The organism is Microbulbifer yueqingensis (genome assembly GCF_900100355.1).
Taxonomy (GTDB): Bacteria; Pseudomonadota; Gammaproteobacteria; order Pseudomonadales; family Cellvibrionaceae; genus Microbulbifer; species Microbulbifer yueqingensis.
Map to the genome: position 1 here is coordinate 458,601 of NZ_FNFH01000002.1, position 57,671 is coordinate 516,271.

Annotated in this window: 50 protein-coding genes (2 of these 50 cut by a window edge); 25 read left to right on the forward strand and 25 right to left on the reverse strand. The window is 61.4% G+C overall.

Features of this window, described 5'->3' with window-relative positions; all coding sequences use genetic code 11:
- Positions 1–270, reverse strand: partial view of a hypothetical protein gene (locus tag BLT26_RS05820; protein WP_091510060.1) — the 5' portion only. Its footprint begins 519 nt before the window's first position; only the first 270 of its 789 coding nucleotides appear in the window; the start codon lies at positions 268–270; the stop codon falls past the left edge of the window.
- A 193-nt stretch (positions 271–463) separates the two neighbouring features.
- Here BLT26_RS05820 and BLT26_RS16465 point away from each other — a divergent pair, with 193 nt between their 5' ends.
- Positions 464–1,279, forward strand: a complete 816-nt coding sequence (locus tag BLT26_RS16465; protein WP_245720607.1) for a hypothetical protein — start codon at positions 464–466, stop codon at positions 1,277–1,279.
- 112 nt (positions 1,280–1,391) lie between these two features.
- Here the strand turns inward: BLT26_RS16465 and BLT26_RS05830 are convergent, their stop codons facing one another.
- The 4 genes from BLT26_RS05830 to BLT26_RS05845 form a co-directional block, all read right to left on the reverse strand.
- Entirely contained in the window at positions 1,392–2,333 is a 942-nt protein-coding gene (locus BLT26_RS05830) for a hypothetical protein (RefSeq protein WP_175453036.1), read from the reverse strand.
- A 75-nt stretch (positions 2,334–2,408) separates the two neighbouring features.
- Complete coding sequence (locus tag BLT26_RS05835) at positions 2,409–5,576, reverse strand: efflux RND transporter permease subunit (protein ID WP_091510064.1); 3,168 nt, start codon at positions 5,574–5,576, stop codon at positions 2,409–2,411.
- On the reverse strand, positions 5,573–6,742 hold the full coding sequence (locus BLT26_RS05840) for an efflux RND transporter periplasmic adaptor subunit (RefSeq protein WP_091510068.1): 1,170 nt from the start codon (positions 6,740–6,742) through the stop codon (positions 5,573–5,575). The genes BLT26_RS05835 and BLT26_RS05840 overlap by 4 nt, the downstream gene beginning before the upstream one ends.
- A 292-nt stretch (positions 6,743–7,034) precedes the next feature.
- A complete protein-coding gene (locus BLT26_RS05845) occupies positions 7,035–7,742 on the reverse strand; it encodes a cyclic nucleotide-binding domain-containing protein (protein WP_091510071.1) in 708 nt (235 codons plus the stop codon).
- A gap of 394 nt (positions 7,743–8,136) precedes the next feature.
- Here BLT26_RS05845 and BLT26_RS05850 point away from each other — a divergent pair, with 394 nt between their 5' ends.
- The 11 genes from BLT26_RS05850 to BLT26_RS05900 all read left to right on the forward strand — a co-directional run bounded on the left by BLT26_RS05850 (position 8,137) and on the right by BLT26_RS05900 (position 23,318).
- Positions 8,137–9,297, forward strand: coding sequence for a TonB family protein (locus tag BLT26_RS05850; protein WP_091510075.1), 1,161 nt, complete (start codon positions 8,137–8,139; stop codon positions 9,295–9,297).
- A gap of 163 nt (positions 9,298–9,460) precedes the next feature.
- Entirely contained in the window at positions 9,461–11,545 is a 2,085-nt protein-coding gene (locus BLT26_RS05855) for a M13 family metallopeptidase (RefSeq protein ID WP_091510078.1), read from the forward strand.
- A gap of 273 nt (positions 11,546–11,818) precedes the next feature.
- Positions 11,819–12,604, forward strand: coding sequence for an OmpW/AlkL family protein (locus BLT26_RS05860; protein ID WP_091510081.1), 786 nt, complete (start codon positions 11,819–11,821; stop codon positions 12,602–12,604).
- A gap of 110 nt (positions 12,605–12,714) precedes the next feature.
- Positions 12,715–15,075: an autotransporter family protein gene (locus tag BLT26_RS05865; RefSeq protein ID WP_091510085.1), complete on the forward strand. Its 2,361-nt coding sequence runs from the start codon at positions 12,715–12,717 to the stop codon at positions 15,073–15,075.
- A gap of 10 nt (positions 15,076–15,085) precedes the next feature.
- Positions 15,086–16,360, forward strand: coding sequence for an MFS transporter (locus BLT26_RS05870; protein WP_217631375.1), 1,275 nt, complete (start codon positions 15,086–15,088; stop codon positions 16,358–16,360).
- 68 nt (positions 16,361–16,428) lie between these two features.
- The gene (gene rlmD, locus BLT26_RS05875) at positions 16,429–17,757 is read left to right on the forward strand and encodes a 23S rRNA (uracil(1939)-C(5))-methyltransferase RlmD (protein ID WP_091510089.1); all 1,329 of its coding nucleotides are present in this window, start codon (positions 16,429–16,431) and stop codon (positions 17,755–17,757) included.
- Positions 17,758–17,815: 58 nt separating this feature from the next.
- Complete coding sequence (locus tag BLT26_RS05880) at positions 17,816–18,724, forward strand: DUF1853 family protein (protein WP_091510093.1); 909 nt, start codon at positions 17,816–17,818, stop codon at positions 18,722–18,724.
- Between the two features lie 92 nt (positions 18,725–18,816).
- Complete coding sequence (locus BLT26_RS05885) at positions 18,817–19,377, forward strand: GbsR/MarR family transcriptional regulator (protein WP_091510096.1); 561 nt, start codon at positions 18,817–18,819, stop codon at positions 19,375–19,377.
- A gap of 90 nt (positions 19,378–19,467) precedes the next feature.
- Positions 19,468–20,847 (forward strand): cytochrome ubiquinol oxidase subunit I, encoded by a 1,380-nt coding sequence (locus BLT26_RS05890; RefSeq protein WP_091510099.1) that lies wholly within the window; start codon positions 19,468–19,470, stop codon positions 20,845–20,847.
- Positions 20,844–21,875: a cytochrome d ubiquinol oxidase subunit II gene (locus BLT26_RS05895; RefSeq protein WP_091510103.1), complete on the forward strand. Its 1,032-nt coding sequence runs from the start codon at positions 20,844–20,846 to the stop codon at positions 21,873–21,875. Before BLT26_RS05890 ends, BLT26_RS05895 begins: the two co-directional genes overlap by 4 nt.
- Before the next feature lie 777 nt (positions 21,876–22,652).
- Positions 22,653–23,318, forward strand: coding sequence for a TetR/AcrR family transcriptional regulator (locus BLT26_RS05900; protein WP_175453037.1), 666 nt, complete (start codon positions 22,653–22,655; stop codon positions 23,316–23,318).
- 29 nt (positions 23,319–23,347) lie between these two features.
- Here the strand turns inward: BLT26_RS05900 and BLT26_RS05905 are convergent, their stop codons facing one another.
- Positions 23,348–24,025: a cupin domain-containing protein gene (locus tag BLT26_RS05905; RefSeq protein WP_091510111.1), complete on the reverse strand. Its 678-nt coding sequence runs from the start codon at positions 24,023–24,025 to the stop codon at positions 23,348–23,350.
- Positions 24,026–24,289: 264 nt separating this feature from the next.
- On the opposite strand from BLT26_RS05905, the gene BLT26_RS05910 reads away from it, so the two are divergent.
- From BLT26_RS05910 to BLT26_RS05920, 3 genes are all read left to right on the forward strand, one after another.
- On the forward strand, positions 24,290–24,553 hold the full coding sequence (locus BLT26_RS05910) for an HP1242/YdcH family protein (RefSeq protein WP_091510115.1): 264 nt from the start codon (positions 24,290–24,292) through the stop codon (positions 24,551–24,553).
- 280 nt (positions 24,554–24,833) lie between these two features.
- On the forward strand, positions 24,834–25,088 hold the full coding sequence (locus BLT26_RS05915; protein ID WP_091510118.1) for an HP1242/YdcH family protein: 255 nt from the start codon (positions 24,834–24,836) through the stop codon (positions 25,086–25,088).
- Between the two features lie 128 nt (positions 25,089–25,216).
- Entirely contained in the window at positions 25,217–25,819 is a 603-nt protein-coding gene (locus BLT26_RS05920; protein ID WP_175453038.1) for a glutathione S-transferase family protein, read from the forward strand.
- An 18-nt stretch (positions 25,820–25,837) separates the two neighbouring features.
- Here BLT26_RS05920 and BLT26_RS05925 read toward each other — a convergent pair whose 3' ends face one another.
- The 9 genes from BLT26_RS05925 to BLT26_RS05965 all read right to left on the reverse strand — a co-directional run bounded on the left by BLT26_RS05925 (position 25,838) and on the right by BLT26_RS05965 (position 39,242).
- Positions 25,838–26,485 carry a hypothetical protein gene (locus BLT26_RS05925; protein ID WP_091511050.1) on the reverse strand — a complete coding sequence of 216 codons (648 nt, stop codon included), beginning with the start codon at positions 26,483–26,485 and terminating at the stop codon, positions 25,838–25,840.
- Positions 26,486–26,501: 16 nt separating this feature from the next.
- On the reverse strand, positions 26,502–27,899 hold the full coding sequence (locus BLT26_RS05930; protein ID WP_091510125.1) for a selenium-binding family protein: 1,398 nt from the start codon (positions 27,897–27,899) through the stop codon (positions 26,502–26,504).
- A gap of 503 nt (positions 27,900–28,402) precedes the next feature.
- On the reverse strand, positions 28,403–30,844 hold the full coding sequence (locus tag BLT26_RS05935) for a matrixin family metalloprotease (RefSeq protein ID WP_091510128.1): 2,442 nt from the start codon (positions 30,842–30,844) through the stop codon (positions 28,403–28,405).
- The gene (locus tag BLT26_RS05940) at positions 30,844–31,485 is read right to left on the reverse strand and encodes a hypothetical protein (protein WP_217631376.1); all 642 of its coding nucleotides are present in this window, start codon (positions 31,483–31,485) and stop codon (positions 30,844–30,846) included. The genes BLT26_RS05935 and BLT26_RS05940 overlap by 1 nt, the downstream gene beginning before the upstream one ends.
- 219 nt (positions 31,486–31,704) lie before the next feature.
- Positions 31,705–32,382, reverse strand: coding sequence for a response regulator (locus tag BLT26_RS05945; RefSeq protein WP_091510131.1), 678 nt, complete (start codon positions 32,380–32,382; stop codon positions 31,705–31,707).
- Positions 32,357–35,497, reverse strand: coding sequence for a sensor histidine kinase (locus tag BLT26_RS05950; RefSeq protein WP_175453039.1), 3,141 nt, complete (start codon positions 35,495–35,497; stop codon positions 32,357–32,359). Before BLT26_RS05950 ends, BLT26_RS05945 begins: the two co-directional genes overlap by 26 nt.
- Positions 35,498–35,863: 366 nt before the next feature.
- The gene (locus BLT26_RS05955; protein WP_091511058.1) at positions 35,864–36,253 is read right to left on the reverse strand and encodes a c-type cytochrome; all 390 of its coding nucleotides are present in this window, start codon (positions 36,251–36,253) and stop codon (positions 35,864–35,866) included.
- Between the two features lie 13 nt (positions 36,254–36,266).
- Entirely contained in the window at positions 36,267–37,331 is a 1,065-nt protein-coding gene (locus BLT26_RS05960; RefSeq protein WP_217631377.1) for a metallophosphoesterase family protein, read from the reverse strand.
- Positions 37,332–37,667: 336 nt separating this feature from the next.
- Positions 37,668–39,242 carry a mechanosensitive ion channel family protein gene (locus BLT26_RS05965; RefSeq protein WP_175453040.1) on the reverse strand — a complete coding sequence of 525 codons (1,575 nt, stop codon included), beginning with the start codon at positions 39,240–39,242 and terminating at the stop codon, positions 37,668–37,670.
- Positions 39,243–39,760: 518 nt separating this feature from the next.
- On the opposite strand from BLT26_RS05965, the gene BLT26_RS05970 reads away from it, so the two are divergent.
- The gene (locus BLT26_RS05970) at positions 39,761–39,958 is read left to right on the forward strand and encodes a hypothetical protein (RefSeq protein WP_091510146.1); all 198 of its coding nucleotides are present in this window, start codon (positions 39,761–39,763) and stop codon (positions 39,956–39,958) included.
- A 171-nt stretch (positions 39,959–40,129) separates the two neighbouring features.
- Here the strand turns inward: BLT26_RS05970 and BLT26_RS05975 are convergent, their stop codons facing one another.
- Positions 40,130–40,825: a type 1 glutamine amidotransferase domain-containing protein gene (locus BLT26_RS05975; protein WP_091510149.1), complete on the reverse strand. Its 696-nt coding sequence runs from the start codon at positions 40,823–40,825 to the stop codon at positions 40,130–40,132.
- A 523-nt stretch (positions 40,826–41,348) separates the two neighbouring features.
- On the opposite strand from BLT26_RS05975, the gene BLT26_RS05980 reads away from it, so the two are divergent.
- Entirely contained in the window at positions 41,349–42,008 is a 660-nt protein-coding gene (locus BLT26_RS05980) for a DsbA family oxidoreductase (protein ID WP_091511062.1), read from the forward strand.
- 45 nt (positions 42,009–42,053) lie between these two features.
- Positions 42,054–42,659: a hypothetical protein gene (locus BLT26_RS05985; protein WP_091510153.1), complete on the forward strand. Its 606-nt coding sequence runs from the start codon at positions 42,054–42,056 to the stop codon at positions 42,657–42,659.
- A 250-nt stretch (positions 42,660–42,909) separates the two neighbouring features.
- Here the strand turns inward: BLT26_RS05985 and fghA are convergent, their stop codons facing one another.
- The 3 genes from fghA to BLT26_RS06000 form a co-directional block, all read right to left on the reverse strand.
- The gene (fghA, locus tag BLT26_RS05990; RefSeq protein WP_091510156.1) at positions 42,910–43,761 is read right to left on the reverse strand and encodes an S-formylglutathione hydrolase; all 852 of its coding nucleotides are present in this window, start codon (positions 43,759–43,761) and stop codon (positions 42,910–42,912) included.
- 22 nt (positions 43,762–43,783) lie between these two features.
- A complete protein-coding gene (locus BLT26_RS05995) occupies positions 43,784–44,911 on the reverse strand; it encodes an S-(hydroxymethyl)glutathione dehydrogenase/class III alcohol dehydrogenase (protein ID WP_091510159.1) in 1,128 nt (375 codons plus the stop codon).
- Between the two features lie 142 nt (positions 44,912–45,053).
- Entirely contained in the window at positions 45,054–46,067 is a 1,014-nt protein-coding gene (locus BLT26_RS06000) for an AraC family transcriptional regulator (protein ID WP_091510163.1), read from the reverse strand.
- Positions 46,068–46,279: 212 nt separating this feature from the next.
- On the opposite strand from BLT26_RS06000, the gene BLT26_RS06005 reads away from it, so the two are divergent.
- Entirely contained in the window at positions 46,280–46,678 is a 399-nt protein-coding gene (locus BLT26_RS06005; protein ID WP_091510166.1) for a hypothetical protein, read from the forward strand.
- A gap of 36 nt (positions 46,679–46,714) precedes the next feature.
- On the opposite strand, the gene BLT26_RS06010 is transcribed toward BLT26_RS06005, so the two are convergent.
- A complete protein-coding gene (locus BLT26_RS06010; RefSeq protein ID WP_091510170.1) occupies positions 46,715–47,284 on the reverse strand; it encodes a PhnA domain-containing protein in 570 nt (189 codons plus the stop codon).
- Between the two features lie 174 nt (positions 47,285–47,458).
- Between BLT26_RS06010 and BLT26_RS06015 the strand changes: the two genes are divergently transcribed.
- The gene (locus BLT26_RS06015; RefSeq protein ID WP_091510173.1) at positions 47,459–49,000 is read left to right on the forward strand and encodes a phospholipase D-like domain-containing protein; all 1,542 of its coding nucleotides are present in this window, start codon (positions 47,459–47,461) and stop codon (positions 48,998–49,000) included.
- 67 nt (positions 49,001–49,067) lie between these two features.
- Here the strand turns inward: BLT26_RS06015 and BLT26_RS06020 are convergent, their stop codons facing one another.
- Together BLT26_RS06020 and BLT26_RS06025 are read right to left on the reverse strand one after the other, a co-directional pair.
- On the reverse strand, positions 49,068–49,484 hold the full coding sequence (locus BLT26_RS06020) for a CBS domain-containing protein (protein WP_091510176.1): 417 nt from the start codon (positions 49,482–49,484) through the stop codon (positions 49,068–49,070).
- 99 nt (positions 49,485–49,583) lie between these two features.
- Positions 49,584–50,012, reverse strand: a complete 429-nt coding sequence (locus tag BLT26_RS06025; RefSeq protein ID WP_091510180.1) for an Hsp20/alpha crystallin family protein — start codon at positions 50,010–50,012, stop codon at positions 49,584–49,586.
- 305 nt (positions 50,013–50,317) lie between these two features.
- Here BLT26_RS06025 and BLT26_RS06030 point away from each other — a divergent pair, with 305 nt between their 5' ends.
- The 5 genes from BLT26_RS06030 to BLT26_RS06050 all read left to right on the forward strand — a co-directional run bounded on the left by BLT26_RS06030 (position 50,318) and on the right by BLT26_RS06050 (position 54,026).
- Complete coding sequence (locus BLT26_RS06030; RefSeq protein ID WP_091510183.1) at positions 50,318–50,755, forward strand: host attachment protein; 438 nt, start codon at positions 50,318–50,320, stop codon at positions 50,753–50,755.
- Between the two features lie 98 nt (positions 50,756–50,853).
- Entirely contained in the window at positions 50,854–51,807 is a 954-nt protein-coding gene (corA, locus tag BLT26_RS06035; protein WP_091510187.1) for a magnesium/cobalt transporter CorA, read from the forward strand.
- A gap of 134 nt (positions 51,808–51,941) precedes the next feature.
- Positions 51,942–52,607 carry a hypothetical protein gene (locus BLT26_RS06040; RefSeq protein WP_091510191.1) on the forward strand — a complete coding sequence of 222 codons (666 nt, stop codon included), beginning with the start codon at positions 51,942–51,944 and terminating at the stop codon, positions 52,605–52,607.
- A gap of 176 nt (positions 52,608–52,783) precedes the next feature.
- On the forward strand, positions 52,784–53,404 hold the full coding sequence (locus BLT26_RS06045) for a cytochrome b (protein WP_091511065.1): 621 nt from the start codon (positions 52,784–52,786) through the stop codon (positions 53,402–53,404).
- Between the two features lie 55 nt (positions 53,405–53,459).
- A complete protein-coding gene (locus BLT26_RS06050; protein WP_091510194.1) occupies positions 53,460–54,026 on the forward strand; it encodes a YceI family protein in 567 nt (188 codons plus the stop codon).
- A gap of 101 nt (positions 54,027–54,127) precedes the next feature.
- Here the strand turns inward: BLT26_RS06050 and BLT26_RS06055 are convergent, their stop codons facing one another.
- From BLT26_RS06055 to BLT26_RS06065, 3 genes are all read right to left on the reverse strand, one after another.
- Positions 54,128–55,549: a sodium/proline symporter gene (locus tag BLT26_RS06055; RefSeq protein ID WP_091510198.1), complete on the reverse strand. Its 1,422-nt coding sequence runs from the start codon at positions 55,547–55,549 to the stop codon at positions 54,128–54,130.
- 110 nt (positions 55,550–55,659) lie between these two features.
- A complete protein-coding gene (locus BLT26_RS06060; protein ID WP_091510201.1) occupies positions 55,660–56,601 on the reverse strand; it encodes a tetratricopeptide repeat protein in 942 nt (313 codons plus the stop codon).
- Positions 56,589–57,671, reverse strand: partial view of an aspartate kinase gene (locus BLT26_RS06065; protein ID WP_091510205.1) — the 3' portion only. The gene runs 366 nt beyond the window's last position; 1,083 of the gene's 1,449 nt are visible here — the last part of the coding sequence; the start codon falls outside the window, past its right edge; its stop codon occupies positions 56,589–56,591. Before BLT26_RS06065 ends, BLT26_RS06060 begins: the two co-directional genes overlap by 13 nt.

Consider the following 57,671-nt stretch of genomic DNA (forward strand, 5'->3'; position numbering starts at 1 on the left):
GATATCGGGCATCGGTCCATGGTGCACAGACGATGCGTGGAAAAGGTAAACCAGCACCAGGCCCAGGTTGAGAAGCGAGAGATAAAGTGGAGCACCTCGCTCGGTGTCGGCCAACAGGGCAACTGCCAGTCCTGCCAGAACTACCGCGAGCGCCGGCGACTCCCGATCATCACCGGCAAAAACTGTGGGACGCAGATAGCGTAACAGCATCCATGCCGGCAGGCCCCAGCTGGTCAGCACCAGTGCCAGCCATGCCAGTCGATCCTGCAAAGCCCACTGGAAAAATGCGAAAAATCCACAACCCCAGAGCCAGCTGAAAGCCGTGAAAGTAAAAATTCCCTTAAAATTAGCCATAAAAGGTCATATTGGCCCGAAAAAACTTGCAATTTATTATATAAATACGATGCAATTAGCGCGATGAATTTTTTTCGTCCACGACAACATTAAATTACAGGGATATTTTATGGCTGCACGTAAGAAAAAGGCCGCTCCGGCACGCAAAAAATCCACTGGCTCGGTCAGCGATGTAAACAAGCTGGAAACCGAACTGAACTCGCTCAAGGCCAAGCTGGACCAGGCTCGCGAGAAACAGGAAAAAGACGCGGCAAAAGCTGCCGAGAAGGCAGCCAAGGAAGCCGAGAAGGCGGCCAAGAAGGCCAAGGCGGCACAAGAAAAACTGAAAACCGTTCGCGCCAAGAAGAAAACCGCAGCGCAACAGCGTCAGCTGGCTACCGCCAGAAGTGCTGCTGCAGCTGCCAAGAAGGCCGCTGACAATGCCAAGGCGACCGCGCAGGATGCCAAGGCACAATTGGCCAGCATCAAGGAAGACAACAAGATGGCAGCCAAGGTTGCCAAGGCTGTAGCCAAGGAAGAGGCAGCGGTAACCAAGAAGCTTGCCGCCGAGGCCAAGAAGAAAGCCGCTGCCGAGGCCAAGAAGGCCGCCGCTGCTGCCAAGAAGCAGGCCGCTGCTGAGAAGAAGAAGGCTGCCGCGGCCGCCAAGAAAAAAGCTGCTGCCGAGAAGAAGAAAGCAGCTGCAGCGAAGAAGAAAGCCGCTGCCAAAGCCAAGAAGGCTGCAGCTAAAGCCAAAAAGGCTGCGAAGAAAGGCCCCGGACGCCCCAAGAAGGCAGCAACCAAGAAGGCAGCAACCAAGAAAGCTGCGAGCAAGAAAGCGGCCACCAAGAAGTCTACCGCCAAGCGCGGTCCCGGCCGGCCGAAGAAAGCAGCGGCCAAAAAGAGCACTGCCAAGCGTGGACCGGGTCGCCCGCCCAAGAGCAAGTAACCCGACCAGGCCTGTCACCAGGTATCCGTAACCGGTTACCTGTCACGGAAACCCCGGCAAGTTGCCGGGGTTTTTCGTTTGCGACAGCAGACATATATCTTCCGTCATTCGCTCACGAATCTCCTCCGGGGGCCGGGTTCAGCTGCAGGGCGCAGATGCGGTGATGGCGGTCCAGCTTCAGTACGCAGTCAGCCCGGTCGGGCATCTCTGCCAGCAGGTGCCGGGTGACCCGTTCATAATGCTGGACGAACCTGGCTATTTCCGCGTCGGTCATGCCACGGCCAGTGCGCTCGCGGAGTTTATGCTCCTGCAGGCGCCGCCACTCCAGTACGCTCTCCATACCGGGCACCTGCAACATCACCAGCAGGTCCAGGCGGGCAAACAGGGACCGGTAGGGGCCATCCAGCTGCTCGCGGATATAGTTGCGCCAGCTGCCGTCGGCATCCTCACTGCGCTCCAGATCATTTACCGGGTCGTCGTCGGCCTGCCAGGGACGGGCACCGACACACCAGCCCTCGAACAGCAGGATATCCACCGGTACGCGGGAGACCGGCCAGGAGTCTACCGGCGCCCGGTCATCGATCGACTTGTCAAAAACGGGTATGGCTACATTGCGTGCGCCACTCTTGCCCGCAAGGGCATCGAGGGTTTCGATTCCGAGCCCTACATCATGGGTACCGGGTACTCCCCGGGTGGCCAGGAGCGGGTGCACTCGCCGGGCGAGTTGCCGCCTGTCGTTGCGGGTAAGGTAAATATCGTCGAGGGAAAAACCCGCGCTCTCGAGACCCAGTGCGCGCCAGACCATCCGCAGGAAGTCAGTGAGGGTCGACTTGCCGGAGCCCTGCCCCCCGCAGATGCCGACAACCAGGGTCCTGCCCTCCTCGCGCTGGCCCGCAAGCCAGACTGCGAGCGGCAGGTAGTAACCGACGATCACCTGCCTGAAGGAGTCCGGCAGCTGGTGCGCGGCAATAAACCGGTCAATTTCCCTTCCCAGCTCACCCTGCAGCTCATCGGCCCGGGCCCTTACCGGCCCGGGCCAGGCTGATTCAGCCATAGAAAACTCCCTTACTTTATTTTTTATCGGCGATATGGATTGGCGGACCTCACCGCTCCGGTCATCGCCCTTCTCTCAGCCCTCTCCCCACTGGTGGCCGCGGATGCGCGGTGGCATAAGGTGGGACAGGCTTTCCTTCAGTTGCCCCGGCAGCACCAGCATGATGGGGGTAACGACCAGAGTCAGCAGGGTGGAAAATGTCAGTCCGTAGACAATCGCACTCGCCAGCTGCACCCAGAATGAGGCAATCACCCCTCCCACCACGATATTGCGGCCGAGCATATCCACACTCACCCCCAGGGCCAGGGGGAGAAGACCGAGAATCGTGGTGGCGGTGGTGAGGAATACCGGCCTCAGGCGTTGCGCCGATGCCTTCACCGCCGCCGCGGCAGGGGACAGCGCCGGCTCGCTGTTACGGACAAAATTGTAGGTATCGATCAGGACGATATTATTATTCACCACGATGCCCGCGAGGGCGACAATGCCCACGCCGGTCATGATGACGCTGAACGTGGTCTGCGTGACCAGCAACCCCAGCAAGACGCCGATCGTGGACATCACGACGGACGACAGGATCAGCAGTGACTGGTAAAAGCTGTTGAACTGCGTCACCAGCAGGATAAACATCAGGAAGAGGGACAGCAGGAACGCCACGCCCAGGAACGCCATGGATTCATTCTGCTCCTCGTCCGCACCGCGGAATAACAGCTCGACATCGGCCGCCACCGGGTTATCCTCCAGCCAGGCCCGGATCTCCCGCACCTTGTCGTCGGCGAGCACACCCTCTTCCACATCCGCCTTGACCTGCATGCGGGTAACGCCGTTGATGCGCTCGATCTTGTCCACTTTCGGCCTGGGCCGGGTATCGACGAAGCTGCCTACCGGTACCGCGCCACCCGGCGTATTGACCTTGAGGCGATCGAGCGCGGCAATGCCGCGTGCACTTTCCGGGTAGCGGATGCGGATATCCACCTCCTCGTCACTGTCGTCGGGGCGGTATTCCGCCATGCGCACCCCATTGGTAACCAGCTGCACGGCGCGCCCCACTTCTGTCAGGTCCGCGCCGTACAGGGCCGCCTTGGTGCGATCCACCTGTACTTCCCACTGGATACCGGGCAGCGGTGCCGTGTTGACGATATCGCGCAGCCCCTTGAATTCGCCTTCCAGTGCCCGGTGCAAGCGCCAGGTCTCCGCCAGTAACTGGTCGTAATCCCGGCCGCGCAGCTCCAGCACAATCGCCTTGCCCACCGGCGGGCCGCCCTCGAAAACATTTGCGGTCACCTTGATGCCGGAAAAAACCGAAGTCCGCTGGCGCAGGTCGGCGAAGATCTCGCGACTACGGCGCTCACGTTGCTGTGCGGGATAGAGCTCGACCAGGATGTTAGCGATCTGGTCCGGGGCCCGGTCGCGGTTGCCGGAGAGCCCGCCGGAGCCGACGGCGGTATAGGCGATCCGGACCTCGGGCACCTCGAGCACCGCTTTCTCGACATCGGCGACCAGCGCGCGCTGCTCCGGAACCGACAGGTTTCCCTGGGCCCGCACCGCGACATTGCCGTACTGCTCTTCCGTATCCGTAAAAAATTCGACTCCGGCCCCGAAAGAACCATACGCAACAATGATGCCGGCCAGCATCAGCACCACGCCACCGAAAGCCAGCAGCGGCCGACGCACCAGCCGGTCCAGCAGCCGGGCAAACACGCCGGTGAGACCGGTGAGCGCCGTCGGCTGGCCACTCTCCAGCTGCTTCAGGTATTGGCGCGTCTCCGCGTCCAGGCTGCCCTTGCCGAACAGGCTGCCCAGTACCGGGGCAAAAAACAGCGCATACAGCAGTGAGCCCGCCAGCACCGCGAACACGGTTACCGGCAGGTAGCGCATGAAGTCGCCCACCACGCCGGGCCAGAACATGATTGGCAGGAAGGCCGCCAGGGTGGTGCCGGTTGAGGCCACCACCGGCCAGAACATGCGGCGCACCGAAAGGGTGTAGGCGACCCGCGCCGACATGCCCTCGGCCATCTTGCGGTCCGCATACTCGGTGATGACGATGGAACCATCGATCAGCATGCCCAAGGCCAGCAGCATGCCGAACATCACCATGAAATTGAATGAGAAGCCCAGGTACCAGGTGATGATCGAGCCGAACAGCAGCGAGAAGGGAATCCCCAGCCCCACCAGCATACCCGAGCGGAAACCCAGGGCGGCGACGACGATGATCATCACCAGCAACATGGCCGTGAGGATATTGCCCTCCATCTCACTGACCATGTCACGCGCAAATTGCGACTGGTCGAAGACGAAATTCACCTCGACACCACGGGGCAGCTGGTCCAGCTCCCCATTGACCACCTCGCGCACCCGGTCTGCCAGCGCCACTGAGCTGGCGTCATTGCGCTTTTCCACATTAATGGCCAGCCCGGGGCGGCCGTTGACGCTGGTATAACTGATGGGATCCTTGAAGGTGCGGCGAATGTCGGTGACGTCACCCAGGGTCACCACCCCATCAGTCGACGATTTAACCGGGATGCCGTAGACATCGCGCGCGGTCTCGATCAGGCCCGGCACCTTTACCGAGAACCGGCCGCGCTCGGTAAGCAGTTCGCCGGCGGGAATCAGCAGGTTATTGCCGAGCACGGCATTGATCAGCTGGCCGCTGGTGATCCCGTAGTGCTCAAGGCGCACCGGATCGATGATCGCCTCAACCACTTCCTCGCGGTTGCCGCCCAGGTCGGCGCTCAGTACCTCGCTGATATTTTCTATGCGCCGCTGCAGGTGCTGAGCCGACTGGAGAAGGGTCCGCTCTCCCACGCCCTCGCCGGCAAGCGTCACCACGATAGCCGGGAAGGGCTGGGCAGCGGCCTCTTCCACGATGGGTTCGTCAGCGTCCCGCGGCAGCTCCGCGCGGGCCCGGTCCACGGCATTGCGGACCTCGTCCAGGGCATCGTCCACCGGCGTCGCCGTGTCGAATTCCACCACGAGATATACCAGGGACTCCCGCGCCGTGGCGATCATCTCCTCCACCCCCTCGAGGGCGCGAATCTCCTGCTCCAGGGGACGCACCAGCAGGCGCACGCCATCCTCCGGGGAAATACCCTCGTGGCGCACCTGCACAATTACAAACGGGGGATTGACCTCGGGATTGGTCTCGATGGTCATCATCTGTCGGGCGACCACCCCCACCAGCACCACCAGCAGCATCAGGCTGATAGTACTGCGGGCCCGGGACACGGCAGTGTCGAGAACACTCATGGCCGGTCCTCGCCGTCACCGGCCACCGGCCGGATGGCCGCCTGTCCGTCGGGCTCCGGCGCCGGCAAGCCGGACTGCCCGTCCTCGAACTCGACACTGACCACCTGGCCCGGCGTCACGTACTCCTGGCCCACGGTGATCAGCGTGGTCCGCTCCGGCAGCCCGGTAACCCAGACGCCCTCACGGCCATCACCGACCAGCGTCACGGTGGAGAACAGGACCCGGTTCTCCCGGTCCAGGTGCCGCACGCCCAGCTCGCCGCGGTCGTCAAGGGTCAGCAGGGAGGAATTGATCAGGTGGGCCCGCACCTCGCCGGTAGGCAGGGCCAGGCGACCACTGAGGCCGGCACGCAACTGCCCTTTCGGATTATCGACCTCCACTTCCACCCGGTAGGCCCGGGTGGTCTCGTGCGCATCCCGGCTGACGTAACGCAGGCGCCCTTCAACCCTGGTGCGGTCGTGCAGTTCAGCGCCAGCTGGCCGGCCGGGGACCAGGTCGCCTACCACGCCTTCGGAAACCTCGCCCACCACGAGGACGGGATCCAGGTCGAGCAGGGTCGCGCACTCCTCGCCGCGGCGGATGAAGTCGCCGAGCTCCACCGCCCGCCGGTTCACCACACCGGCAAAGGGGGCCCGGATCTGCAGGTTTTCCATCTCCACCCGGGCCCGCTCGTACTCGGCGCGGGCACTGGCCACTGAGGCCTCCTGCCCGGCCAGTTCAGTCTCGGATAGCAGCCCCTTCTTGTGCAGTTTGCGGGCGCCGGCGATATCCAGTTCCGCCTTGCGCAATGCGGAGCGCGCCCGCTCCAGGCGCTGGGGGCGGTCCTCTGCTTCCAGGCGGCAGATCACCTCGCCCTGACGCACCGCCCGCCCCTCCGCCACCGGCACAGCAGTGATCACCCCGTCCAGCTCGGCGCGGAGCCGCACACTGCGGTTGGCCTCAGTATGGGCATTGATATTGACCAGGGTCGTATAGGGTCGGGCCTCTATCCGTCGCGCCCGCACGGTGACGGGTAGGACTTCCGGCCCGTCGCCCCCGCGGACGGCGGACGCGTTATCGCCAGCGGGGCGGAGCAGGCCGCTCAGCAGCCAGAGGACCGCCGCCGCGGCGACAATCAGCGCGGTCAGGTAGTTTTTCTGGCGCCAGATCACAGCAATGGAATTCATTCGGCAAAACCCGTTCTTGAAGCAATACCAGTATGGTTACCGCATGGCGGCGACGGAGGATTATAGCTACCGCCCGGGATCGGCCGTCTGCCGTATTGTGAAATACGCAAGCACTTCAGGCACCGGCAGGCGCGCTTCGCCCAGGCTGGCCTCGCCCCAGGCCGACAAGGGGCCGCGCCCACGCCAGTTGTGGTGCCGGGATGGTGCCAGCGGAAGCCGGCGCCGTAATACGGCAGGAAACGGGGAAATGTGGGCGGCACCCCGATAGATACCGCCACGGGGGGCAATCAGATCAGGAGAGCATGGATTCCAGGAAATCCGACATGTCGGCACCCTCATCCACCAGCTCGCCACTGCCGAATTCGGCATTCCAGTCCAGCAGGATCTGTGCCAGTGCACGCGCCTGCTCGGCGAGGGCCATCAGTTCCTCGCGGCTGTTCTTGGGGCCAGTGTACAGTTTGAGCCTGCGGTGGCTGTTTGCCAGTTCATGGTCGGGATACTTGGAGCGGTAGACCTCGAGCTTCCAACGCAGGGAGTGCACCATATTCCGGTAGAATATGAGCTTGGTCGAGACGTGCAGCAGCGAGAAATCGGCGAGGTCGCCGAACAGCGTGCAGTCGACCCCCAGCACTTCCGTATCGCGACTGGTGGGTGCGGCGGAAACATTGGCGCTCCGCGGCTCCGCCAGCAGCATCGACAGGTCCCCGAACACTTCCCCGGGGCGGATGACAGCGAGCGGGCGCGCGTCCTGCCCGGCCGCACCATCACCGCTGTCGATGTGGACATTCAGCTCGCCGCGCAACAGGAAATAAACCCACTGGTCCACGTCGCCTGCCGCCAACAGTCGCTCTCCCGGGGCAAGGCTTACCAGGCGGGAACGCTTCAGCACCACGTCGTACTGCCAGGCACTGGCCGCGCGAATGTCACGAAAAAGATGAATGACATTTAACAGGCGGTCTACGGCTTCACGGGGATAGTCACTGAGCGGCTTTATTTCCATGGGGTACTTCGCAAAAGGTGTCCAGATCGGGAGAGACGGCACAAAACGTCGGCATATCGAGCAAAAAAGAGACAGCCGGCCCTGGCTCGCCACTTTTCCATCGGGCCTGTAATGAGATTTTCCTGATTGTACTGTGCTTACGCGGGGTGTCTTCCCGCAGCAAGCTCGACTTGAAAAAAACGAGACATTCTACCCGTTTTAGACTTGAACTCCATTGCAGTTGAAGTAGAGTTAGTCACAGCCCGAACAAAATGAAAAGATCGTACTACTCAGGCGCTCCAGGGTCGCCAGGGATAGGACACTGGTTTACCGGGCAACGCCCTTCGGGGGAGAAGAGCGTAAGTAACCCACTCCACGGATTTATCCCATCCGGAAAGACAGACACCAAAATAAAATGAAATCACTAAAATTCATCACCGCAATAATGGTGTTTGCCGCGGCAGTCTCAGCCAACGCTGCACCGTTACTGAACGGGCTCGCACTGGAGCAACAGTTTAACAAGGACCGATATATCGCCGCTGTCTATTCCGACACACTTGCTGACAGCGCCAGTACACTGCTCGACGAGAACACGACGCGCCGACTGGAAATCCGGGTAATAGCCGACAGCCTGTCCGCACGCCGTTTGCGCAACCAGTGGATGGAAGCCATTGCCATCAACAACTCGGGCAGCACCCTCTCCGCCCAGGCAGACAACATGGTGACCTTCGCCAACCTGCTGAAAGGTCGGCTCAAGAGGGGTGACCAGCTGCGCGTGGACTTCGATGGTGCCAGCGGTGCCAGCACTGTTTCCCTCAACGGCATCCAGCTGGGCCGGGTCCAGGATCGTAAATTCTTTACCACCCTGCTGCGCTCCTGGGTAGGTCCCGTGCCGCCCTCCACGGAGTTTCGCGAAGGGCTCCTGGCCGCCGGGAATGTGGATTCAGGCCTGCTCGGGCGCTACGAACTGCTGGAACCCTCCGACGCGCGCATACTGCAGCTGACGGAAGCCCAGCAGGAGGAGGAAGAGGAGTCCAAAGCAGAGCAGGACTCCGAGGCCGTGGCCCAGAAGCCCAAGCCCTCCAAGCCGAAGGTGGCAGCCGCTATCCCGCCGCCCACCCTGGCAGCGGCCGGCAGCACGCCGCAGGCTCCGGCCACCTCCAAGCCGGCGCCGGCCCGCAGCAAACCCAAGTCCCAGGCCGCCGCGAGCAAGCCACGCCCGGCAGCGAAGGAAGAAGCCGAGCCGGAGGAGGATGACCAACCGCTGACCGCCGACATGCTGCTGGCTCGCCAGATTTATCACTCCATGCTGCTGCGGCACACTTACGAACATATCAGCTACCCGTCACGGGCTCTCCAGCGCAACCAGGAGGGCAGCGTCCAGGTCCGTGTGACCATTGATCCCGCTGGCGAGGTTCGGGATGTCCAGACTGTGCGGGAATCTCGCTTCAGCGACCTGAACAAGGCGGCGGTCTCCGCCATCAAGGCGGCCTCCCCCTACCCCAAGGTTCCGCCAGCCCTGGCCAAAAGCAAGTACGAGTTTTCCGTACCGATTACCTTCCGCCTGCCGGATTAAGACCACGGCCCCGCAGAACCAAGCCCCGCCTCGTGCGGGGCTTTTTCATTTGCGCCCGTCACCCAACGCCCACCGAACACCACTGGCCGCAGCCAGGTTGCCCGCATCTGGCACCAAAGTTTACTATCGGGCCGGTATCCCGTAGCCCGAGAAAGGCCAAAACATGAAAAAACTGATTCTTTCCCTCGCCGTTGCCGGCGCCGTCGCTGGCTGCTCCAAGCCGGAGAACAGCTCGACCACCCAGGCAGAGGCCGCATCTACCCAACAAGTAACTGCCGAACAGGTCTCCCGCCAGCAGGCGGCACTGGGGTCAGGCATCGACCTGGATGCCATGAACACCGACGTCCGCCCGCAAGATGACTTCTTTGCCTATGTAAACGGGCGCTGGCTGGAAGAGACCGAGATTCCTGCGGACAAGTCCCGCTGGGGCACATTTGACCAGCTGGCCGAGCTGAGCACCCAGCGCGTCAAGAGCCTGATCGAAGAGGCTAGCAAGCATGCCGACAGCCCTGACGCCAAGAAGATCGGTGCGCTCTTCAACAGTTTCATGAATGAGGAGCTGATCGAGGAGCTTGGCATGGAGGCCATTGCGGATGAAATGGCCAAAATCGATGCTATCGAGGACCGCGAGCAGCTGACCCGCTATTTCGCCTATGCCGACACCATGGGCTATGACGCCCCATTCGGGGTTTTCATCAACCAGGACGTCAAGGATGTTGAATCCTACACGGCCTACTTCTGGCAGTCGGGCCTCGGCATGCCCGATCGCGACTACTATTTCGACGACAGTGACAAGGGCAAGAAGCTGCAGCAGGCCTACCAGGAGTACCTGGTCGAAGTACAGCAGCTGGCAGGGCTTGAAAATGCCGGGGCCAAGGCTAAAGCCATTTACGAACTCGAGAAGAACCTGGCCGAACACCAGTGGACCCGTGTCGACAACCGCGACCCCGACAAGACCTACAACAAGAAGACCCTGGCCGAGCTGGCCGAGCTGATGCCCGCGATCGACTGGGACATCTATCTCCCCGAAGCGAAACTGCAGGGGCTGGAGAGTGTGGTCGTAGGCCAGCCGGACTACTTCGAGCAGGCCAACCGGATTGTCGCCGACACCGATCTCGACACCTGGAAGCGCTACCTGAAGGTCAAGCTGCTGACCTCCATGGCGCCCTACATGCACGAGGAGCTGGCCCAGGCCCGCTTCGATTTCTACGGCACCGCCATCCGCGGCGTGACCGAAATGGAACCCCGCTGGAAGCGCGGCGTCCAGGTAGTCAACGGCGGCCTCGGCGAGCTGGTGGGCAAGCGCTATGTAGAGAAGCACTTCCCGCCGGAAGCCAAGGCGCGCATGCTTGAGCTGGTGGACAACCTGAAGGCAGCTTATCGCGACTCCATCGAGTCACTGACCTGGATGAGCGAGGAAACCAAGCAGCAGGCCCTCGACAAACTGGCCAACTTCTCCACCAAGATTGGCTACCCGGATGAATGGCGCGACTACACTGCCCTGACAGTGAGCACCGAGGACCTGGTAGGCAATGTGCTGGCGTCACGCCGGTTTGAGACAGCTTTCCAGCGCAGCAAGCTGGGACAGCCGATCGACCGCGGCGAATGGCATATGCATCCGCAGCGGGTAAACGCCTATTACAACCCGCCGATGAACGAGATCGTGTTCCCCGCGGCCATCCTGCAACCGCCGTTCTTCAATATGGAGGCGGAAGATGCCGTGAACTACGGCGGTATCGGCGCCGTCATCGGCCACGAGATTGGCCACGGTTTTGATGACAAGGGCAGCAAGTACGACGGCAAGGGCTACCTCAACAACTGGTGGACCGACAGTGACCGGGCCAACTTCGAGAAACTGACCGGCCAGCTGGTGAACCAGTTCAATGAGTTCGAGCCGCTCGACGGTGAACACATCAATGGTGAGCTCACCCTCGGTGAGAACATCGGTGACCTGTCTGGCCTGGGTATCGCCCACAAGGCCTATCGGATGTCCCTCGACGGCGAGGAAGCCCCGGTCATCGACGGCTTTACCGGCGACCAGCGCCTCTTCATGGGCTGGGCACAGGTCTGGCGCGGCAAGACCCGTGACGAGGCCCTGCGCACACGCCTGAAGACGGACCCGCACTCGCCGAAGAAGTACCGCGTGCAGGGTATCCTGCCCAACCTCCCGGCCTTCTACACCGCGTTTGACGTGAACGAGGGAGACGAGATGTACCTTCCCGAAGAGGAACGGGTCACCATCTGGTAAGCCGCAGACGCTACCTCCAAAGCCCCGCCCAGCGGGGCTTTTTTTTGCCCGGTGAATACTCATGACCGCGCTCCATTCCAACGCAAATCCTGCGCAGGGTTCCTCGCCGGAGCTCCAACCGGAAGTATGCGTGCTAATGTAAAAGGTCAGTGGCGCGGCCCGTTTCCACCAGGGCGAAGCTAATGACAAGTGCGCCAGTTATTTCACCAGAGCGGTCGCCATTGCCTGCGGCCGGTCAGCGGTAAATATCCCACTCCCCGCACGGAGCATGTAATGAAGCCGACGCATTTTCTTTCTGCCATGGCACTCACTGTGTCCCTCCCGGCGATGGCGGGCCCGATGGGGGAGGCGATGGAAGAGACGATCGGCGAGGTAAGGGATGAGTGGCACCGGATTGACTGGGGCGAGTTCCTGGTGCGTGTCGGGGGCTCACATATCCGCCCGGATGACCGCTCCAGCCAGCTGAAATTTGTCCTGCTCCAGTCATTTGATCTCTATCGCACCCGCTGGGAGTTCGACAGCGAGACCACCTGGAACATCTCCGCCGTCTGGCGCCCGATGGAGCACTGGGGCGTCGAGCTCATGTATATCGACGGCGCAGAGTACGATGTCGACCTGAGCGCTTTTTATGTCTATCCAGGTCGCAACTCCATCGACCTGGGAAAGTTTGAGGCGACTTCCTCGAACGTCTTTATCAACTGGTACCCGCTGGAAGCCACCTGCCTGTGGCGGCCCTATCTCGGCCTGGGCGTCAATTACACCGACTACCACGATGACCATCTGGATGGCGAGTTCTCGTCCTATCTGGTGGATGCAGATCTGGCGACGGGCCCGGGTGTCCTGCGGCTCGGGCATTCCTGGGGGCCGGCCGCCCAGATCGGTGCGGATGTCACGCCAATTCGCTCCACTCCCCTGCTGCTGAATTTTGCCCTGCTTTATTTCAAGTCGGATACTGACGCCACCGTCCGCTTCCCGACCCGATTTGGCACCGACCGCCTTCGCTCCAAGTTCGATTACGACCCCTGGGTAATCAATTTCGGTATTGGCTATAAATTTTGAGCCGTTCGGGAGATACAGGAATGCGGCCCGCACAGTGACAGCAGAGTCGGTCCAGGACACTGGACCGGAGACGGACAGGCAGCATAAGCACTGATAACGATGGAATTCCGGTGAGCGAAGAAAGCATCCAAGAGACCGCCATAACTCGCAGCCACAGGCTGATAGGCACTTCGTTGGTGGCCCTGGGGCTGCTCAGTGCCGGCAGCACCGGCTGGGCCGCCTGCAGTCCCGGCAATATCGGCACGCCCGGTAATGACGTCATTACCTGTGACGCGGACAACGACGCAGAGGGGGCAGACGTGGAGTCCCTTGGCGGCAATGACACATTGGATCTGCTTGGCGGGACCATCAACAATGTCGATGCGGGTGAGGGTGACGACCAGGTAAATATCCTGGGCGCGATCGTCGAGGGCAATCTCGCCACCGGCAATGGTGCAGACACCATCATACTCAATAGTCGCGATTCGGATGTCGGAAGCTTTTTCGGCGATGCAGGCATTGACGCCGGCGCCGGCAACGACACGATTGAAATCCTGGACGGGCTGGCGTTCCGCGTCCGCGGCGGGGAGGGAAACGACGAGATTCTCCTCGACGGCGGTTTCGTTTATGAGTATATCGACGGGGGCCCGGGGGATGACATCATTCACTGGGATGAGGGCCTGGCGGCAGAGGTTCGCGGCGGCACTGGCTCCGACTTCCTGCGCATCGACTCTTTCGCCTATGAGGGAGATGCCATTCTCGACGGTGGCGACGACTTCAGTGCGGATGATGGCGATATCGATACCCTGATCTTTATCCTCGACTACACCGTGGATGGCGGTCTGTTGCGCAACTGGGAGCGCATTGGCGTATGGGGCAGCTCCAAGATGATTTTTACCGGAGCACTTGAGGTCGGTGGCGGGTTCGACGCGGACGGCAATCACCTGGGCCTGGATATTTTCTGGGGCGGCCTGGTCGAGTTCGACCCAGCCGAATTCACCCTGACCGGCAATATCGCCAATGCCGGCACCGTCAACCTGCAGAACGACCGCTTCGATGTGCTTTCGGTAGTGCGCAACAGCAGCGGCGAATACGGCAATTACATTGGCCGTAACGGGCGCTTGTGGCTTGAGGCAAAACTCAATACCGACACCTCCCAGACCGACCTGGTGCGAATCTCCGGCGCGACGTCGGGGCACACCACGTTGAGAGTGAGGAACCTGGGCGGCCTTGGGGCCCTGACCACCGGCGACGGTATCAGGATAGTCGAGGTCGGCGGCAACTCGCCGGAAGACGCGCTGGTGCTCGACGGGGATTATATTAGTCGTGACGGCTACCAGGCCGTCATCGCCGGCGCCTATGGCTACACCCTCCACCACAACGCACTCACCGATCCCGACGACGGCAACTGGTATCTCCGTTCCTCGCTCCCGGTACCACCGGGCAGTCCCCCCGATGCCCGGCCCCGCTGGCAGCCCGGGGCCACGATATACGAGTCCTACGCACAGGTACTGCGTTCACTGAACCACACCGACAGCCTGCGCCAGCGTCTGGGCAACCGTTTCTGGATGGGTTCCAGCTACAAGGATCTAGCCATCTGTGACTATGTCCAATCCCAGGAGCGGACCATCGACGGCGGTGGACCCTGGATCCGCGCCGAGGCCCGCCATACCGATGAAGTCCCGGGTTTTTCAACCACTGCTTCCCAATGGGAACAGGATCGCTGGCGCGTCCAGCTCGGCATCGATGCCCCGCTCGGTTACACCATCTACGGCCGTTCACCGATCGCCGGTGTTGCGCTTCACTATGGCGAGGCAGATACCGATGTTCAGTCGTTTTTTGGCCGCGGCGAGATCGAGACCGAATATTTCGGTGCGACCGGCACCCTGACCTGGTACGGCACAGACGGCACCTACAGCGATGCCCAGGTCTACCTGAACTGGTTCGATTCCGATTTTCGCGCCCGTGGCCTGCGAACCCTGCCGGAAGGCCGCGAAGCATTCGGCTACGGCGTCTCGTTTGAGGCGGGGCGCAGCATCAAGCTGTGCGACTCCTATTCGGTCACTCCCCAGTTGCAGCTGAATTACAGCAACGAGGACGCCGAGGACTTCCGTGATGTCTACGATGTGAAAGTTGCAGGCGCGGATAACGGCGGGCTGCGGGTGCGCCTGGGCGCAGCCTTTGAAGAGCGGGTGACCCGGCGCAAGTCGGGCGAGGACATGTTCGGCACGCGCGAGCTCGAGCGCTACAGCCTCTACATCACCCCCAGCATTGTTTATAACATCGGTGATGAAACCAGCGTCACCGTTTCCGAAACTGTGCTCGAGCAGGAGCCGGACGACTGGTTCGGCACCCTGTCCATGGGCGCGACTTATGACGAGTGCGGTGATTATTGCTCGATCTATGGCGAGCTCAACCTCTCCACCAGTCTCGAGCACTTCGGTGACAGTGTCGGTGCCGCAGTGATGGTCGGGCTGCGCCTGAAGTGGTGAGCCGGGGCATATGGCCCGCGCGCGGATGGATACCGGCACACACGAGCGACGCACCGTGTGGAGTTGGGCACTGTATGACTGGGCCAACTCTGCCTTCGCCACTGTCGTCCTCGCCGGTTTCTTTCCCCTCCTGTACCAGGACTTCTGGAGTGCCGGCACCTCGGTAGAGACCGCCAACCTGCGGCTGGGCTGGACCAACGCCGCCGCTTCGCTGCTGGTGGCCGCGGGCGCACCGCTGCTGGGCGCGCTGGCCGACCGTGCCGGCGCGCACAAGCGCCTGCTGTTCCTGTTCGCCGTACCCGGCATGCTGGCCACCGCTTTGCTCGCAGGCGTGCCCGGCGGCGACTGGGCGATGGCATCGTTGCTGTTCGTCCTCGCCACTGTGGGCTTCATGGCCGCCAACCTGCTCTACGACGCGCTGCTGGTCAGTGTCGCACCCGCAGCCCGCTGGCACGCGGTATCCGGGCTCGGGTTTGGCCTCGGTTACCTGGGCGGCGGCCTGCTCTACCTGGGCTGCGTGATAGCCGCGCTGCAACCGCAGTGGTTCGCGCTGGCAGATTCCACCGCGGCGGCCCTGGCCGCTTTTGTCGTCACCGCAATCTGGTGGGGACTGTTTTCCCTGCCGCTGCTGGCCTGGGTCGGCGAACCCCGGCCCCGGCCGGGCACACCCGGCCAGTCGCTCTGGCGGCAGGCCACCGGACAGCTGCGCAGCACCCTGCGCATGCTGCCCCGCTACCGACCGGTGGCTATCTTCCTGCTCGCCTACTGGCTGTATATCGACGCAGTGGGCACCGTGATCCGGATGGCGGTGGCCTATGGCCGGGCCCTCGGCTTCGAGCGCTCGGACCTGATCCTCGCCCTGCTGCTGGTCCAGTTTGTCGGCTTTCCCGCAGCGGTAGCCTTCGGCTACCTGGGTGCGCGAATTGGCGCCAGGCGTGGCATCTATATCGGCCTGGCCGTATATACCGTCGTCTGTATCTGGGGCGCATTCATCCGCTCGCCGTGGGAGTTCTTTGCCATTGCGGTGCTTATCGGCCTGGTGCAGGGCGGCGTCCAGGCGCTCAGCCGCTCCCTCTACGCACAACTGATCCCGCCGGCGATGAGCGGGCAGTTCTTCGGGTTCTACAACCTGATGGGGAAATTCGCTGCGCTGATAGGACCGCCGCTGTTCGGTCTTTTCGGGGCCTGGTTCGGGGATGTGCGCTATTCCATGCTGGCCCTGGTCCTGCTGTTTGCTGCCGGTGGGCTGCTGCTGGCACGCGTGCCCGGGGGCAACCGGCAGTGACAGCGGGGCCACGCCTCCCTATCATTGCGCCCGAATTCGTCCAATTGCACATAAGCGCGGTACCCAGCATGAAAAAACGGCGCCAGCGCCTGCCCGCCGGCACGCCCACCGTCGAGATTGAACGCCTTAGCCACGAGGTACGCGGTATCGGGCAGGTGAAGGGCAAAACCGTCTTCGTCGACAATGCGCTGCCGGGCGAGACTGTGCGGATTGCCTATACCGCCAGCCGGTCAAAGTTTGCCGAGGGTGTGGCCCGGGAAATCCTGCATGCCTCACCCGATCGCTGCCTGCCGCGCTGCCGCCATTTCGATACCTGTGGCGGCTGCGCCCTGCAATACATGGAGCCGGCCGCACAGATCGCAGCCAAGCAGGACATCCTGTGCGACCAGTTGCGGCGCTTCGCCGGTATCGAGGTCCCGGAAATCCTCCCGCCCCTGGCTGCTGCACCCTATGGATATCGCCGCAAGGCACGCCTCGGCATCCGCGCGTCCCGCAGCCGCGGGGTGGTACTGGGTTTCCGCGAGAAGCGTTCCAATAATCTCACGCCTATCAGCGAGTGCCCGATTATGCCGGAGAGCTTCGCCGCAAAGATCCCGGCACTGGCAAACCTGATACGCGAATGCGAGGGGCGCGCGGGCTTTGCCCACCTTGAGGTTGCGATCGGTGAGGATGCGACCGGACTGGTCCTGCGCCACCTGCAGCCGCTGTCAGAAAAAGACCTCGCACTGTGGCTGGCATTCGCGCAGGCCAACAGTTTCCACCTGTACCTGCAGCCGGGCGGGGCGGACAGCGCCCACCGGGTATGGCCGGACGGACAGCGTGAGCGGTTGCACTACCAGCTCCCGGAGTTCAGCCTGGAGCTGGGCTTCCACCCACTCGACTTCATCCAGGTGAACTTCGCCATCAATCGGCAGATGGTGAGCCGGGCCGTCGAGCTACTGGATATCCGGCCGGGAGAGCGGGTACTGGACCTGTTCTGCGGGCTGGGGAATTTTACCCTGCCGCTGGCACGCCGTGCCGCTCAGGTAGTCGGTGTGGAGGGTGCCCCCGAGCTCCTGGCGCGGGCAAGGGAAAACGCCGTCCGCAACGGCGTGGACAACGTGCAGTTCCACGCCGCCGACCTGACCGCAGATATCACCTCCAGGCCGTGGGCGAAAGCGGGTTTTGACAAGATACTGATCGACCCCCCGCGCACCGGCGCCATCGAGGTGATACGGGAGCTGGCGCGCTTTGGCGCGGAGAAAGTGGTCTATGTCTCCTGCAATCCCGCCACCCTGGCGCGCGACACTGCCGAACTGGAAAAGCTGGGATACCGGCTGGCTCGCGCAGGAGTCATGGACATGTTCCCGCAGACGACGCACGTGGAATCCATCGCGCTTTTCGAGCGCGCGACCTGAACGCATCCGCGGCTGCCCAAGTGCTGCCACGGAAATTCAGCATCACCGGGGAGAGCCGATGCAGCAGAGGGACGCAGCAGCCAACCACTGGGCCAACCTCGAATGGGCATGCTCCACGCCCCATATCGCCACTGATGCGCGGCTGCCGTGGCTACCGGCGGGGAGACTCGCAGCGCTGGGGGACTTTTTCCGCTCAGGGGCAACGCGCCGCCGGCTGCAACCCGAACTGGAGGCCACGCTGGCGGCGAGTACCAGTCCCCGGCTGGGGGTCTATTTCGAGGACCTCTGGTCCTTTATTTTCCGGCATCATCCCGACTACCAGCTTGTGGCGCGTAACCTGCCCCTGCGCTGTGCAGGCCGAACACTCGGGGAGCTGGATTTTGTCGTGCGCTACCTGCCAGACGGGGTATTCGAGCACTGGGAAATTGCCGTCAAATTCTATCTCCAGGTGAGGGGAAGCTACTGGGTGGGGCCGGGATTGCGGGACCGGCTGGATACGAAGCTCGCCCGCATGGCCGAACACCAGCTGCCGGTGGCAGGTTACCCTGAATCGCGCTCGATCCTGGCGCGGGAGGGCATCCATATCGACCGCCAGTGGACCCTGATGCCCGGTCGGCTGTTCCGCCCGCTGGAGCAGCAGAATGCTCCTCTCCACCAGTCCCCTACCCCGGTGAATCCGGCCAGCTGCCACTACTGGTGGGCAACTGCCGAGCAGTTCATCCGCCAGTTCGAAGCCCGTGCCCTGGCCTGGTGCCGGCTGCCCAAGCGCACCTGGCTGGCGGATTACGGCTATCGGCCCGGTGTCAGTTACGATTGTGACGCCCTCGCCCGGACGCTTGCGAACGGAGAAGGAAAACCTGGCATGCAGCGGCCGGTTTGCGTTGCCGGTCGCGACGACAGCGGGGAAGCGAGCCGCGGATTCCTGGTGCCGGGGAACTGGCAGGCAAGGGTCCTCGACAGCCTCTGAATCCTCCCCGATCAATAATCCCAACCCAATCGCATTGACATATATCAAGTTCCGCCTATAATTTTCAGAAATTTCTGAAAGTTCAAAAAATCATGAAGCTTACTGACGACTCCCAGGCTTTCGTGCTGCACTTTGGCGAAATGGGCAGCCGCTGGGGCTTCAATCGCACCGTCGGCCAGATGCTGGCGTTGCTGACCATCCACTCGGAACCGCTCAATGCCGACCAGCTGGCCGAGGCGCTGAAAATCAGCCGGGGCAATGTCAGCATGGGGCTCAAGGAACTGCAGGCCTGGCGACTGGTGGAGCTGCACCACCGGCCCGGCGATCGCAAGGATTACTTTACCGCCGCCGGATCCATCTGGGACATGGCGCGCACCGTATTCGAGGAGCGCCGCAAGCGCGAGCTGGATCCCACCCTGTCACTGTTGCGGCAACTGCTGCTGAACGAGCCACAGGACGGCGCGGAAACCCTCGCCCAGGAGCGCATGCGCGAGGTATACAGCCTGCTGGAATTACTCGACCAGTTTGCCACCACCCTTAGCCGGCTGAGCGAAGCCGACCTGCAGCGTCTGATGAAGCTGGGCTCCGGCCTCGGCCGGCTGCTTGACCTGAAAGACAAGGTCAGGGGAGGGGCTTCCGGCAGCGGCGAGTGAAGTATCCCCACGCGTACATACAATCCTACCAGGGCGCGCCGGAGCATCTATCCTTTAGCGTCGGAACGCCCAACACCAGCCGAGGTAACAATGCTAGATACTCTGGCCCTGTCGCGGGTGCAGTTCGCAGCCAACATGAGCTTTCACATCCTCTTTCCCACAATCACCATCGCATTGTGCTGGCTGCTGTTCGTTTTCAAGCTCAGGTACGACCAGACCGACAATCCGGTGTGGATGCGCGCCTACCGTTTCTGGGTCAAGGTGTTCGCCCTGAACTTTGCCCTCGGGGTTGTCAGCGGCATTACCATGTCGTTCCAGTTCGGCACCAACTGGCCGGGATTCATGGAGACCGTGGGCAATATCGCCGGCCCCCTGCTGGGGTACGAGGTGCTCACGGCCTTTTTCCTCGAGGCCACCTTTCTCGGCATCATGCTGTTCGGTATCAACCGGGTTCCCAGCTGGCTGCACACTCTCTCCATCCTGGTGGTGGCCATCGGCACCATGTTGTCCACCTTCTGGATCCTGGCGCTCAATTCCTGGATGCACACACCTGATGGATTTGAGATGCGCGAGGGTGTCGCCCACGTCACCAGCTGGCTGGATGTCATATTCAACTCGTCTTTCCCCTATCGCTTTACCCATATGCTGATCGCCTCGGGCCTTACCGCCTCGTTCTTTGTGGCTGGCCTGTCCGCCTATCGAATCCTGAAAGGCGATGAAAAACTGGCCCCCCGCCTGGCCCTGAAGACCGGGTTGGTAATGGCGGCCATCCTGGCCCCGATCCAGGCCTACGTCGGGGACCTGCACGGGCTCAACAGCCTGGAGAACCAGCCGCAGAAAATTGCGGCCATGGAAGGCGTCTGGGAGACCGAGCGCGGAGCGCCCCTGTTGCTGTTCGCCATTCCCGACGAGGAGCAGCGCACCAACCATTTTGCGATCGGCATACCACGGCTGGCCAGCCTGATCCTGACCCATGAGCTGGATGGGGAAGTGCGCGGACTCAATGAGTTTGAGGGTAACCACCCGCCGGTCAAACCGGTTTTCTTCGGCTTCCGGATAATGGTCGGTATGGGCATGCTGATGCTGGTCACCGCCTGGACTGGTTGCTACCTGCTGCGAAGAAGGGGGGAGTTGCCGCGCTGGATGCTCAGGGTAATGGTCGGGATGACTTTCTCCGGCTGGGTGGCAACACTGGCCGGGTGGTACGTCACCGAGATCGGCCGGCAGCCCTGGCTGGTAACCGGGGTCCTCAGGACTGCAGATGCTGTCACCCCGCTGGCGCCCGGGAACGTCCAGCTATCCCTTTCGCTCTATCTGGCGGTGTACGTAATCCTGATGTACGCCTATATACACACGCTCAGGGTAATGGCGCTCAAGGCCGTCAAGATGGAGGAGTTCGAGACCGAGACCCCCTCCTCCGAGGCCGCCATCACCAACCTTCCCGGCAAGGCTGAGGAGGGCAGCGCATGAATACCGAGTTCCTGGCCGGCGGCCTTACCTATGCAGAGTGGTTACCGGTAATCTTCATCGGGCTGATGGGAATGGCGGTACTCATCTACGCCATCCTGGATGGCTACGATCTCGGGGTCGGCATCCTGCTGCCAATGGACTCCGAGCACGAACCCCAGCGCGACATCATGATCGCCTCAATAGGCCCCTTCTGGGATGCCAACGAAACCTGGCTGGTACTCGCCATCGGCATTCTGCTGATCGCCTTCCCTTCCGCGCACAGCATGATCCTGATGCATCTGTATATACCTGCGGCGATCATGCTGATCGGCCTGATCATGCGCGGCGTGGCTTTTGATTTTCGCGCCAAGGCGGCGGTGGACCTCAAGCTCACCTGGGACCGCACCTTCAAGGCCGGCTCCCTGCTGACCACGCTCACCCAGGGCTACATGCTCGGCCAGTACATCATGGGCTTCAATACCGAGTGGAATGCAGTCGCATTCTCCTGCCTGAGCGCGCTCGGCGTCACCGCGGCCTACTCCTATGTGGGCGGGGCCTGGCTGGTAATGAAAACCGAGGAGGAACTGCAGCGCCGTGCAGTCAGCTGGACCAAGAATGCCGGTCGCGCGACATTCATCGGCGTGGTGGCGGTCTCGATCGTCAACCCGCTGGTGAATCCCGGTGTTTTCGATCGCTGGTTTACTTACCCGCTGGTGATGTTCGTCCTGCTGATTCCGGCTGCCACTTTTGCCATTTTCGTTTTCAACGATCGATTGCTCGCACGGCTTCCCAAGGAAAATGATCGCTACTGCCGTGTACCTTTCTTCCTGAGCGTAACGATTTTCCTGCTGTGCTTTACCGGTCTCGCCTTCAGTTTCTTTCCGGAAATTGTCCCGGGCAAGCTGGATATCTGGGAGGCCGCCAGCGCAACAGAGTCATTAAGCTTTATCCTGGTCGGCACTGCGATCGTCGTTCCCCTGATCCTGGCCTACACCGTACTGGCCTACCGGGTATTCCATGGCAAGGCTTCACACCTGAAATACCACTGAGCGTAAACCTGCATATCCCTGGAGGCCTGCAGGTCGGTACGGACTGCCCAGTCCCATTGTGGCGCCACCTGCTCGCGACACGCCTGGAGGGCAAGTTTCCTTTCCCCGGCGTGCGCAGCTCCTCCGGCAACCGGAAACAGACACCGGATCCCCCTGCCGGGCTGCTCACATCGGGACCAGGGAAAACCGGTAACTTCCGAGCAACCTGAACAAAAGTTCAATTTAAAAAGGTCGCCGATGATTACCGGGACATTATGTTTTGAGACCTGCATCAAATTCACTGAATTGACTTGACGGCGCGCACGGAAAAAACGTGATAAGAATCTTTCCAACCCCAATAAAAATTTATACCATCCTGCGCTCTTGGATGATTTGATAATAAAAAAGAGCCAATAAAATAAATTGGCACATAAAAGCAAAAATTAAGGTCAGGGAGGATCGCCAGCCCAAATGCTGATAGCGCATATCCGGAAGTCCCTGCCCGACTGAGTAATCATTTGGATAACAACCTGAAAGTTATTTAAAGCAATGGACGCGAATATTACCGATTACAACCAGAAGCCTCTTCTCTCCCGGTCGAGATTTCTTAGCGGAAGATCCGTCCCGGCGCCCCATACGCCCTGGCGTTTGACCGAGGCCAGCTAGCCACAGCCGACTTTGCTGCCGGCCCGTCGAACGGCTGCTGCCTTCCCCCCTGTCCTATAGCGACGGGGGCTGTGGAAGCGGTCCCGGTCCAACCGCGCGAGGACGATGACTGTGAAATACTGGAGTAGAGAATTGAGCGATACTGATCAAGTGACGCTGGGTAAGCGCGAACTGGCCCTGCCCCGCAAGCCCCAGCGAAGAAACGGCCGAGAGAAATACGAGAAGCTACTGGACACCCTGGAATCGCTGCTTTCGGAACGGGAAGCCAGCGAAATCACGCTTGCCGACCTGAGCGAAGCGGCAGGTGTCCCAACTGCTTCGATTTACCATTTCTTCCCCAGCAAGGATGCCGCGCTGACAGCGCTGGCCGAGCGCTATTTTGATACCAACTTCCGCCAGGATGCCTTTCGCCCGGCAGCCACGGAATACACTAGCTGGCAGGAACTGGTATGCCTGGTCAGCGAGCGCGCCCTTTCCTATTACCAGTCAAACAGCTCGATGCAAAAACTCCGGTTCGGGCCCAACGCCACCTGGGCGATCCGCGACCTGATCATGGGCAATAACCAGCGACTGGCTGAAGTCATGTTTGAGGCCTGTAGCCGCAGCTTCCTGCTGCCGGATTCCAATGACTGGCACTCGCGGTTCTTGCTGGCAGTGGGCATCAGCGATGCATTCTGGGCCATGTCCTATTCCCGCTACGGGCGGATTACCGGGGAACTGGTCAGCGAATCCAAGCGTGCCACCATCGCTTACCTGAAAATGTATATCGGTGAGCTGCTGGAGAGGCGCACCGGCTGACTCGCTGCCGCCACTGCGCCACTTGTCGGTCACAGATGATTGCGGGCGCCCATTCCGCTGAGATGTCCCGTCTTGCGGTAAATCAGGGCCGGCCCCCCGGTAGTGGATAATGCGTGCACTTCGCCCGGCGGGTTGCGGATCCAGCTGCCTGCCGGGTAACTTCCCAGGTCGTCACGCAGCACTCCCTCAAGCACGAGAATCTCCTCGCCGCCGCTCGGGTCGGGATCCCGAAATTCCCTCCCGGGTTCCAGGCGCATGAGAGTTACCCGCTCCCTGTCCAGCGCATGCAGGGGTAAGACCTTCGCTTCCGTGCCGGATTGCCAGTTGGCCGTCCCGGCATCAATTACGGTACGGCTGGTCTCGTTTTCGCTATGCTGGTGCAGCTTGACAAAAATGACGCAGCCCTGCGCTCCTACCCGGGGACGATGGTGCGAGCCAATGGGATTGCGAATATAGGTGCCGGCGGGATACGAGCCATGCTCATCGGCAAATTCACCCTCGAGCACAAGTATTTCCTCGCCACCGCCGTGTTCATGGGAGGGAAATTCACTATCGGGGGCATAGCGCACCAACGAAGTCGCGCGCGCCACTTCCCCGCCGATACGGTCCAGCATCATCCGTTCGACACCCTCGACAGGCGATGGCTTCCAGTCGTATTCATCCGGCAGCACGACGGCGCGCCGGGTAAAATCGGCATTCAGTTTCATAGTGAATTCCTGGCGCTAAGAGGGGATATTTCCGACGACATGCTAGTCACAGCTTGTAGACAACGCAATTAATGTAGCCGGCCGCAGGGGCGGGGATACCGCCGCCCATAAGCCCGGGCAGGAGGACAACAGGAAACTGGCGCCGTTCCACTTATAGTTGGCGCTGCAACCAACCTCGTCACCCACCGGCCAGCTTACACTGCTCCCGAGCCATGAAGAGCAGGTCCGGCTGGCCGCAGCAGCAAATCAACGAAGGAGCCCCCTATGCCCTATATCGAAGCCCACACCCTCGAGCGCGACTTTCCGGAACACGTGGATATCATCAAGCAGCTCTACGAAGAGAACCTTGAATTCAAGCTTGAGAGCGAGCGGTATCACCAGCTGGACAAGAAGATCCGGGGCCTGGAGGCCGCCGGGGTGACCACCGATGACCAGAACTACAACTCCCTGAAAAGACTGCGGGTACAGATGAAAGACCAACTGTACCAGCAGATCATCGATTTCAGCCCGGCGCACGAACCGGGTTGAGCAGCGCACTGGCTTCCCGGCGGGCGCGGCGCCTGGCCTGACCAGCCACCGCGCCCTCGTCCACACCGAAAATCGCCCCGTGGGGCGGCGTATCCCCAATGCGCTCCCGCCACTGACAAAGCGCTCCCGCTTAAAGCACTGTCTATTACGGCGTGCATCTTTCGGGGCCGCTAACATCCCTGCAAACCATTATTGTTTGTGTTTACGAATTTCAGGTGGATGTCGCCGAAGATAACTACAATATTGACGTGGCAGATCAAAAATTAGCCAGGAGTCGCCAATGGCCATAGACCCCCATACCCTGGAAGCGGATTTCCCCGAGTACACGGACACAATCCGCCGGCTAAACGAACAGGATCTCGAATTCAAGACCCAGAGCGACGACTACCACCGACTGGATAAGCAGATACGGGGCCTTGAAGGGCGCGGAGTCGCCACGGATGACCAGCACTTCACCTCATTGAAGATTCAGCGCGCTCACATGAAGGATCGCCTCTACCGACGCATTTCCAACAGCCACCCCCAACAGCACTGAGATACGCAGCAAGGGGCGGGTGCCAGGCCATCCGCCCTGCCTCGTAGACACCCGACGGCCTCTTCTGCACACTGCCACAAGACAGTGTGGCGCCTCGCCTTCCGGCGCCAGTAAAGGGAGAAGTCGTTGTGAAGCTTTTTTTTACCCATTCATCCCCTTATGCCCGCACCGTGCGCATCCTGCTCCGCGAGAGCGGGCTGACGGGCCAGGTGCAGGAAATCGAGGCGCACCCTTTCAGCGACTCCCCGGAACCTGCCACCAGCAACCCGCTCGGCAAGGTACCCTGCCTGGTGCGCGCCGACGGCGAGGCGGTGATGGACAGCGAGGTGATCTGCCGCTTTATTGACCAGGAACTGGGCGACGGCCACGCCGGTCGGGCGCTGGAGCAAAACTGGCCGCTGCAGACTTTTTACAGCGTGAGCAATGGCCTTATAGATACGCTGGTCTTGCGACGGGTGGAGTTGGCTCGTGCGGAACAGGGGCTGCGCTCTGACTTCTGGTGGGGTCGGTACAACGCCGCCGTCTCGCGGACCCTCACTTACCTCGAGCTCCGCCTGGAGCTGTTGCCGGATCACCTCTCACTGGCGCATATCAGCCTCGGTGCCGCACTCAGCTACCTGGATTTCCGCCACAGCGACATCGACTGGCGCGGCCCGCACGGTCAATTGGCAGCCCTGTCGGACGAGCTCGAGCGACGGCCGGCATTCCGGGATACCCCACTGCGGGACTGAGTTTCGCCGGGCGGGGGCTCAGAGAGCCATCAGGGCCGCAATCCCGGCCGCAGCCAGCAATGCAAAGGCCCAGATCAGGTCGAAGTTCACCCACTGCTGGCGCAGTATCGCCAGGCCGAACTTCCGGTAGACAAACCAGGCCGTGGTTCCCATGACCAGCAGCATGGCAAGGGTATGTAGTATCACGGCAACCAGCATTCCCCCTCCTCCCGGCGCACCATGGCCGGCGTGGCCCGCATGCCCACTCTCCATGCCGGCGGCAACACCGAGCAACGCCGGCACCACCATAAGCCCGGCCCCGTGCGCAGTCGCCATCAGGAAGGACCACAGGAACAGGTCCCGGAAGCCCACCTTCATGCCGACCCAGCGCGGGTGGCGATAGTAGTTGAATAGTTTGTACAGACCGAACAGCAACAGGACGCCGGCGGTGATCCACTGCAGGGTGGGCAGCGAAGCCACCCGCAGGCCCAGCAGCACCAGCACCACGGCCAGGGAGATGGCGAGCGCATGCCCGGCAGCGATCGGGAGCAACGACAACCAGATTACCCGCTCACGCTGTTGCTGCAGCCCCAGGGACAGGGCGAACAGCCAGCCCATGCCCGGGTTCAGTCCGTGGAAGGCACCAAACCCGAGCATCGCCAGCCAGGGCCCAATGGGACCTAACATACTCTCGCCCACGTGGTCATGAGGGATAGCAGAAGGAATCCGTCGAGGAGTCGCCACCCTCGAGCCGGATCTGGTGCACGCGCGTCTCGCCGAAATCCACAAAGAAATCCGGATCCAGCTGAATACCGCCATCCGGATCCACATCCACTTTCACCATCCAGCCCCCCATCCTGTCCGGGTAAAACTGGTCATCCCAGGTGCTGTAGAGGGAATTGGTGAAATAGACCCGCCGGCCGTCACGGCTGATCTCCACCATCTGCGGGCCACCCAGCAGGGGATCCGCGGAGCGGGGGTGAGGAGCCTTGTTGACGATGCCGCCAATCACGACCTTGCCGGCCAGCTTCGGGTTGAAGGGGTCGGAGACATCATACTGATGCAGCTCACCGGTACCCCAGCAGGAGACATACAGGAAGCGGTCATCCAGTGACAGGTCGATATCACTGACCAGCGGCGGAACCGCGCTGAAGTCCTTCAATGCGGGCGGCAGGTCGTCGGGATCCGCCGGCTCGGCCGGAATGGTGATGACCTTTTCCATCCGCCATTCGCCGTCTTTGCGATGCCATAACCAAATCGAAGCCGACAGGTCCTCCGTGCTGATGACCACCCCGGCAAAACCGTAGGTCTTGCGTGGGTCATGGGCGGGGCGCAGCTCCAGCACCATCTGGTGCTGCGCACCCAGGTCGATGGTCTGGCTTAGTTTACGCTTGCGGAGATCCCAGAAATGGATCCGGTGACCATACTTCTGGCCCAGCAGGTCCTCCGGCACCAGGCCGTCTTCAAACTGGCGCGGTTTGGCCCACTCACTGCTGACCAGGGTATCCTCGGCCAGGTGCCACCAGAAATCGTAGGCCAGCTCCTGGTCGCCGCGCTCGATCTCCCAGGGACCGATCACATCGAAGCTGAAGTGATCCAGCAGGAAAATGCCGCCGGGCCCATCGTCGCCGTTGGCCGAGCCCATGGCGCTCACATAGATGGCGTCGGGGCCACAATGTACGGTGTGCGGGCGACTGTAGCCCGACTTGGCCATTACCTCCTCCGGTTCGATCACCCTGGCGATGCGTGGCCGTCGCGGGTCCGGCTTGGTATCGATAATGTAGAGCCGCGAGCTGCGGACCCCGGGCACCACCAGGTAACGGCGCTCGAGATGAGGATGCGGCGCATAGGGACACAGCGCCGAGCTGCAGGCATTCCAGCCGAAGTGGTGCAATTCGTCGTCCAGGTGCGGCAGGTCCAGCGCATTTACCACTTCGCCGTAGCTGGGGGAATGCGGGTCCAGGTCCACTACACGGATACCGTCCGGCTGGTCATTGCGTCCGTAGTTCAGCGCCGCCACGTAGGCATGCCGCTCGGGAGGCGCCTGCATTGCCATTCTGGCGGAGGGGTAAAAGGACGGATCCGGTTTCCAGAGCGCCATATTTCCACTCCTGTTTATTCATGTATTGCGGCACAAAAATATGGCTTGGAGTATAGGAGAGCCCTGCAAGCGCCCACCGGGGGAAGGGGAACAGGAGAGATAATTGTGCGCCTAATTCAACGCGTCCCGGGTAACGGCTACAGGTCCTTACGTTCAACGATTAAAAATGGCGGGGGGTTCGCCCCCGCCAGGAAAGGCTCTTCACAGGATTCAAGGAACAATGAAGTCACAGCAGCTGAATTCCATGTCCTCCTTTATGCCCCGCCACGGGTCCAATGAGAGGCAGTGTTGTTATAGACGTCAGGCACTGGATCCCGGCTGCGACAGGCTCCCAGCCTGCCCCCTCCGGGAGATTCCAAATTAGCTCTGTTGGCGCGAAAATCCTATAGGGGTTTCCCCTATATGCAGGCCCTGCAAAAGAGCCAGCCCTGGGTCATTGATTGCAGGGCAGGAAACAAAAAAGCGGGGCCAGGCCCCGCTTCGAAGTGCGCCAGGTAGGCGTATCAGGGCTCCAGGAATTCACAGCGGCCCACTTCTGCTCCCGCCGCCACGGCCTCACGCAGGCCGCCGGGGAAGCCAACCTGCTCGGAAACACCGTCGGTACAGACATAGGCCTGGTCCAGGTCGACCTTCCAGGAATACTGGATGCCGGCCAGTCCCCCTACGATCTCGGTCCCGGATGCGCTGATTGAGATCGGGTTATTGATCGGCAGTGAGTTCATTTCCACCACACCCTGTTTCTTCAGGAAGTCGGCAAACTCCATCCAGCCAATTCCCTCGACCCACAGGCCGCCGGCGAGCCCCATACGCCAGTTGCCGGCACGGCCGATAGCAACACGGCCATCGTCGCTCATGTCGAAGACCGTCATCGGGATCGGGCCTACAGCTCCGGTGATCTCCTCTTCCGTCAGCAGCTGGCAGTAGTTGTAGCCAAAGAAGTAGAACGGCATGTCCGCGCACCAGCGAAGGGAGCCGATATTGGTAAGTGAATTGGCACTGGTACCCCTGGCCGGATTCCACAACTGGACCCCATCGCGGGTGGACAGCGCCACCTTGCTACCATCCTGGCTGGTGGCATACGCCTCGTAGGCACCAAAGGCACCGTGCAGGTCGATCATCGAACCGTCATTGACCCAGGCGACCGCCTTCTGGTGGGTGTTGGAGCCCAGCACCACTTCGCCATTGCCGGAAATCGCGTGGGCGCGGACAAACTGGGTGCGATTCCAGTCGACACCCTCGGTGTCCAGCTCCCGCATGCCGCCTTTTTCGTCCCAGATAAAAGGCACAATCTCGCCACTGTAGGTACTCTGGCAGTTACCGTCACCGTCGACATCCTTGTAGGCGAGGCCCACAGCTGTCTCACCCTTGTCATCCAGGGCCCAGCCGCTGGTGGCGGTCACGCCGGTTACCGAGCCCCCGCCGCAGCTGTTGCCGTTCAGGTCACCCAGCGGGGTAACGCCCTGTTCGCTCCAGATGGCGGCCTCCTGGATTCCGTTGCCGGTAAAGTCTTTCTGCACCAGCATCTTCTGGCCGTTGCGGTTCAGGGCGCCATTGGCCGGCACAAACTCCGGAGGCAGGACCTTGTAGCCCTTCTTTTCATCCCACAGGAATGCCGTGGGTCCCGCCTGGCCCGCGGCACGCTTGCCGCCCTTGGCCATGTCGCGAATAAAGGCTGACACCAGCGGTGTTACCTGGATACCTTTTTCGTAGCCATTGAAATAGAAATCTGCTTCCTTGGTCACACCCGCCTCGGCCAGGATCGGGGTTGCGTCACAGGCGTTGTCCGCCAGCGGATCCGTGCCCTCGGCAGCGTTCCAGTATTCGGCCTGGGATACCAGGCGCGTACGCGATGTCGGGTAACCGCCGGCGGTGATCTCCTCCAGGTACAGGACGTACTGCTCACCCGGAGTCAGGTTGCGGATGGTGAAACGACCGTCGGGACCTAACTTGCCCTGGGTGGCCGAACCGCTCATGTCAGAAACCGCATCGTAGATGGGGTCGTTGACGTTACGGGCAATGATATTGATACCGCTGTACTCGGTCTTGCCATCCTTCAGGCGCAGGACACCAGTGATGGTACCGGTACTGGAGGCGTAGTCAGCGGTGGGGTACAGGTTGGAGATCGCGGCGATATCGTCCGGGTGCTCCACGGTGCTCTGCTCGGCACCGGCCTGGCCACTGTGATCGATGAACGGGAACATCGTCTCGATGATATCCGGACTGGCGTTGTTGGCCCCGAAGAAAGCGGGGTAATCCCAGCGGTGGATCGGGTCCAGCCCGCAACCAGCCACACCGGGGTATTTCGGGCTGTAGGTATAACTCATGTACGCCAGGGAGCCGTTTACCTGCGAGTGGGAGAGGTTGATGGCGTGACCGAATTCATGGGTGAACACGCCGGCCACATTGTTGCCCTCGGTATCGCTGTTCCAGACGTTCCAGCCGTTCATCACCGCAGTCGCCTCGATGATGGTGCCGTTGCCATCGGTCCACTCGGGGAAGGCTATGCCGAGCACGGCCTCCTTTGGCACCCCGAAGAACTCCTCCAGGATGGAGCCGTCGGTGTCGTAAAGCACCCAGAAACCGTAACCATTTTCCCTGGTGTAGATCTCGGTGGCGTTAGCGCCGGTTACGTCGGCGATACCCAGTTTTTCCTCGATGGTGCCACTGATCTCCGCCGAGAAAGTGGATGTCGGCACATCGCTCCAGTTCTGGAAGGCATGCGCAGTGATTTCGTTGGCGCGCTCGATGGTCAGGAACGGGGTGCCGTCATAGTTCCAGGTGAAGGCCTCCCCACCATCGGTATACACCGGGATGGGCCCCCTGCTGGTGTCCCATTTGAGGGGCTGGGGGTTTTCGCCATCGGTGGTGTAGAGCGGGCCGGCAGCCTGGGCGGAAGTCGCCGCAACGACCAGGCCAATCGCGAGGGTCAGGTTATTCAGTTTCATTATTTCATCTCCCCCTTGCCGATCCAGTCTTCAGAAACTGCACGGCCGACCAGGTCCATAAACTGGACGGCGTCTACCGCACCTGGTGAGGTCAGCATGTTCTGCTGTTCCGCACTCAGCAGCTGCTGGTTGATTTCCACATCCTCGAACAGGCCGGCGTTGTTGAACTGGTTTGCCAGCTTTCCGTTCATCACACTGAACTTGCCCTGGGCCATGCCGGCAGTAGTCTGCAGGCCAGTGCGACCAGCCTTTTCGTGCATGAAGGCAACCACGAACTCACCCTCGTTCCAGCGCGGGAAACCTTCCGGGGAGACTGCCAGCATCTGGTGGCCATTGGCCATGGTGCGGGGTTTCAGCAGGCCAAACTGGCGAAAGGTGTATTCGCTGTCGTCCTTGATCTTGCCCTTGGCATCGCTGCCAACCTGCAGGGTGACTTCGGTGTAGGGAATGCCAGCTGCGTCGATGCCGTCGGACACGCTTTTCACCGTACCCGAGACAATAGCCTCGGAACTGGTAATCAACTGGGTGAGATTCTGGGTCTTGAGTTTCATGGCACTGGCTACCGGTGCAACCAGGGCCACCACGAGGGTGGCGAGCAGTGCGGCAAGCGGCTTGCGGCACCGTTGGAGTTTACCTGACACGATGATTTCCTCTCATTATTGTGAATATCGGGCCCGGGGCTGGGCACGGGCCGGAAACAATTTCACGTTAAGGAGAGGCTGGGCGGAGGGGTATAGGGGTTTCCCCGATATTCAGTTACGCGTGAACGGGCTCACAACTTCCGGCAACCAGGAGTTCGGCTAACCGGGATTATTTTCACAAAAAAACGGAACGGGTCTCGTCACGGCAATGGCCGGGAGTCATGTCTCGGGATTGACCAGGCCGACGCGGATAGCGAAGCGCACCAGACCCGGCACGTTGTAAATTCCCAGCCTGTCCATCAGCTGGGCGCGATGGGCCTCGACCGTTTTCACACTGACATTCAGGCCGCTCGCGATTTCCCGCGGTCCGCGACCTTCAGCGATCAGCTGCAGGATCTGCCGCTGCCGGGGTGTCAGGACCTCCGCAGCCGATATGGAGTCAGTGCCGGCGGAGAGAAACCGCTCTACCACCTCCCCATCGATGGCAGCACACAGGTAGTCCCGGCCGGCGAAGAGGGCATGCAGTGCCTCTGCCAGTTCATCGAATGCGGAATCCTTCAGGAGATAGCCCTGGGCTCCGGCATTCAGCGCACGGGCAACATATTCCGGCCCCGAGTGCATGGACAGGATCAGGATTCGCACATCGGGGTGATGCTGGCTCAGGTGTGCGGCCACCTCGAGCCCGTTCATGCCGGGCAGCGAGACATCGAGCAGAACCACATCGGGACGCTTTCGCCGGACCAGCGCCAGGGCCTCCAGTCCATCCCCGCACTCACCAACCACTGCGATACCGGGCATATCATCCAGCAGTGCGCGCATGCCAGCCCGCAACAGCCTGTGGTCATCCACGAGCAGGATTTGCCTCGGTTTTTCACTCGAGTATTGGTGCTTCTGCATGATTCAATACCGGAATTTTCGCAGTTACCCGACAACCGGAGCCGGGACTGGAATCGAAGTGCATCTCACCACACACTCCATGGACCCGCTCGAGCATACCCAGGAGGCCCAGGTGCTCCCCGCGCCGGGCGCGCGCCCAGACTTCGACTGGTTCGAAGCCACAACCATTGTCCTCGACCTCCAGGATCAGCCGCTGCGCATCGTAGCGCAGCCTGACTTCTATGCGACTCGCGCAGGCATGCCGGATAGCATTGTTTACCGCCTCCTGCACCAGGCGGAATATGGTGGTTCGCAGGTCGCCTTCAATCCACGACAGGTCAAACTGGGTGACCAGCCCTATCTGTACGCCGGCGCGATCGCTCACGGAGTCCAGGTGGACCCGCAGCGCTTCCACCAGCCCCGCTTCATCGAGTAGCGGCGGGCGCAGGCTGAGGGAAATATTCCTGACCTGGGCGATCATGCTGTCGATCATGGCAATGGCAGACGCGAGCAGTCCTCCCGCGGCCCCGGCGTCCGCCGCGCCTCCTGCACGCTGCAGGCTGATCTTGGTTGCGGTAAGGGTCTGGCCCAGTTCATCGTGGAGCTCCCGTGCGATCAGCTGGCGCTGTTCCTCCCTCGTGCTCTGCATCCTGTGAGTCAGGTTGCGCAGGCCGGTGTGGGCCTGGGACAGCTCTTCCCGGCTTTCCCTCACCCTCTGCAGCGCTAACTCCTTTTCCCGCTGCAGCTTTTCCAGTCGGCGGTTGCGGCGGCGCAGTCCCCGAACACGATGGCGGTGCCAGCCCCAGGTACCGACGAGCAGCAGGAGCAGCCCCCCCACCCGGAATTCCAACGTCATCCAGAGCGGTGGTATCACCTCGAGATCCAGCGACGGGGAGACACTCCAGTTGCCAAAAGCATCGCGCCCGCGGATGCTCAAACGGTGGACCCCGGGGGATAATTCCAGCAGGGTAACGACATGACGCTCACCCAGTGCCTGCCAATCGGACTCCTCGTCAAGGCGATACTGGTACTGATGCTGGCCACGCGCATAATCCAGTACCGCAAAGGAAACTGAGAGCATCTCGCCCCACCGCATGGAGTACGCGGAAAGTGCCGTTGCCGGCTGTATGTTGAGTCCCCCCTGGCCATCGGGCCGGGTCAGCTCGATCATTCGCACAGGGCTCGGGTCGCGCTCACGCATCGGCGTACCTGGCGGAACCTTCACCACACCGCCTAGCCCGCCGAAGTAAAGGTAGTGTTCATCCCGGGCCGCGGCCCGAACATTGAAATGCGTCACCGGCAGGCCACTCTCGGCAACATGATTGGCTACTGCACCCGTGGCCGGCTGCAACCGGGTCAAACCTCTGTGTGAACTGATCCAGAGAGAGCCGTCGTTGTCCTCGATAATTCCCGCCACTCCGTCGCTGAGCAGGCCATCCCGCTCGGTCCAGCGACGCAGCAGCCTGAGCTGTCCCCCGCCAGTGAGGGCAAACTGGTGCAAGCCGCCGCCGTTGGTGCCCACCCAGAGATAGCCGCTGTCGGAACGGTAGAGACCGGTGACCGAATGGTGCCCCAGTCCCTCTGCCACTGTAAAACGCTGGCAGGACCATACTTCCGTCCGGCACAGGTTGAGCCCGTTCGATCGGGTACCCACGAGAAGCAGGCCCTTACCGAGATCCAGCAACCCGGAAATATAATTGCCACTCAGCGAATCCACCCGATGTGGATCATGCTGCAAGGAGTCGAACTGTTCCCCGCCCGGCGACAACCGGAACAGGCCACTTCCCCCAACGCCGACCCACAATACGCCACGGTCATCCTCGGCCAGGCTGGTGACGTAGCCGTCCCCCAGTCCCCGGCCGGAATCCCCGCTAATCCGCTCCAGGGGCGTGCCGCCGGCCGACAGCAGCCACAGGCCGTGGTTGGTGCCCACCGCGATTTCCCCGCTTTGCCGCCGCGTCATGGCCAGGACGCCATCGGTATTCAGTTGCGAGGGAGTCCCAGGGAGCTTTTCCACCCTTTTCCGGTCTTCGGCCAGCGGTTGCACCCCACCGCCAAAAGTCCCTACCCAGGGTCTGCTGCCTTCGCCGGAGAGGATCGCAGTCACGTTACGGTTTCGCAGGTGGCTCGTTTCCGAGTCAGCATCCAGGAAGCCGAATCTCTCCTCTGGCAGGCGCGCAAGGTAGACCCCACTGCCCCAGGTGCCCACGAAGACCCGCCGGCCGCTGATTACCAGGTTCATCTGGGGCAGGGCCGGCAACTGCCCCGGTTGGCCGGGCAGTTCCGGGTTTGCGGGCACTACGCTTCCGTCATCGGGATCGTAAACCAGCACCCCCTTGGCCATTGTGGTCATCCACAGGCGCCCTCGCGGGCCCCAGGCCAGGTCGGTAATGATCCGGGCCGTCTTGCTTTCCGGGATTAACGGGATCTGCCGAACCTCGCGCGCGCCCGGACCGATTTCCACCAACCCCGAGCGGGTTCCCACAAACATCGAACCATCGCGGCCCTCGGCAAACGCGAATACATCATTTATTTCGGGCCGCTCGGCCAGGTGGACCGACAGGTCGATGCGATCGAAGCCGGTCCGGCCGGGGCGCCTGATGCTGATACCACCACCGACGGTGGCAACCCACAGATTTCCCGCGCGGTCGGCGTGCACCGTGTAGGCGTAATCGTGGGAAAGCGAACGCGGGTCATCCGGATCATGGAAATACCGCTCGACAATGCCTGTGGCGGGGTCAAGACGATTGAGGCCTATCTGGCTGCCGACCCAGAGGTGCCCGCTGTGATCTTCCGCCATACCGTAAATACTCGCATGGCTCAGGGTATTGGGGTCGGCCACGTCGTGCCGGTAATGCCGGAAGCTGCCGCTTTTCGGGTCGTACCTGCTGAGGCCGGCGGTGTTACTGGCCACCCAGATCCGGCCGTGAGAGTCCTCAAAAAGCGCCCGCAGGTCACCGTCGGGCAACTCCCCGGGGCCCCCCTTCCCGACCGGCATGCGCCGCGCCTCATAACCGTCATACCGGTACAGGCCTTCCCGGGTGGCCACCCAGAGCAGGCCGGAGCGATCCACCAACAGGGAGGGAACCACCTTCACATCGAGCCCCTGGGCGACGCCCAGGGGCTCGAATTCCACCGCCCCCTGCGCCAATAGCGGGGAGGGCCAAAATAGGGAAACCACTATCAGCAGTAGCGGGAGGGCCCTGCCAGTCATTTTCGTGCCACTCTTTACTTCTCAACCGTGACGATTTCCCCACCCACCCGCTACCTGCACCACGCTGGGGGGGCCGGCGACCAGGGGAATAACTTAATAACCGAAACATATAAGCAGAGTTATCGCGACACTGCCAGACCATCGTTGCCATGAAAACCGACAAAACAGGCGGAGTCACAAAATAGCTACGAGGCGCACTGGATACGGGTATACCGGCCCCGAGGAACCCCCAAAAAAGGAATATATTTCCCACTCCAACCCGGCACAGAGGTGACTGGCCGGGAGGCTTCAGTGCTTGCCCGGTGCCAGGGGCACGCCCTTTCGCTCACTGTGGATATAGGACACGATGGCGATCATCTTCGGATCGTCGGCCGACAGCGCCTCGCCTTCGAGTGGATTGCGGATGCACCAATTCACCATTTCCCACAAGTCGGCCACCCGACCGAGCTGTTGCTGGAACTTGGGATAGGTCTCCGGATGGGTATTGGCGGCATTCGGGTGGCACTGGGCACAGGCGACCCCGTTACTGCCGAGGTCGCCGCTGGTCCAGAGCTGCCTTCCTTTCTGTGCGACCCGCTGGTACTGCTCCTGCCAGCGCTCCATATCTTCCCGGGTAAATTCGTCGGCCGCCACGGCAACGGCACCGATCAGGCAAAACAGCAGGGCCAGCGTTCTCATCTTGCGCTCCTGGTTAGAAATGGTCTTGCGGCGGGGTCCGCGCATCCTTGTCCTGGTATCTCGTGTCTTCCGGACGCCTGTGCCGCTCGTTCCAGGCCACCCTGCGGTTCTGGTTGGCACCCAGGTTGAAGGTGGTATCAATACGACCGCTGTGCATATTCATAAACTGCCAACCGGTGGCATCCCGCTCGTTCGAGGGATCGGCGCGATTCATGGGAACAGTGAGGATCGGCAGGTGACTTTCCGCCAGCGCGTAGGACTCGGGATACGGCCAGGGCCAGGCTGTGGACATGACCGACGTAAAGGCAATATTGCCGATCTGGTTATACTGGATCTGGTGAACATGCCCGTAAATGACATTACTCTCGCGAAAAGGTGCGAGCATTTTCTGGACCTCATCGGCGTCCTCGGTCCAGAAATTCCATCCGCGGTAAATCTTCTGCAGCGGCGAGTGGGAGAAAACCACAATCGGGGTGTCCTTATCCTGACTATCCAGGTCCTTGCGCATCCACTCCCGCTGGCGCTCGCCCACCATAAACGGCGAGCCATTCGGGTTATCGAGCAGGGCCATTTCCTGCATACGCCGACCGGGCGTATCCCATCTCCTGTTCCAGTCGTCATAAGTCAGGATACTGTTGAGCACGACAAAGTGGACGCCCTTGTGGTCAAAACTGTAATAGTCGTCGCCATACAGTTTTCGCCAATAATCCCCCATATCCAGGTAATAATCGTGCTCACCCATGACCATATACAGCTTCCCGTGCAGTGCCCCGAGCATTTCGGCACCGTGGTCCAGCTCTGCCCGGGTCCCCAGGTGGGCGAGGTCGCCACCGAAGACGAAAAAGTCCGGCCTTGGATCGAGGAGGTTGGCCTCGGCAACCGCACGCTTCAACCCCTGGTCCCAGCTCCGCACAAACTTATCGTCCCTGATATGCTGGATATGGGAGTCGGAAATATAACCGAAGGTAAAACCCCTGCCGGGCTCTGCGAACGACAGACGTACCAGGCTGACAGGCAGCATGCCTGCCAACAAGCCGGCAGATGACGCCTTGAGAAATTCTCTTCGAGAACTATTCAATGTCTTTCCCCTTGAAGAGCGTTCTCGGGTTTTTCCGCTGCTCGGTGAGACTCAGGGGTCGGGCACCACCATCCGGACAGGGTTCGGTTAACGCGCCCCAGCAGTACCAGATCATTCCCGTGGTTCCCGGCCACACAGGCTCCGCTCTGTAATAAACAATTATGGGCGACGATCTGTGGCCGGTGCGGAAAGATGGAAGAGATTTCAGGGAATCAGGTGGAGGATATTGACGACGTCTTCAACAGTGCATACCGGAGCCCGGGCAGGCCTCACGCCAGGCGACCAGGTCATGCGCTGCAAGGCGACTTTCCGCGTCAGTGAAGAGAGGGCCGGCCATCAGGAATCCTCGATCGCCTCGGCGCTATCAGGTTTATATGCCCGGTCGGCTTTATCTGCCCTGTCAGCATCGCCGGTCGCCTCTTCGGCACTGTTTTGTTTGTGCAGGGCCACCCGGGCGGGAGGCGCCTGCCCCGACTTGTCCTCACCAAAGTACAGGGTCTGGTGCGGGAATGGAATTTCGATGCCCTCGCGGTCAAACTTCAGCTTGATACGGCGATTGAATTCCCTGCCCACACGCCATTTTTCATGGGCCCGGGTTTTCGTGCGGGCCTTGATGACGACCGCACTGTCCGCGAAGGCGTCAACTCCCAGTACCTCGAGCGGCGCGAGGATCAGGGAGCCGAAGTCTTCACTTTGCCGCATTTCCTCGTCCACGGCGTGGAGGCAGGAGATGACCTCGTCGGTGTTTTCGCGATAAGCGACGCCGATCTCCAGCATGTAATAGCTGTAATTCTTGGTCAGGTTGTCCACTACCGAGATCTCGCTGAAAGGGATGGTATGCACGGTGCCGTCCAGCGCCCGCAGCTCTATCTTCCGCAGGGTTATATGGGTGACCTCCCCGGTGCGCCCACCCACCGTCACGATATCTCCCACCTGTAGCAGGTCCTCAAGCAGGATAGTGAACCCGGTAAGAAAATCCTTTACCAGCGTCTGGGCACCGAAACCGATCGCAATACCAAATACACCGGCACCGGCAAGCAACGGCATTACATCAATATCGAGCTCCGACAGAACCACCAGTACCGTCATCACCGTCAGGGTGAACAGCAACAGGTTGCGAATCAGCGGAACCAGTGTGCGTACGCGGGCGTTGGCGGACAGCATCCTCTCACCGAAATAGTGCTCGACCACGCCGTTGATAGTCTCCCAGAGCGCACAAAACACGGCGACAATCAGGAACAGGGAGAGTGAAACCCGGGCCGCGCCGCGCAGGGCATCCTTGGAAAGCAGCTCACCCAGCATTTCCCCAAATAGTTCGACGCCGGTATAGCCGAACAGTATCAGGGCCATGACGTAGCCCAGCCAACGCTGGATGCCGAAAATAATCGAAAACCTTGAACGGCCTACACCCGCGCGTTTGCGCACCGGACGCAGCTTGCCGTCAACGAAACCGGCCAGCCGGTTATTGATGGCCACAGCCACCAGCAGGATCACCGCGGCAATCGCCAGCAATAACAGCCTTCCCGCCTCGTTGGCAGAGAGCCCGATCCCGTTCAGGAACGACGAATAATCTCGCACTATTTCGGTCGCGACATCATCCACCGATAGGGCATTACTGATTTTCAACGCCCCGTCGCCTGCAGTTGCATCAGTGGCTTGCCGCAGCCGTTTCAGGTCTTTCAGGAAAAGATTCCGGCGGGCTGGATCCTCCAGCAGGCCGACCAGGCGGTCAAGCTGGTCGGGGGAGAGCTCACTGTCGGTGCGGGCTTGCCCACTCGCGTGGGGCGGCTTTTCCGGTGCTCCGGCACCCGGAGATGCCTGGGCTACCGGTATTGCCGCAGCACCCGTGCCCTGGGAGCTGCCATCGCTTTCCTGTGCAACCGCCGCCGGCGCTGACAGCAGCAATAACATCAGCACCGCAATCAATGGTCGTGCATCGCCTGCCTTTGAAAAGATATTGTTGCCTCCCCGAGCATTTTGAAACAGATTGTTAGTTTGTCTGCCGTATTTGCAATGATCTTCAGGCTCCAGTGACTCCGTGTAAAAGACAGGAATCGTTGTGGCCTCGTAGCGGACTCTCCGGCCGCATAATATTCGCAGCCTCTCCATCAAAAGGTGTGGATAAGTGGTGCTTTTTTCAACCCTCCGGCCTTGATCCCTTATTACGCGCCCTGCCCTACCCATCACTTTATCGCGCCGGCAACTGCAGTGAGGCACACTGTCCCGTAATAAAATTCAGGGCTGCCGTCGCAGCCGACCTTCGTCATGCTTCTGCCATTCAGCGGCCATCCCGTTACGTCACTACGTGAACAGTTTCTCAGTGCGGTGTTTTGTCATGGGATTGACGGGAATTAACAGGGAACAAATTCGCCGGGGGCCAGTCGGAGCTGACTGGAATTACATTTGGTGAGTAATTAAGGAGTGAAATTATGATTGCATCCAGAAAACTGGCACTGGCCTTCCTGACCAGCCTGCTGCTTCTCGGAATGGCTGGCTGTGACAATGATACCGATGCCGAGGAGGTGGGCGAGCAGATCGACGAGAAATTCAACGATGTCGGCAACGCGGTGGAAGATGCCTGTGAAGAAGTGAAGGAAGAAGCCGGCGCGGAAGACCAGGACTGCTGACGCCGGCCGCTGGCGCCGCAGCCTGGTGAGGTGCTGCGGCGCACACCTAAACAAGCCAACTTGCAACCCGGATGCCCGCAGCAGTATCAAGATGCCCACCGTGTTTCACGGTGTCCGCTTCCGCAGCCGGCCCGCTCTGCCGGCGGGCATCGCAGGAAAGGAGAACCGGCCTCAGCTGCCCCCGCCTTTCTTGACCTGGTCGCGGAGGGCCTCACCAACCCCGCGGGCCGACGCCGGATTCTGCCCTGTTACCAGGCGGCCATCTACGGTGACAGACTCCTCGAAATTGTCCGCTTTCTCGTGCGTCGCGCCCCGCTCCTTGAGCTTTGATGCGAGCAGGAAAGGCACAATGTCGTCCTTCTCCACTGCGCGCTCTTCCTCGTCAGTGAAGGCAGAGAGTTTCTTGCCATCAACCAGCCAGCTGCCATCACTCAGCTTGACGTTTACAAACGCAGCCGGGCCGTGACAGACCGCTGCCACCACCTTGTCGTTTTCGTACATCTTGCGGATCGCGTCCTGGACGTCCTTATTGTCAGGCAGGTCCCACATGGTGCCATGTCCGCCGGGGAAGTAGATGGCGTCATACTCCCCAATATCCAGTTCCTTGAGCGCGGGGGCAGACTTTATCTTGGCATTGACATCTTCGTCCTCCAGGAACTCGCGATTTACTGAGTCGTCCATGTCCTTACTGCCGGGGTCAATCGGCGCCTCGCCGCCCTCAGGCGTGGCGAAGTCAACATGGAAGCCCGCCTCGCGGAGTACCCGCCAGGGTTGCGCAGCCTCGGAAAGGTGAAAACCGGTCTTGTCGCCGGTGTCTCCAAGGCTGTCATGACCGGTCAGTACAAAAAGCACACGGTAATCATACATAGGGATGCCTCCGGTGAGTTGAGATAAAGGACAGGGAAAGCGTGCACGCCCGGGTGCAGAGGGGCTTTCGCAAGTACAGCAGACAATAGGATTTATTCCAGTGAGGCGATAGGAACAGGCGGCCTATTTCCGTGCAATCGGCATGTGACACACGCTTACCGTTCCATAATTCAAACCCTATCGCCATGGCTCGTATAAAATCAGCCGGATAGTGTGTCATAGGCGCGACAGGCTACCAGTATCAGCCAGACCCCGCGAATGGGCCCAGTTCACATATCCAGCTTTCACTGAGGGAGGAGCCCAGGTCTCACGTCTCACGGGCATCCCGGCAACCCAGCCCGGGAATCGCCTCTTGCATGTATGGGGGCCCCCCGGATGATATCCTGTGCCCCCGCTGGCTACCGCCCGATCGTGGCCGGCCACAATTGTCCCAGGCTGGGGAGCGGGCTTTCCACCGACCGTCCCAGCTACAATTAAGAAGATGAATAGTCGCGGCTACGCCGTGCCGACCGTGAAGGAAACCATGCAAAAGCTTCCCGTGAAGATTGAGATTGTCTCGGATATCGTCTGCCCCTGGTGCGTGATCGGTTATTACCGTCTCCTGCAGGCGCTTGAGCGCTACGAATACTGTATCGAGCCGGAAATTTCCTGGCTGCCGTTCGAGCTGAACCCCCAAATGCCGGCTGAGGGGGAAAACCTGAGGGAGCATCTGGCGAAGAAATACGGGACTACGCCACAGGAGAGCATCGAAGCCAGGCAGCGCCTCACCGACCTTGGGGCAGAGGCCGGCTTCACCTTCAATTACAGCGATGATATGCGCATGTACAACACTTTCAATGCCCACCAGTTGCTGCACTGGGCCGCGGAGAAAGATAAGCAGACCCCGCTCAGCATGCGCCTCTTCGAGGACTTTTTCTCCGATCGTAAAAATGTCCAGGATCACGACGTGCTGGTACAGGCTGCCGAATCGGTAGGATTGGACGGGGAGGAGGCCCGACAGGTTCTGGACGGGCAGACTTACGCTGAAGAGGTCCGCGAGCTGGAGCAGTTGATAGCGGGACAGGGCGTTCAGGGGGTCCCCCTGTTCGTGTTCGACCGCCAGTACGCCATCAGCGGTGCCCAGGAAGTTGCCACCTTTGAGGAGCAACTGCAGCAGATACTGGACGAGAAGGAACAGGGCTGAGCCGGTCCGGACACGACTCTATCATCAGCGAACCACGAGCGACCCATGAAAAAAATACTGCCCGCCGTTGCCCTGGCGGCCCTGCTGGCCGGCTGCGCCTCGGAACGGACAACGACAGCGCCCACGGACCAATTCCTGAAAAATATCGCCGCGTACTGTGGCAAGGCATTTGCTGGCCAGGTGGTTGCCAACGAGCCGCACACTGCGGGGCCGGACCCTTTCGCCGGCCGCCGGCTGGTGATGCACGTGCGCGGCTGTGCAGAACCGACCCGTGAGCTGCGAATTCCTTTCCATGTAGGCAACGATCGCTCGCGGACCTGGATACTTACCCGCACTGCGGCCGGCCTGCAACTGAAGCATGACCACCGGCACAGGGACGGCAGCGAAGACCCGGTGACAATGTACGGGGGGCATACACGGGAAGGCGGCACTCCCGTGCGGCAGGAATTCCCGGTGGACCCCGAATCGGTGAGCCTGTTCCGCCGGCAGGAGCTTACGGCCTCGGTTGACAATACCTGGGCCATGGAAATTTACCCGGAGCGGATATTTGCCTATGAGCTGACCCGCCCCGACGGGAGACGATTTCGGGTCGAGTTCGACCTCAGCAGGCCGGTCGAGCCCCCGCCAGCGCCCTGGGGCTACGGGAGCTGATCCTTGCCCCATCGACGGGATGGCAGGGCAGCCTTAAAAAGTTGCGGCAGCCTGCGCAATGACAGAAGTTCCCTACCCGCCGCCCCCCTCCCCGGCAAACTGGATTCCGACGCAGCACAACTTAACGTAGAGCACCCGGTCATTTCACCGCTCGCCCCTGGCGGTGCCGGGGCGCGCGATACTTCTATCTATTCAGCCAGCCCTCTTCAGCCTGTGCTATCCAGTCTGGCCGCCGGGAGAACGTACCGGTTCAGGGACGCAACAGATAATCTGCGTGGAAACGCAGGTGCTGCTCGATAAAGCTGGCGATGAAGTAGTAGCTGTGGTCATACCCCGCGTGGTGCTCGATCCTCACCGGGTAGCCGGCGGCGTCTGCCGCGGCCTCGAGTGCATTTGGCTTGAGCTGCCGCTCGAGGAACTCATCGTCCTCCCCCTGTGAGATGAGCATGGGCAGGTGCTCCGTGGCGCGGCTGACCAAAACCGTCGCATCGTATTCCTCCCAGCTGGAACGGTCCGCTCCCAGGTACGCGCTGAACGCCTTTTCGCCCCAGGGACAGCTAATCGGGTTGCAGACCGGGCTGAAGGCGGATACCGAAGTGAAACGCCCCCTATTGCGCAGGGCCACGACCAGCGCACCGTGCCCGCCCATCGAGTGCCCGGCAATGGCCCGGCGCCCTGTAACCGGGAAATTGGCTTCCACCAGCCCGGGCAGCTCCTCGAGCACGTAATCGTACATACGGTAGTGGCTTTTCCAGGGCGCCTGGGTGGCATTGAGGTAAAACCCTGCCCCCTGCCCCAGGTCATAATCGCCGTCGTCCGGTACATTGTCACCGCGCGGGCTGGTATCCGGGATCACCAGGGCAATACCCAGCTCGGCAGCCATGCGCTGCGCGCCCGCCTTCTGGCTGAAATTCTCATCGGTGCAGGTGAGGCCCGACAGCCAGTAGAGGACCGGGAAACGCTGCCCCTTTTCCATGCGGTCCGATAACGGAGGCAGGAAGACCGAGAAGCGCATGTCGCAGTCCAGGGTGTCGGAATAATGCCGGTACTGCTGTTGCCGGCCATCAAATACTTTGGTGCTACTGAGCAACTCCAGGCTCATAACTGCCCGTCCTCTTTCGTCGTTATTCGTAGTGGATCACGCTGCGGATACTCTTGCCCTCGTGCATCAGGTCGAACGCACTGTTGATCTCCTCAAGCGGCATGGTGTGAGTGATAAAGTCATTCAACGGAATCTCGCCGGCCAGGTAGCGCTCGACGTAGCCCGGCAGTTCGGAGCGGCCCTTGACGCCGCCGAAAGCGGTGCCGCGCCAGACCCGCCCGGTTACCAGCTGGAAAGGACGCGTGCAGATCTCCTGGCCGGCGCCGGCCACACCGATGATCACCGACTCGCCCCAGCCCTTGTGGCAGCACTCCAGCGCCGAGCGCATCACGTCCACGTTGCCGATACACTCGAAGGAATAGTCTACGCCGCCGTCGGTGAGCTCAACGATCACCTCCTGGATGGGCTTGTCGTAATCCTTCGGGTTGATGCACTCGGTAGCGCCGAGCTTTTTCGCCAGGTCGAATTTGGACTCGTTGATGTCAATCCCGATAATGCGACCGGCACCGGCCATACGCGCACCGATCACCGCCGACAGGCCGATACCGCCGAGGCCGAAAATGGCCACAGTAGCGCCCTCTTCCACTTTCGCCGTGTTCATGACCGCCCCCATGCCGGTGGTGACACCGCAACCCAGCAGGCAGACTTCCTCCAGCGGGGCCTCGGCATTGACCCTGGCCAGGGCAATTTCCGGTAACACCGTGTATTCAGAGAAAGTCGAGGTGCCCATGTAGTGATAGACCGGCTTGCCGTCCACCGAGAAACGCGTGGTGCCATCCGGCATCAGGCCCTTGCCCTGGGTCTCGCGGATTTTCTGGCACAGGTTGGTCTTGCCCGACTTGCAGAACTTGCACTCGCCGCACTCGGGCGTATACAGGGGGATCACATGATCACCTACTTCCACGCTGGTGACCCCTTCGCCCACCGACTCGACGATGCCGCCGCCCTCATGACCGAGAATGGCGGGAAAAACGCCCTCAGGGTCCTCCCCGGAGAGCGTGAAGGCATCGGTGTGACACACCCCGCTGGCCACCAGCCGGATGCGAACCTCGCCTTTCTGGGGCGGCATTACCTCAACGGTTTCGATACTCAGCGGTTCTCCCGCCTTCCAGGCCACGGCGGCCTTGCATTGGATCGGCCCTGTGCTCATGAGTGCTCCTGTGGTCAAGTCCCTGTTAACCCTGCGCAGCGAGGTATCACTGCGCTGTGAGCCTATGATAAGCGGCTGCGCAGGTCATTAGTGAGATTTGGCGCGCCATTTCGAACTCGCTTCCGCTGCCGAGGCAGGAAAGTCAGTCCGCATCGCGCTGTTGCTTACGCCACTGTAGTGGGGACTTGCCGTGAATGGCGCGAAAAGCCTTGGAAAAAGCACTGATGTCGGTATAACCGAGAGTGGCTGAGAGAAGGTTGATATCGATGCTGGATGAACACAGGTGCCAGCGCGCAGTTTGCATCCGGGCATCCTGCACCAGCTGCTTGAAGGAAGTTTTCTCGGCGCTCAGCCTGCGCTGCAGGGTACGTGCTGGTACCCCCATCAGCCGCGCCACCTGTGCCAGGCTGTGGCGCTGCGCTCCCAGCGTCTGCAGGATAAGGGTCCTGACCTGCTCGGCCACGCTGTCGCGGTGCTCCGACAACAGCTGCCGGGTGAAGTCCTCAAAGTAGCGCAGCAGGCTGGGGCTGGGTGGGCACACAGGCCGGCGTGCAACCTCTGCATCGAACACCAGGCAATCGCGCTCCTGCCCGAACAGCACTTCGGTATAGAAAAACTCCCGATAGCGGTGCGGTTCCGCCGCCGGCTCCTCCTGGCGGAACATGACGGTGCGGGGACGCACATCCATGCCGGCCAGGTCCTGCATCAGGCGATAGCAGGCGGCCATGGACAGTTCGCGATACTGGCGCGCGTCGACCGGCCCCTGGAAGTGGTCATAACGCTCGGCCACCAACAGGTCGCCCTCCACCCGCATACGCCAGTGCTCCGCCTGGTTGTGCAGGGCCATATAACGCTGGGTGACTGCAAGCGCGGCTTCCAGGTCCGTATCGCCCAGCAGCTGGCCCACCGCGCCGAGCATGCGCATGCCCTGCATGGATGCCAGGCGCAGGCCAAAATCCTGGCACTGCAATTCATCCGCACAGATATTCAGGAGCTGGCACAGGGTTGCGACCGGGACCAGCAGGTCCGGGCGCCGCATGCAGTCCTGCGGCAGGCCCACGCGCGCCAGCAGGCTGGCGGGGTCGCCGCCCAGGTGGGGGACCAGCTGGTTGAAGCCCGCCAGGGCCCCACTGCGAATCTCGTACACGGGTTTCATTGGTCTGGTTTTGGTTCCTTTTGGTCGAAACTCGGGGCCGCCCCTCTCGGGAGGAGAGAACACCCGGACAACATCAACACAAGCTGCCGGCACAACCCGGCACTTCCCGACGAGCGGTCCGCCCCACGCAACCCTGCCGGGCTGGTCCGGAAATTGCTCCACATTCCGGGCCACCCGGCTAACGATCCAATAGCAATCACTGGGAGCTCGCCATGAACAACCACCACTGGCTCATGAATGCACAGGTCCTTACCCTCATGCGCAAGTTGCGCAAGCGCCTGCAGGCGGAATTCGATATCAACCTGCGTCTCTCCGAAGACGGCCTCGAACAGCACCTGGCAAAAGCAAAATACAGCACGGTGGACGGGGAGACGCGGCGACTGATAGCCGAAATCGAGCACCACCGGGGTGCCCCGTTCCTCACCGGTGAAGAGCCACGGCCGCGCCTGTATCGGGGGCAGCCCGTGCTTCGTGAGAATACCGGCAAAGACATATACGCAATGATCTACGGCGAGGAACTATCGCTCCACGACCCGGCGCTCCGCGGCAGGTCCCGCCCCGAAAAAATGTATCGCGGGCAGAAGGTGCTGCAAGACGACAGCCGCCGGTAATCACCTTCCGCCAGCCGGGGCCGGTACCGGCGCTACTCAACCGGACTTTTTGACAAACCTGGTCAGGATCACGATCCGCTGGCCGTTCACGCGGCCCTCGATCTGCTCCGGATTGTCGGTCAGGCTGATCCCGCGCACCGCGGTACCACGCTTGGCCACGATGCTGGTGCCTTTCACATCCAGGTCCTTGATGACGGTGACGGTATCCCCGGCACGCAACTCTACGCCATTGCAATCGCGCTGGACCACCCGGTCCCCTTCCGCCACCGGCGCACCCTGCTCCGCCCACTGGCGCACGTCTTCCTCAAGATAGAGCATGTCCAGCAGGTCCTGCGCCCAGGTCTCAGCACTGAGCCTCTTCAACAGGCGCCAGGCCTGGACCTGCACGGCGGGCACCGGGCTCCACATGCTGTCACCGAGGCAGCGCCAGTAGTTCTCTTCCAGTGGCACCTCCCCCTCCAGTTGCGAGCGGCAGCTGCCGCACACCAGGATATCGGCGTCTCCCTGCCCCTCTGAATGCGGCACGCGATAGATTCCCAGCCCGGCGTCGTCCCCACATAGTTCGCAGCGTCCGCCGCTTCGCGCGCGGAGTTGTTGCTCGTCCATATTTCCGTTCCTCGGTCAGAGAGCCGCCAGGCGGGCTTCCCGGGACACTCCCGGGCCGCGCTCGCGGGGGCGCGCATTATACCGGGCGCCAGCGGGCTGCCAACTCCCCCTCGGTGGCGCGCCCCCGAAGTCTATACTCAGCGCTGAGACAGGCCCGTTCCCCGGCGACAATCAATGGCTGACTATCCCCTGCGTGTGCTCCGGCTTGTCCTCCTCTTCAGCCTCACTGCCTGTACCTGCCCTCACGGCCCCGGGCGCTTCCCATCCCCCCCGGAGCGCGAGGCCAGCCGGGTCCTCCAGCCGGGCACCGACGCCCCCCTGGTCACCGCCACCAGGCGCCTGTCAGCCGACCATCCCGGGGAGACCGGGGTCTACCCGGTAACGTCCGCACACAATGCCCTGGCGGTGCGGCTGGCCACCATCCGCGCCGCCCGTTACAGCATCGATATCCAGTATTTCATTTTCCGTCGCGATGAGACCGGCCTGCTGCTCACCCACGAACTCATCGATGCGGCAGATCGCGGGGTTCGCGTGCGTTTCCTGCTGGATGACTTTACCACCCGGTCTGCGCGCACCGCCCTCGCAGCACTCGACCACCACCCCAACGTTGAGGTCCGCCTGTTCAATCCCTTTCCCCACAAGGGGCCGCGGCCGGTAGAGTTTTTCAGTGACTTCTGCCGGCTGCACCGGCGCATGCACAACAAGTCATTTACCGTGGACAATCGCGTCAGTTTTATCGGCGGCCGTAACCTGAGCAACAAGTATTTCGGTATCGATGGCGGGCAGGTATTCGGCGACCTGGAACTGGTCACTATAGGTGCGGCGGTGGATGAAATTTCACTGCAGTTCGATCACTACTGGAATAGCCATTACAGCTTCCCCGTGCGCTCGGTCTTCGCCGGCGCCGCCAGCCCGGGGCACCAGGCCGCCTTCCTGCGCGAGCTGCAGGACAATACCCACGCGCTGCTGGCGACCGACTATGGCCAGCAACTGCTTGAGTCACCCGTCATCCCGAAGCTGCGCGACGAGCCACAGCTCTGGTACTGGAGCCCGGCGGAAGTGCTGGTCGACCCTCCGCGCAAGGTGAGCCTTACACCACAAGTCAGCAACGGCTTCGCCTCCAGGAAGTTGCTGGAGTGGATTCGCGGGGCCCGCAGCGAGCTGGTCATCATCTCACCCTACCTGCTCCCGGATGCAGCCTACCTCGACGCGCTGCTGGCTGCCGCACGTCGTGGCGTGCGGGTCCAGATACTGACCAATTCCCTATCCTCCGCAGACGTGGCCCTCGTATACGGTGCCTACCGCAAGTACCGGCGTCCGTTGCTGCGGGCGGGGATCCAGCTTTACGAACTCTCAGGGAAGCTGAACTACAAGCTCGACAACTGGCGGGGTACCTCGCGCTCCCTGCTGCATGCCAAGCTGCTGGTGGTGGACAGGCGCGCCCTCTATGTGGGCTCGTTCAACCTGGATCACCGCTCAGTGCTCCACAATACGGAGCTTGGCCTTCTCCTCCAGTCGGGTCGGCTGGCCCAAGAATTTACGGATAATTTCAGTCGCAATGTGCGCGACAATGCTTACGAGTTATTCCTTGATCAGGGACAGGTCCGCTGGCGCGACGGCAGCGGCAGGATCTATGACCACTCACCGGAAACCAGCCTGTTGCAGCGCTGGGTGGCCCGTGTCTCCGGCTGGCTGCCGCTGGAGCACCTGCTGTAGAAATGCGAACTGCCGGCGGGCAAAGCGCACCGCCGGCAGTAACTCCTTAGCCTGGTTGGGAAGGCGCTTACGCGTGGTGTGCAGAAACCGATGAGGCAAATTCCGCACATTCATTGGCGCCGAGGGCGTGGGAGATATCACCCAGGCTCAGGATACCCACCAGCCTTTTCTCCTCGTTCATCACCGGGATACGTCTCAGTTGCAGCGACTCCATCTTGTGCAGGGCCTCGTGCATGTCGTCTTCAGCCCAGCACCACTCGATACCCTCGGTCATAACATCGCGGGCCGTCAGGGATGAAAGGTCACCCTCGACCACACCGCGGCAGGTGATATCCCTATCTGTGACCATACCAATCAAGCGGTCATTTTCACCAATCGGTACCGCGCCGATATCCTCGTCGCGAAGGATCTTGGCCACTTCTGAGAGCGGCGTATCCGGTGAGCACCAGGTAACACCCTCGTGCATTGCTTCTCTGACTTTCATGGCAACCTCCGGTTAAGCGATCTGCCCGCTCTTGGTGCGGGCACAATGTGAATGTGCTCAGTCAGCGGGATTCCGGCTCGGGGCCGGAAAACACTCCCGTCAATGGATTTCAATCCGGTGCTGGCGCGGCTCGGGCTCCTTGCGCTTGGGTGCCGTCAGCTTCAGCACACCATCCTTGAAACTGGCATCGATGTCCTCCTCACTGATATCACTGCCCAGATTGAAACTGCGCATATATTTACCGTAGCGTCGCTCCTGGCGAATGACGCGTCCCTCTTTCTCCTCCTTGTCTTCCTGGCGGACCTCTGCCTCCAGGGTGAGCACGCCATTCTCGAGCGTGACGCTGATGTCTTCCTTGTTCACGCCAGGCACTTCCGCGCTGATTTCATAGCTGTCATCAGTCTCCCTGATATCGATGCGGGGAGAGAAGAAACCCTCCTTTCCCTCGCCGCCGGCGCGCGAAGGAGACATCCACTGGTCGAAAATATTGTCGAGATCGAATAGCGACCCCCGCGGTACAAGGCTCATAAGCACCTCCACTAGCTGTCACTAGCCATTGGTCAAACTAAGGGAGGACATTCCCGGAGACATATACCCCGGTCGAAGCCTCGCCCATGCGTCGGAATTTTAGGGAGTGGGGAGGCGAATAGTAGGGTCGAAGTGAACCTGCAACATCTCGGGCAATGGCGCAATCGCACCCCACCCCGGTAGCGGAGATCCGGGCTCTTTATGCCTGGAAGATCTAGCCAGCACGGCGCATATACATTTATTCACATCCATGTGACGCCGTATTCAACTAACATTTCGATAGAACCAATAGCGAGGAACTTGCCATGGCTATTGCATGGGTGCTCGTAGCAAACCAGTCCCACGCGCGACTCTTCGAGGCTGCCAACGCATCGGGCGACCTGCACGAGGTGGAAGGCATGATCTACCCGGAAGCGCGCATGAAAGGTACCGAAGTTTATTCCGACGGCCCCGGCCGCTCGTACGACAGCGGCGGCGAGGGCCGCCACGGCATGGGCAACCCGCGTGAGCTGCACAACCGCGCCGGCAGCAGGTTCGCCAAGGAGCTGGCCCATACGCTGGAACGAGGCCGCCAGGAGGGACGGTACGAGAAGCTCTATATCGTTGCCGAGCCACAGATGGTGGGCAACCTGCGCGAGGAACTGGATTCCCCCACGCGCGCAACCATCGCCGGCGAGACGGGCAAGAACCTGGTCTCTTCAGATGCCCGCGAAATCCGCTCGCAGTTGCCCTACCTTTTGTAGGCGGACATCCCGATAAAGGGCCAATCCGGGACAGGATTGATTTGCGCGCCGCAGCTTGCAACCATTAGGGTTCATACCAACGCCAGAAGGATAGGGCAATGCTGAGACTTTTCGACATCAGGCGGGGGCGGATCAGCGAAACCGCCCTCACCGGTGTCCCCGACTCCGTACAGCTGGCCGAGGCGGTGTGGATCGACCTGCAGGAACCGGAGGAACAGGAACGCGACCTGCTGGAACAGTTGCTGCGCACCGAGCTACCGGAATCGGAAGACGTGGAGGAGATCGAGGCCTCGGCGCGCTATTTCGTCGACGCTGCCGGTATACACATCCACTCGCTGTTCCTCACCCAGAGTGAAGGTCGTCACAATACATCGACAGTCGCTTTCATCCTTCAGCCGGACCGTCTGATCACTGTGCGCGACAGCGAGCTCGCTGATTTCCGCCTGTTGCGCATGCGTGCGCGCCGAGGCGGTGTCGAGGCCCGCAGCGCCCAGGAACTGATCGTGGAGGTGTTCGAGCAGAAAGCCGAGAATCTCGCCGACGCGCTCGAGGATATCCACCTGAGACTCGGTGACGTGAGTTACATGGTGCTAGAGGATGAGGCGGCCGAGCTGGAGGATGCCATCGACCAGCTGGCCAAGGTCGAAGACAGCAACGGTAAGGTGCTGCTGTCGCTGATGGACACGCGCCGTTCAATCACATTCCTGCAGCGACACGTCCAGGTTGACGGCGAACTGCAGGAGAGGTTCCGGGACATCATCCGCGACATCGATACCCTGACCGCCCATACCAGCTTCCTGTTCGACAAGATCAATTTCCTGATGGACTCGACCCAGGGGTTTATCAACATCGAGCAAAACCAGATCATCAAGATCTTCTCTATCGCAGCAGTGGTCTTCCTGCCGCCGACCATGGTGGCCAGCATTTACGGAATGAATTTCAAGTTCATGCCCGAAATGACCTGGGAACTCGGTTATCCCTGGGCGCTGGGGCTGATGCTGCTGGCGGGAGTAGCACCATACCTGTATTTCAAGATCAAGGGCTGGCTATAAGTCCCGGGCGGGTCATCACACCGGCAATGGCTCAGAGGCTCCTTTCGGGACGGAGGCTGCGCCGTGTAGGTGCTAAAATTGAGGCTCCGGCAAAGAGATTGTGTAGCCAGCTGGACCCGCACCGGAAGATGATAATGGCGACATCGAGCAACAAGAGCTTTCACCGCAAGCGCTGGCTGAGCATACAGCAGGCGGTAGACCACCTCAGTGCACTGTCGGAGGAACCGCTGAGCAGCCGGGACCTGGCCGATCTCGCGGAGGAGCACCTGCTCGATCTCTACTGGTACCGTCCCGGCCAGCACGCCGCGTACATGGGCCGGCCTGAAGTCACCACCCTCGACCGGCCGCTGCGACTGTGCGCGGAAAACCACAGCGACTGGCACGCAATCGCCGATATCCTGCGCCACCAGCCGGCCCTGCCGGCTTTCGAGCAGGACACGCCCCTGCTGGAGGATGCGGAGGGCGACCGGCTGCGCATTACATTCGACCGTCACCACAGGCCCGAACCCTTCAGCAGCCGCTGGTACCCGACGCTGGCCGAACTCGTGGTGCGCAGGGAAGACCTGGAACAACTCGAGCCCCGGCTGTTTGCCGGCCGCGAGGGCACTCACGCCCTGGAGACCCCACTGCTCCTGCAGGTCATCTGGCAACTGGAACAACTGGCGCTGGACGGCGAGCATCACTCCACCTCCTGGCTGGCCGAGCAGCTGGCGCGGCGCTCACCGGGCGTCAACCGGACTGACCTGGAGCGGGTGCTGGATGCGGCCGAGCGCGAGGGCCAGCGTGGCAGGCCGCACTAGCTTCCAGGTCCCCGTTTCCCCTCCATTTCTATTTAATCGAACGATTAAGTCAGCTTTATTCGCTGGAAGGCGAAGTCTGAATTTATTTACACTCTGTTGCTGACACAGTGGCGCCGCCCGCGCGTAGAGACCCGGGCTTGCGGCGACAGGCACAGGGGTTGCAAGGGGGAAATATCGTGGCAGCCAGAAACAGTGAACATCGTTACGGCTGGGTGGCCATTGCCCTGCACTGGCTGATGGCCCCCGCGATTATCGGCATGTTCGCGCTGGGCTGGTGGATGCGCCAGCTGTCCTACTACGATCCCTGGTACCGGCAGGGCCCCGAGCTGCACAAGGGCATCGGCATCCTGCTGCTGGCCCTGTTACTGTTGCGCCTCGCCTGGAAGGCCATCAATCCCCGGCCCGGGGACATGCCGGGCCAGGCCCGCTGGCAGGTCGTCACCGCGCGGTTTGCCCACGGAGCACTCTACCTGCTGCTGCTCGCCATTATGGTTTCCGGTTACCTGATTTCGACGGCGGACGGTCGCCCCATCAATGTCTTCGGCTGGTTTGAGGTTCCCGCCACCCTGCAGGGCTTCGACAACCAGGAAGACCTGGCCGGGGAGGTACACGAAGTACTGGCCTGGTCGCTGATGGGCCTGGTGGCGCTCCATGCCCTGGCAGCGCTCAAGCACCACTTTGTCGACCGGGACGCCACACTGCGCCGTATGCTGGGCCTGCGCGGCAATCCACCATCCCGTCCGCCGCGTAAGGAAGTCGGCAGCCCCGCCACCGGATCACCGGCAAGCAACCAATAAGTCACAAACAGACCCTGTATCAACAGCTTTTACCAAGCCAATCGAGGAGCAAATAATGAAGAAAGTCGCCATTTTCCTTTTCGCCGCGCTGATGGGCGCCACTGCCCAGGCAGCCGAGTACAAGATCGACACCAAGGGCGCCCACGCGTTTATCCAGTTCCGCATCAAGCACCTGGGTTACAGCTGGCTCTACGGCCGTTTCGATGACTTCAGCGGTTCCTTCCAGTACGACGAGAGCAAGCCGGCAGAGTCCTCCATCAATGTCGAGATCGATGTGGCCAGCATCGACAGCAACCACGCCGAGCGCGACAAGCACCTGCGCGGCGAGGACTTCCTGCACGTGGAGAAATACCCCACCGCCACCTTCAAGAGCACCAGCTACGAGCCCATGGGCAATGGCAAGGGCAAGCTGAGCGGCGAGCTCACCCTGCGTGGCGTGACCAAGCCGGTCGTCATCGATGTGGAACATGTGGGCGGCGGCAAGGACCCCTGGGGCGGCTATCGCCAGGGCTTTACCGGCACCACCGAGTTCGCCCTGAAGGATTTCGGCATCATGTATGACCTGGGCCCGGCATCACAGACCGTGGAGATGATCCTGGACGTGGAAGGCATCCGAATCTGATCCCTTTTCCAGGTTACACACATAAAAAAGCCCGGCGCCAGCCGGGCTTTTTTTATGCGGGCTGTCCGCCCTGCAACAGGTTGCGTTCCGGAACCGCGCTCTCAGGCGCGGACCTCAGTTCCCAAGGGTGCGCGCTCCAGCAGGCGGCTGCCGCCGTAAACCGCGAGCCCGGCCAGGATACCCGGCATCCCCTCGTAAATATGGCTGTGCCAACCCAGGCCATAGCGCCACAGCAGGGCGGTGGCCAGGCCGACGATACTCATGACGATATATACCCGCTCAGAGGGTCGCCCGCCCAGCGCCAGTACAATCAGCAGCGGTGCGAACGCCGAGGCCAGGGCTGACCAGGACATCACCACCAGGCTGAAGACACTCTGCTTGTTAAGCAGTGCCCAGCCCACGGCGGCCACGGTGATTGCCAGTGTGGCGGCCTTGAGCATCCAGGTACGCTCGATATTGTGCGGGATGATGTCGTGGGTGAGCGCCGCGGAGCAGCTCAGCACCAGGGAATCAGCGGTGGACATGGTGGCGGCGAAGACCCCGGCCAGGATCAGGCCCACGAGCACCGGCGACAACAACTGCTGGGCCATCATCGGCAGCGCCAGCTCCGCATCGAAGCTGCCCGGGTCGCTCAGCATGATGCGCGCCAGCATACCCACACCGGTGGCCATGAAGTAGAAGGCGGTGAACCACAGGTAATACCAGCAGCGCGCATGCAGCATGCGGTTCTCGTCCTGCAGCGCCATGAAACGCACCATCACATGGGGCTGGCCGATCACCGACAGGCCGGCGAACAGCCAGCCGATGGCGAACACGATACCGCCCGCCAGTCCCGGCAACAGCATGTTGTCCGGATACCAGTCCAGGAACCCGTCGACCTCCCCCATCTGGCTCCAGGCCGCACCCAGGCCGCCGACGGACTGGGTCGCAGTCACCAGCAGGATCGCCATGGCGATGATCATCACGAATGACTGTGCGGCATCGGTCCAGATGGAGGCGCGAATGCCCCCGGCCAGGCAGTAAGCCGCCACGATCACGCCGCCGATTACCGCGCCGCTCCAGATCGGCAGGTCCAGCAGCACGTAGAGCGCCTTGCTGCCCGCCACCAGCTGCGCGCTGGCATAGGCGAGCAGGAACATCAGCGCCAGTACGCCGGCCAGGCGCTGCCAGGTGGCAAAGCGGCTGCCCCCCCAGTAACTGATGACGCCGGCGTAACTGCTCTCACCGGTCTCGCGGGTGGCGCGGCACAGCGAGCGGTGCACCCACATGGAGCCGAGGAAGTCGCCGAGAATCCAGCCCACCATCAGCCAGATGGAGGCGAGCCCGGTGGCGTAGGTGTAACCGATCACGCCGATGAACATGTAGCCACTGTTGTTGGTGGCTACCGCCGACAGGCCCACCAGGAATGGCGGCACATCGCTGCTGGCAAGGTAATAGTCCTTCTTGGTGCCGCGACTGCGCAGGTAGGAGCTGACACCGATGGCGGCAAACAGGGCGAGAAAGAACAGGAAACTCAGTAACACGGGCCACTCCTCGAAAACGTTATTATTGTCGGGACCCCTTCACCGACCGGGTCCGGCGAATACAAACCGGGCGACCCTCATGGGTCATGGGTCACCCGGAAAGCCGTTGCTCAGGCGGCGCTGCCGCCGGGTGCCCCGGAATCATCGGCAATGTCCTTGTCATCACCGGTGCTCTGGATACCCATCAGCTCGGCGAAGGGCGGGTATTCGAACAGCGCATCCAGCGCCGGGTCGTCCATCGCCTCGTCGCGATAGGCCGGGGAGATCTCCAGCGCCTTGGCCAGGTATTCCACAGCCTCTTCCCACTGCTCCTGGCTGGCGTGGGCACAGGCCAGCTGGTAGTAGGCGTTGCCGTTGGCCGGGTCGATCTCCAGCGCCTGCAGGCACAGGTTGATGGCCCACTGCGCCTCGCCCAGTTCCAGCACGGCGTCGGCCTTGTAGGTCAGCGCCTCGCCGTCGTCGCGGCGCAGGCCCAGGATCTGGTCGTACACCGCGATCTTGCCCGCCGGGGTGTGCTCGCGCCCGGCGCGCAGCCACAGGGACTGGATCTCCTGGGTCAGCTCGATCTCGTCGCGGTTGTGCTCGATATGCCGGGTCTTCTCGCTGAGCTGCTCCTCGATGCTACGCAGTCGCGCCTCGTACTGGCTGACGATTTTGTTGACCTCCTCAGAGGCAAGGCTGTGCACCTTCTCCTTGATATCGCGGATCGAGGTCCAGCCGACAATCACCAGCATGGAGCTGACACCGGCGATCAGGTAGAAGAAGTAGGTCACCGTGTCGGTGGCGTAGGTGATTGCCTTGTCGGCGGCATTGAGCTGGCGGTCCACCACCTCTTGGGTGAGGGCCACCCGCTGGGCCGCCATATCCTTGCGCAGCTGCTTGAGTTCATCGAGCACATAGCGCTCGACGAAGGGGGTATAGAGCGGCTCCTGCAGCTGCTCGACCCGCTCTTCGGCGGCCTCTTGCCGCTCATCGTTTTCCTGCTGGGCATTTGCAGCCAGCGACAGCAGCAGGGCTGCCGCCAGCATCAGCCATGTGCTCAGGCCGCGCATATGGCCTCGCCATGGTCATAGACCTCGACCAGGGCGTGGTGCAGGCTTTTAACGGCCTCTTCGTAATCTGTCTCGTTGATCACGAACTGCATATCCACCTGGCGCATGGACTGGTGTACGGCCAGCACACTGATACCGGAGCGGGCCAGCGCAGCCACTGCGCGGGACAGCATGCCCGGCACCTTCATGTCGCTGCCGATCGCGGACACCACCGCCACCTTGCGCACCTGGATATCACAATCCGGGTACTTCTCGCAGATTGCTGCGCGAATGCGCTTCACCGTTTTCAGGTTATTGGCGATGAAGTGGGTAATGGTGTTGGCGTTGATATCCTTGGTGACCACATTGCCCTTGAAGCGCGCAATGATGTCATTGATGGTGCGGTCGTAAGTGGTCATCAGGCCCATCATGTCCTGGTCAAAGCACTCCACCGCATAGATATTCTTGCGCCCGGCGATGATTTCCACACACGGGGTTTCGCTCACGTAGTCGCCGGTAACCAGTGTACCGCGGTGTTCGGGTTCGAAAGTGTTCATCACCCGCAGCGGAATCTCCTGCTGGCGCAGGCCCTTGGCCGCGCGGGGGTGTATCGCCTCCATACCCAAGTTGGCGAGCTGGTCGGCCACGTCGTAGTTGGTGCGCCCGATGGGAACCGCCTGCTCCTCACCCACCAGCCGCGGGTCGGCACTGCTCAGGTGGTATTCCTTGTGAATAATGGCTTCCCGCGCCTCGGTCATTACCGCGATGCGGCTGAAGGTCATCTCGCTGTAACCGCGAGCGAAGGTATTCATCAGGCCCTCGGCGGTATGCGCGTAGCCGGTGGCTATCGGCAGCTCTTTCGCCAGGTCGATATCCTTGAAAGCGCGCTCAATACGCTCATCCAGGGTCAGGTGGTCGCTGTCTTTCCAGCCGGTGAGGTCTACAAAACGGGCATTGATACCCTCTTCCTCGCGCAGCAGGGCGGCGGTATTCCAGGCACTGTGCGCCTCACCCAGGCTCGCCAGCATCTCGCTCACGGTGTTCAGGTGTCCTTCCAGGGCGAAGTGGCCGTGCTGGCAGACACGTTCCAG

What these genes read in the sequence shown, in the direction of transcription:
- BLT26_RS05925 (WP_091511050.1), bottom strand. Translation starts at nt 26,485, where the DNA reads ATGTTAGGTCCCATTGGGCCCTGGCTGGCGATGCTCGGGTTTGGTGCC.
- BLT26_RS06010 (WP_091510170.1), bottom strand. Translation starts at nt 47,284, where the DNA reads ATGGACGAGCAACAACTCCGCGCGCGAAGCGGCGGACGCTGCGAACTA.
- BLT26_RS05905 (WP_091510111.1), bottom strand. Translation starts at nt 24,025, where the DNA reads ATGAAACTGAATGCCGATTTTACCCGGCGCGCCGTCGTGCTGCCGGAT.
- BLT26_RS05840 (WP_091510068.1), bottom strand. Translation starts at nt 6,742, where the DNA reads ATGAATTCCATTGCTGTGATCTGGCGCCAGAAAAACTACCTGACCGCG.
- BLT26_RS05985 (WP_091510153.1), top strand. Translation starts at nt 42,054, where the DNA reads ATGAAAAAAATACTGCCCGCCGTTGCCCTGGCGGCCCTGCTGGCCGGC.
- BLT26_RS05935 (WP_091510128.1), bottom strand. Translation starts at nt 30,844, where the DNA reads ATGAAACTGAATAACCTGACCCTCGCGATTGGCCTGGTCGTTGCGGCG.
- BLT26_RS05855 (WP_091510078.1), top strand. Translation starts at nt 9,461, where the DNA reads ATGAAAAAACTGATTCTTTCCCTCGCCGTTGCCGGCGCCGTCGCTGGC.
- BLT26_RS06005 (WP_091510166.1), top strand. Translation starts at nt 46,280, where the DNA reads ATGAACAACCACCACTGGCTCATGAATGCACAGGTCCTTACCCTCATG.
- BLT26_RS05975 (WP_091510149.1), bottom strand. Translation starts at nt 40,825, where the DNA reads ATGTATGATTACCGTGTGCTTTTTGTACTGACCGGTCATGACAGCCTT.
- BLT26_RS05980 (WP_091511062.1), top strand. Translation starts at nt 41,349, where the DNA reads ATGCAAAAGCTTCCCGTGAAGATTGAGATTGTCTCGGATATCGTCTGC.
- BLT26_RS05965 (WP_175453040.1), bottom strand. Translation starts at nt 39,242, where the DNA reads ATGTTATTGCTGCTGTCAGCGCCGGCGGCGGTTGCACAGGAAAGCGAT.
- BLT26_RS05885 (WP_091510096.1), top strand. Translation starts at nt 18,817, where the DNA reads ATGAAGCTTACTGACGACTCCCAGGCTTTCGTGCTGCACTTTGGCGAA.
- BLT26_RS05890 (WP_091510099.1), top strand. Translation starts at nt 19,468, where the DNA reads ATGCTAGATACTCTGGCCCTGTCGCGGGTGCAGTTCGCAGCCAACATG.
- BLT26_RS05915 (WP_091510118.1), top strand. Translation starts at nt 24,834, where the DNA reads ATGGCCATAGACCCCCATACCCTGGAAGCGGATTTCCCCGAGTACACG.
- BLT26_RS05930 (WP_091510125.1), bottom strand. Translation starts at nt 27,899, where the DNA reads ATGGCGCTCTGGAAACCGGATCCGTCCTTTTACCCCTCCGCCAGAATG.
- BLT26_RS06000 (WP_091510163.1), bottom strand. Translation starts at nt 46,067, where the DNA reads ATGAAACCCGTGTACGAGATTCGCAGTGGGGCCCTGGCGGGCTTCAAC.
- BLT26_RS06015 (WP_091510173.1), top strand. Translation starts at nt 47,459, where the DNA reads ATGGCTGACTATCCCCTGCGTGTGCTCCGGCTTGTCCTCCTCTTCAGC.
- BLT26_RS06050 (WP_091510194.1), top strand. Translation starts at nt 53,460, where the DNA reads ATGAAGAAAGTCGCCATTTTCCTTTTCGCCGCGCTGATGGGCGCCACT.
- BLT26_RS16465 (WP_245720607.1), top strand. Translation starts at nt 464, where the DNA reads ATGGCTGCACGTAAGAAAAAGGCCGCTCCGGCACGCAAAAAATCCACT.
- BLT26_RS06025 (WP_091510180.1), bottom strand. Translation starts at nt 50,012, where the DNA reads ATGAGCCTTGTACCGCGGGGGTCGCTATTCGATCTCGACAATATTTTC.
- BLT26_RS05860 (WP_091510081.1), top strand. Translation starts at nt 11,819, where the DNA reads ATGAAGCCGACGCATTTTCTTTCTGCCATGGCACTCACTGTGTCCCTC.
- BLT26_RS05870 (WP_217631375.1), top strand. Translation starts at nt 15,086, where the DNA reads ATGGCCCGCGCGCGGATGGATACCGGCACACACGAGCGACGCACCGTG.
- BLT26_RS05845 (WP_091510071.1), bottom strand. Translation starts at nt 7,742, where the DNA reads ATGGAAATAAAGCCGCTCAGTGACTATCCCCGTGAAGCCGTAGACCGC.
- BLT26_RS05835 (WP_091510064.1), bottom strand. Translation starts at nt 5,576, where the DNA reads ATGAGTGTTCTCGACACTGCCGTGTCCCGGGCCCGCAGTACTATCAGC.
- corA (WP_091510187.1), top strand. Translation starts at nt 50,854, where the DNA reads ATGCTGAGACTTTTCGACATCAGGCGGGGGCGGATCAGCGAAACCGCC.
- BLT26_RS06060 (WP_091510201.1), bottom strand. Translation starts at nt 56,601, where the DNA reads ATGCGCGGCCTGAGCACATGGCTGATGCTGGCGGCAGCCCTGCTGCTG.
- BLT26_RS05970 (WP_091510146.1), top strand. Translation starts at nt 39,761, where the DNA reads ATGATTGCATCCAGAAAACTGGCACTGGCCTTCCTGACCAGCCTGCTG.
- BLT26_RS05830 (WP_175453036.1), bottom strand. Translation starts at nt 2,333, where the DNA reads ATGGCTGAATCAGCCTGGCCCGGGCCGGTAAGGGCCCGGGCCGATGAG.
- BLT26_RS05910 (WP_091510115.1), top strand. Translation starts at nt 24,290, where the DNA reads ATGCCCTATATCGAAGCCCACACCCTCGAGCGCGACTTTCCGGAACAC.
- rlmD (WP_091510089.1), top strand. Translation starts at nt 16,429, where the DNA reads ATGAAAAAACGGCGCCAGCGCCTGCCCGCCGGCACGCCCACCGTCGAG.
- BLT26_RS05850 (WP_091510075.1), top strand. Translation starts at nt 8,137, where the DNA reads ATGAAATCACTAAAATTCATCACCGCAATAATGGTGTTTGCCGCGGCA.
- BLT26_RS05895 (WP_091510103.1), top strand. Translation starts at nt 20,844, where the DNA reads ATGAATACCGAGTTCCTGGCCGGCGGCCTTACCTATGCAGAGTGGTTA.
- BLT26_RS05880 (WP_091510093.1), top strand. Translation starts at nt 17,816, where the DNA reads ATGCAGCAGAGGGACGCAGCAGCCAACCACTGGGCCAACCTCGAATGG.
- BLT26_RS06040 (WP_091510191.1), top strand. Translation starts at nt 51,942, where the DNA reads ATGGCGACATCGAGCAACAAGAGCTTTCACCGCAAGCGCTGGCTGAGC.
- BLT26_RS06030 (WP_091510183.1), top strand. Translation starts at nt 50,318, where the DNA reads ATGGCTATTGCATGGGTGCTCGTAGCAAACCAGTCCCACGCGCGACTC.
- BLT26_RS05945 (WP_091510131.1), bottom strand. Translation starts at nt 32,382, where the DNA reads ATGCAGAAGCACCAATACTCGAGTGAAAAACCGAGGCAAATCCTGCTC.
- BLT26_RS05955 (WP_091511058.1), bottom strand. Translation starts at nt 36,253, where the DNA reads ATGAGAACGCTGGCCCTGCTGTTTTGCCTGATCGGTGCCGTTGCCGTG.
- BLT26_RS06020 (WP_091510176.1), bottom strand. Translation starts at nt 49,484, where the DNA reads ATGAAAGTCAGAGAAGCAATGCACGAGGGTGTTACCTGGTGCTCACCG.
- BLT26_RS05995 (WP_091510159.1), bottom strand. Translation starts at nt 44,911, where the DNA reads ATGAGCACAGGGCCGATCCAATGCAAGGCCGCCGTGGCCTGGAAGGCG.
- fghA (WP_091510156.1), bottom strand. Translation starts at nt 43,761, where the DNA reads ATGAGCCTGGAGTTGCTCAGTAGCACCAAAGTATTTGATGGCCGGCAA.